The organism is Leucobacter sp. UCD-THU, assembly GCF_000349545.1.
Classification (GTDB): Bacteria; Actinomycetota; Actinomycetes; order Actinomycetales; family Microbacteriaceae; genus Leucobacter; species Leucobacter muris.
On sequence record NZ_KB714601.1, the window covers coordinates 56,737 to 111,745 of the forward strand.

The window sequence follows — 55,009 nt, forward strand, 5'->3', positions numbered from 1 at the left end:
GGTCCCGCCGCCCGCGAGGGGCTCGCCGAGTTCCGCGTTGCGGCGCTCCTCGGCCTCGAGCCGGTTGATGCGGTCGGTGTAGTCGCGGAACTCGGTCTCGCCGCGCTCGTACGACTGGCGCTCGTCGGCGGTGAGGTTGCGGTTCTCCGCCTCCGCGCGCTCGGTGATCGCTCGCATCGCCTCGACGGTGCGGGCTCGCTCCTGGCGGAGCTGAACGGAAGTAGCCATGCCACTTCTCCTTTCGGTTGTTGGTTCGGCCCGCACCGTATGGACGGGCACATGTGTGTCAGAGCTCGGCCAGCAGCTCGAGCTCGTGGACGCGGTGGAGGTCGAGGGCGAGCGGCCGGGCCCGCTCCTCGTCGATGCGCTTGCGCGCGAGCGCGCGCAGTTCGGCGGAGGTCTGCGCGTAGGCGGGGAAGGTGACCGCGCTGACGTCGCCGCCGTCGAGGTCGAACTCCCGCACCTCGTGCAGCGACCCCGACCACGAGTCGTTCGTGATCCAGAACCCGAAACTCATCTGGTTCAGGTCGCCCCGCTCGATGAGCACGGCGAGATCGCGCGCGTAGCTGACGTCGGCCATGTCGGAGTCGACGAGCACGCCGTTGTCGTCCTCCGTCAGCCGCAGCGTGCCCGAGGCGGTGCGGCCGAGCAGGAGATTCGCGTCGTGGTTCAGGAGGAACCTGACGTCGGGATCCTGCTGCAGCGTGCGCGTGGCCGCGCCGGGTCGGATGACCTCCTGCCAGCCGCCGAAGTCCTCCGACAGCGAGTCGTAGACGACGGAGCGGCCGGTGAAGTGGAGCCGGCCGGCGCTGTCGTCGGCGGCCCGGATCTGGATGTCGGCGAGGCTGAACGCTCGCCGTTCGAATGTTCTCAAGTGAGATCCTCCTCGTACTCGTATGTCGCGGTGCAGGTGCAGCCCGCGACCTCGTCGGCTCCCCCGGACGGGTCGCACGGCCACATGCAGCCGTTGGAGAACGGCTGATCCATCGGCACCGTCTCACGCGCCATCGCCGCATGGGACGGGCGCGGGTTGCTGCTGTTGACGACCCACGTCTTCATGCGGGCCCCGGTTTGCTGCGCGCCTTCCCAACGGCCGAACCCGCCGATCGCGTTGACGATGCCGGCGGCCACGAGCGCGTTCCGCGCCAGCTGCGTGTCGAACACCTCGTTGATCGCGTCCGCGGGCAGCTGGTCGCCGAGGTCGGCGAGCACCTGCTCGAGCGTCTGGAAGATCGACAGGTTGAAGTTCCTCGCCTGCCGCGCCGCGGCCGCCAGCACCCAGTTGACGGTCTTCGCATCAGCGAACGAGCCCCCGGCCGCTTCGGCGGCCCGGCGCCCGAACTCGGCGACGATACCTGCGAAGATCGGCTGCAGCTCCTCAGCGAGGAGTGCATCCCAGGTGTCCCCGTCGAGGTTCGCCACCGACCGCACGCTCCGCTCGGCGGCGAGCGCGCTGGTGACGTCCGTTCGGAGCTCTTCGAGGTAGCGGGCGAGGGTGTTGTCGAGTCGGGTCACCCAGCTGGGGGCCTCGGCTGCCGGGTTCGGGTCGCTGCGGTGCTGCAGTTCCCGGTAGGCGGTCGGGGCGAGGGCCGGGATCTGGGCTGGGGGGAGGCCCGCCCGCTGCACGGTGGTGGAGCCGGCGGGGAGCATGTTGATCGGTTCGAGGTAGACGTCGCCACCGTCGATGGGTTCCTCGTCCTCGAGCGCGCGAATGTCGTTCGCGGAGAGGTAGCCCCACTGGCGGCCCGTGGCGTACGCCTGCGACTGTGTGGCTGTGTCGCCGCGCAGTCGCCCCTTGGTCTCGAACTTCACCTGCACGTTCTCGCCCTCGAACAGCTGCGCCGTGACGAGTTCGAGACGACGGATCGGCGGGAGCAGCCCGTCCTGCACGAACTCGATCGACTGGTGCTCGATGTTCGAGAACGTGGCGTGCTCGAGGTCGCCGATCTTGTGCGGCGGTACCCCGTAGATCGCGGCGATGTCGGTGCGGGTGAGCTTGTAGATGTCGAGGAACGCGGCATCCGCGGGCGACAGGGACACCCGCTCAAGCTTCGCCCCGCCCTCGAAGAGGGCGAGGTTATGGGACCGGTCGTAGCCCTGATGCCGGTCCTCGAGCTGGTCGAGCAGCCGGTTGTACTGGGCATCCGAGAGGTTCCCGGCCGTGGTGACGACTGTCTCCGGGGTCGCGTCGCGCTCGAAGAACCCGCCGACGTAGGCGGTCGCGGCGTGCGAGATGCCGATGCTCTGCCGGGCGACGGTGAGGGGCGAGAGGCCTTCCACGCCGAGCCCGAACCATCGGTAGTGCAGCACCTCGAGGTGGGTGGCCGTGTGGCCGGGCTCGACGGGCAGCCAACATTCCTTCTGGTCGTGGGAGAGCTTGTAGGCGAGCATCCCGAGCGGGGTCCGCATCGGCTTCACCATCGTCGGCGGGACCGGCCAGAGCGCCTGGATCCGGCCGTTGCCGTCGCGCTGCACGTACACATAGGCGTTGCCGCGGATGAGCATCCACGCAGTAAGCAGCCGCCAGAACTCGCCGGCGTCCATCACCGAGTTCGGGCGCACGGTGAGTAGCCGCGCCGTCTCGGCGTCTTGGCCGCGCGGTGACCTCCGGGAGCGGCCGGCCTTCTCTACGACCGAGACCGGCAGGCACGCGATCGCCTCGGCGACCAGGCGCACGGCCGAGTAGACCGCGTTCACCTGCAGCGCGAGCTCAGGGGTGATGGTGACGCCGGCGAGAGTGCGGGCGCCGGTGAGCGAGGGCATGCGGCGCTTGCTGCGGGTGCTCGCGCCGGCGGTGAGTGCACGCCAGGCGTTCTGGACTCTACCCACGAGACCTCCTTCGTACGGTGCGAACCCGAGGTACCGGCTTCGCGGGCGGGTTCTTCAGCAGCCACAGGGCGCCGGCCACCGCCGATAGCGGGGAGGCGTCTCCGGGCGAGTTCTTGCGGTCGATGGCGTAGCCGTCGCCGAGCTGCTTCATCACGGCGCTGCCTGCGGCAACGTCGAGGAGCGGCTGCTCGCGATGGAAGACGCTGCCGAGGTTCACGCCGTCGAGCAAGAGGCCGGTGGCTCGGCCCAGGTCGGGGCCGCCCCACTCGGTGACCTCGAGCCCGGCGTTCTCGAACTCGCCGAGCATCGACGAGACCGGGGCGCCCTTCGTCTGGAATGTGATCCCCGCGGGCGCGAACGTGCGATCGGGAGAGGTGAGCCACGGCACGAGCCAGTCCGTGCCCGGACGGGAGGCCATGATGCCCACGTGCACGTTGCCGTCCGCACGCAGCGCAGCGAACCCGATGTGCGCGAGTTGGCGGTTGTGCGACACCTCGATGCAGAGGAAGACGTCGCCGCCCGGCGCGCGCTTCGAGACGCGGTCGGTGCCAGCCGCCCACCGGCCGGGCTGGAAGGGCCCACCGGCGGATGCGTCGATGAACAGGTTCCCCACCTCGGAACGGAACACGGGCGCCGGGTCGGTCGACCATGCGGCGCGGATCGCGTCCTCGGTGATCGTGTAGCCCATCGAGGGGTTCGAGTAGGCCCACGCCTCCGGTGTGTCCAGCGGCATGCCGTCCGGCGGCGACCACCAGAACAGGCCCGTGCGCGAGGCGGGATCCTCGAGCGTCTTCATGGCCTTCTCGTGCAGGTCGCGCTGCACGATCGAGGTAACGTCGCCGGTGTTCGATGCCGCGATGAGCTGCGAGCGTCGGCGCGCCATCGTGGTCTTCGAGAGCGCCGACCATGCCGCCCAGGTCTTGTGCTTGAGGATCTCGTCGACGAACACGAGATCGAAGGTGAGGCCACGGCCGCCGTTCTCCGCCGAGTCGACCCACCAGCGCTGCCCGTCAGTGAGCTCGAACCACAGCTCGCCACCGATCCGGCTCTCGCGGTCGAGTTCCTGCTTGAGGCGCGGGATCGCCGCGATGATCTTCATCGCCTGCTCGTATGGCTTCTTGGCCGTGGCGAGCTTCTGGGCGACGCCGATCGCGATGCAGTCCCGGTCGATGTACATCCGCCAGAGGATGAGCAGCGCCGAGAGGAACGTCTTGCCGTTCTGGCGCGCGACCCACAGCAGGACCGTCTTGAACCGGAACGAGTTGTCGGGGTTCAGCTCGAGCGCGTGGATCAGGAACCACTTCTGCCAGGGCAGCAGCGGCGGGGCGAGCTCGGCGAACTGGGTGCCGGCGAGCTGTCGGTGCAGGTAGTCCGCGAAGCGGATCGCCGAGAACCCGGCCGAGGTCTTCGGTGTGAGTTCACGGGCCGGACGCGTGTAGACGCGCGGGCACTCGTGGCCGAACACGCGCTTCGGCTTGCCCGCCGGGCGCCGCTTGGTGGGTCGCCGCCGGCTACCCGGCTTCCTGTTCCTCGTCTCCGATGCCGCCATCCGGCACCTCCCCGAGATAGTAGGCGCGCCGCATCTCGTCGAGCTCGTCGACCTCGACCGGTTTCGCGGCGTCGAGGATGCGGTCCATCACCTCGAGGTACTTCGCCGTGATCGACGCCCGCTGTGGCGTGTTGAACACGCCGTCGAGGTCGGCGGCGAGCCGGTAGAGCACCGGCACGAGGGGCCTCGCTCGTGCGGGCACCTGCAGCTCGGCGATGAACTCGCGCGCGGCCGCCGCGTTCGAGAACGCGTCCGCGCCCTCGTCCGCCGCGTCTTCCGCGGACGCGTCTTGTGTCCGCGGTGTGTCCGCCGCGGCGAGCCCGATCCGGGGCAGCTCAGGCTCACCCGCCGGGGCGGCTTCTGCCGCGCGTTTCCGCCGTTTTCGTTCGCGGTCGCGGCGGCGGCGTTCTTCGTCCGAAAGCGCCACGATCGCACCTCCTCGCGGCCATGTCCGCGGACAACGTCGCCCAAAGGGGTACAGATCACTGCCGGTGGGGTGATCTGTGGGTCGGCGCAGGGATTGAGACCCCCCTCCCCTGCCGGGTGGTCACCACACCTCGGAGGGGTCGCCGAGGCCCGGGCGTTCGTCGCCCGAGCTCTTGTTCTCGTTGCAGCGTTTGTGCGAGGGCTGCCCGTTCTCCGGTTCGTCCGCGAGTTCGGGGTACGCCACTACCGATTTCTTGTGGTCGTACGCGAAGGCGTCGGGGTCGCGCCAGTCGAGAGTGGTGTCGATGGCCTCGCCGCAGAGCGCGCACGGCAGGTTGTGCTCGGCGGTGAGCCGCTTGAGGTTCGCGCGGTTCCGGCGGTGAGCGGCAGTGGTGCGCCCCGGGATTCCGCCCGCCACGGCTACTCAGCCGGCGGCGGCGCTTCGCCCGTGCGCGGGGCCTTACGGGTCGCGGTCTTCTTGGTGCCCTTCGCCGGTTCGGCGGGGAGCTTCTCGAGCTTCAGTTCGGCGCCCGCCGGGGTCAGGAGGTAGGCGCCAGCAGCTGGCCCCTCGCCGATGACAAACGACGTGACGCCGGACGGGATGTTGATGACCGAGCCGGCGGCCGGTCCGCCGATGATCGTGGTGCGTGTGTGCTTCATGGGACTCTCCTCCACCGTGGCACGACAAAGGCCGGACCCCGATGTTGGGATCCGGCCTATCTATGCACTCCACACAGTAGGGGGTGACAGTAGGAGCGCGTCAACATTGACCCGCTCGGTGTGTCGTTACGGGGTGACGATCGCGGTCTCCGTGGCGCCGGGGGCGACGATCCAGAACTCGCCGGTGGTGTCGGCATCGATGAGGTAGAGCGCATCACCGGTGAGCTCTCCCCCGGGCACGAGCGTCTCGTACGTCAGCTTGTTCTCACCAGGGGTGGTCCCGAACGCCTCCCACAGACCCGAGGCGGTGTTGCCGCCCTCGGGCATGTAGGTGATGCCCACGAGCGAGGTGTCGCCGGTCTCGGTGCCGTTGTACTTCATCGTGACGTTCATCAGTGCGAACTGCTTGCCCTCCTCGGGCACGTCGACGCCGCCCGAGGCTTCGAGCACCGCGGCATCGGCGTCGGCGGTCCATGAGTTGATCGTGATTTCCCAGTCGCCCGAGGTCACAGGCTCCCCGATCTTCGCAGTGGGGGCGGCCTCCTCAGTGGCGGCAGGCTGCTCGGCGGGCTCGGCCTGCTCCTGCTTCGAGGTCTCGGCCGGCTTTTCCTCGGCCTGGGAAGCGCACCCGGTCAGGAGCAGGAGGGCGGCAGCAGTGGCGATGATGAGTTTCTTCATGGCTCTCACCTTAGCCGTGCAGGAGCCGGCCACGGGCGCTGATCACATCCACGCGGCCGCCTCGCCGTCGAGGGCCGCCGCACGCACCCTGTGCTGATGAGGCGGCCAGGCGTCGAGCCTGCGCCGCAGTTCAGCGAGGAGCACGTCCTCGCGCATGATGCGCCGCCCCTGATCGTCCCACCCGGCGGGCATCCCGTCCTTCACCCAGCGCTTGATCGTGCGCACCGACCGACCGACGCGACGCGCAGCCTCACGATAGGTGAGCCACTGGACGGCGCCCATCACTCGCCACCGAAGTTCCGGCGGGCCCCGCACCGCTCGCACCGAAGCGCGAGAATCTCCCCGCTCTCGGAGTAGTCCGGCACGACGCCATGCAGGAGGCACTTGGGGCAACGGTGACGATGCGGGGCGAAGGACGGCGCATCGGGGTACCGGCGCCGCGCGCTCTGGATGGACGCCACCAGCTCGTCGACGGGGATCTGGTACTGCTGGTTGATGGCGAGAGTCCACGCGCGCTCGATGAGGTACCGAGTGACGTCGACGACGTCGGCATAGATCCGATCCGGGTCGCTGCTCGAGAACCCCACGACTGAGAACTGCGCCGAAGTCGCGATGCGCCACTGCCGGTCGAGAGCATCGGGCAGCCCCTTCCAGTCCCCCGACCGATCTGCATAGTCGATCGCGAGCGCACAGACCTCGCCCCACAACTCGTCGGCGTGATCGATGGGGTCGATGTTCAACGGCGCGGTGGTCTGCTCCTTGCTGCCAGAGACCCGCGGTTCTGCATTCGCCTGCAACGACGGCAGGGCGTGCTCACGGATGTGAAGCAGCAGCATCGGCACCTGACCGAGATGGCGCGTGAGCCAGTCGGGCCGGCCCAGCGCGCCGGGAATGATGTAGGTCATCGTTCATCTTTCTGAGAAGGAATCACGAAATACTGTTCCGAGGCGAAGCGCTCGCCGCAGAGCCGATCGATCACGTCGACAAAGCGGCGAGGAATCGTGGGCCCAGGTGCGACGCCCTGCTGGGCGCAGCTGCGGCGGTGAGCGTGGAACAGTGGGAAGCCGCCTTCTGCGGTCGAGCACGCGCCGAGCAGTTCTCCGCAGGCGGCGCAGGAGATGTCGATCCAGGCACTTCCGGTCGACGCTCCGCGAACGACGCGAGCTGTCTCGGCGCCGCCGAGGCTCGCGTCGTTCGCGACGTGGAAGCCGCGCCTGATAGTCACGGTCGCGGTCGCTCTCGGTCGCGCTGGGTGTCCAGAATCACGTGCTCGGTCTCCCGGGCCCGGCGGCGAGCGCGCGCCGCGTTGATGGGGGCCACGATGAGGGCGAGCAGGAAGGTGAGCACGATCAGGGCGGCGATGGTGACGGCGATCCAGCCGAGCAGGTTGAGGAGGAGGTCCCAGGGGTTCATGCGGTTCTCGCTTTCTGGCGGTCGGGTTCGGTTCGTTGCAGGACCCGGCGGCGGATGGCATCCCATCTGGGTGTGCGGTAGTGGGTGAGTTGTCCGGCGAGCACGGATGCTTGCCAGGGGTCGAGTGGGATGCCCAGGCGTTGCGAGATCGACGCGGCGTCGAGCTCGTCGAACTCGCGGTTGATGCGGGCCATGTAGAAGTCGCGCACGGCGTTGCTCCACGCGATCGGATCATGCCGATACCGGCGCTCGATGAGGTCGAGTTGGTAGCGGTCGCTCAGCAGGTAATCGCGGACGCGCTGCTGCTCGGCCAGCACAGCGCGCACCATGCCGGCGGCGAAGGCCTGAAACCCTGCCGCGACATGCTCGACCGCCGCGGCGACCCCGCGCCCGAACTCGGTAAGCGTCGCGATCGCGGTGTCGAACGAGATCATCGCCTGCGCCTGCTCGCGTCGGCGGCGAGCGCCGCGCACCTTCATGCGAGGGAAGAACTCGGGGCGGCGGGGCGTCTGTCCGCGGCTCATCGCCATACCCCCAGACGGTCACGCATCACCGGCATGCCGTGCAGGGCTGCCATTGCGGAGGTCGACGGGAACGGTGAGCCGGCCGGGGCGAAGAACACCTGCATGCTCGAAGCACCCGCAGTACCCGCAGGAGGTGCAGGAGGTGCAGGCGTTGCTCCCCCGCCGATGTTGAAGCCGTCGAACGAGATGACGGGCAGCCGGCGGTAGGCCGCCGCCGCACGACGTCGACGGCCCCGGATCTTCATCCGGGGGAAGTAACGCGGCTGCCTCGGCAGCTGCCCGCGGCTCATCGTGCACCCCCAGTCGTCGGGACGATGAAGCCCGCCCGCTCGTAATAGCGGTACTCCTCCACCGACTCCCGAATATCCGGCAGAGCACGATGTTCCTCACGCTTCACCGGGGCACCCGCGAACACCTCCGGGGCGCGGCGGCGGGCGAGCTCCTTCACCGTCGACACGTCGATATCCCGGTAATGGAACTGCTGCGCCAAGAACGGCATGTGCGTCTCGATGAAGCCCCGGTCGAACTTCACGTTGCTGCCCAGCATCGGGGCACACAGCGCGTCGTACTCGTCCAAGAACTCGATCGCGTCATCCTCCACATGCGCAATCCCCTCACCCGGGCGAGACGACCGCGCCTCATGCACCTCCGCCACCAGACCCGAAGCACGATGCATCTCCAACACCTCCGGCGACATCCGCAACCACGTCATCATCTCGTGCAACGACTGCGGCACCACCGACGAGAACCGACCCAACTCGTTCAGATCGTTATCCAGCACCACCATCGCGATCTCGAGGATCAGATCACCAGACTTCTCCAAGCCCGTCGTCTCGATGTCGCACCCCACGATGCGATCCTCGTTCACCCTCATCGTCGTCTTCGTCATCAGTTCTTCCTCTCAGTCGGCACGTCCGGTCGGGCGAGCTTCGCGAGCGCAGCCGCCGTCTCGTCCGTGATGTGGGTCGTGATGCGGGCGCCACGGCGAGCACGCCGACGCTGCCGCACCCGCTTCACCCGGTCCACCTCCTGCGCACGCTCCGCCGCCGCACGCAGCCGCGCAGGCACCTCGGCAGGGGTCGGGATCTTCTCGGTCATCGGTTCGTTCCTTCCTCAGCGGCCTCTGCCGCAGTGCTGGGGGTAGTGAAGTCGTCCGCGGTGAGGCCGATGCGTTGCAGCACGTCGACCACGGATGCGGGGAAGTTCCTGGGGAACACGTGGCGCCTCACTTCTGGTTCGCGACCATGAGGTAGCGGTAGCCGTCGCCGGCGGTGAACATCACCGGGCCGGGGCGCGGCGACGACGGCTCGTGCGTGAACCACGCCTGCACCTCGGTGGCTCGGCACGCCGAGAGCCCGTCGAGCACCAGCTGCGGGCGCAGCTTCACCTGCAGATCCAGGTCACCATCGAACGCGACCTCGAAGCCGTCCTCGATACTCGACGCATCCCCCGTGCCCGTGAGAGAGCACTCCGACTCCGAGAACGTGAACTGCAACGCATCCTCCGGCGCAAGAGCGAGCGCGCCCCGCGACGTCGCTGCAGACATCGCGTCAACATCGATCAGCGCGGTCGAGCGAGCGCGCTGCGGGAACAGGCCCGCGACCGGCGGGAAGTTGCCCGCGAGCGTCTGCGACATCAGACGGCCCCGCTCCCCCTCGAACACCACCGCACCCGACGACGTGAGCGCGAGCGACACCTCCTCCGACGACCCCAGCGACTTCGCGGCCTCACGCATCACCGACGCCGGCACCGTCACCGTCGCGCTGCCAGTGGTAGCGCACTCCACGGCGAACATCGCGACCCGGTAACGATCCGTCGCCGACAACGTCACCCCACCCTCGGACACCGCGAGGTGCACGCCGATGATCACGGGCCGCTCCGGTGCAGACTTCGCAGCCGCCAACGCCACCCGGCCCACCGCATCCTCGAACCGGGCGCCCGACATCGAGAACAGAGGCTCAGCATCGAACGTTGGCTGCGGGTACTCGCCCACCGGCATCAGCGGCAGGGACGCGCGCACCGAACCACAGCGGATCAGCATCTCGCGCTCACCCGCCTCGAACACGACCGGCTTCGACGGCAACTTGCCCACGATCCGCAGCAGCGTCGCAGCATGCACCACCGCCGCCCCCTCGGCGGAGATATCCGCGTCGATCGTGGTCTCGGCGGCGGCCTCGTAGTCGTAGACCGTGAGCGTCAGACGACCCGACTCAGCGGTCAGCAGCACGCCGGCGAGCACCGGCTGCAGGGGACGGGCGGGAGACATCGCGGCCACGAACGAGAGCGCGGCGGCCAGGTCGGCACGGTCGATCGCGATCTTCACTTCGAGTCTCCCTTCGCGGCCTGCTCCCAGATGGGCGGACCGAACACGCTCCGCAGGAACGCCTCACTACGGGGAGGCTCGGGCGGGTAGCAGGACTGGCAGCAGGTGCAGCAGTCGTCGTGCTTGCAGGACATGGGGTTCTCCGTTTCGTCGAGAGTGAACTTGCGGGTCAGGGTGCGGGCGGTCATGCTGCGACCGCCTCTCGCGTGCCGGCGGCGAGCGCATTCACGGCGCGACCATCCGGTCGTCGTCGCTGAACAGCGGGATGCTGTAGGGCCGGTCGAGGCGTTGCAGGATCAGCGGGATGTGGGTGCCGTCCTCATCGAGCTCGGCGGCGATCACGTTGAAGCCCTCGGCTCGGGCGGCCTCGATTGTCGTCCCCGAGCCCGCGAACGGTTCCAGCACTGTCCCGCCAGGCGGGGTGACCATGCGCACGAGATAGCGCATCAGGGCGAGCGGCTTCACCGTCGCGTGCCGATGCCCGTCCACTATTGGACGCTCGTCCTTCCCAGCCTTCGCGACGTAGAAGAATCGTGATGCGCCACCGAGATCGTCATACTCGGCACCGGTGGCAGTCATCCCCCAGCCTTCACCGGAAGGCCCAGAACGCGGCTTCCCCCGACGACTCACCGACACTCCCGACTGCCGGTCAAGCTCCGCAGCCTGAGACTCATCCAGCAGCACATTTGACGGGAAGCGGCCCATGGGTGATTCGCCACGCGGCTCAGGCGTGGCAGCGATACTCACAGCTCCCGAATCGCCATAGCGACCGCTTGCCGACGATTCGTCACCGCGTGCACCCTGCGTCCCGGTACCGGTTCCGATCCGGCTCGCGTCGATGTTCAGTGCCCCAACCCCATGTGCGAGCACGTTCGCCACAACCGTGCCATCGATCGGCTTCCGGGCGACCACGACCGGCTCGAACGCGGGCTTGAGCGCGGTGCCCCAGCCCTCCCACACTTCTGCATCTGATGTGACAGGATCCCCCTTCGGTGTGCGCTCGTAGTTCCCTCCCGACATCGCACCGTTGTCCGACTTCACCGCGCCAGCACGACCGCGCCAGTAGCCCGCCGCCTTGTCGATCGCTTTCGCCACGTCCAGCGACTTCGTGAACCCCGACCCATACAGCCATGCGAGCGAATCGCGGATCTCGAACCCGGCATCCTCGACCGCTACAGCGACGCGATGCCACGTTCGCGTACCGCCGAACACGAGCGCGTGCCCGCCCGGCTTCAACACTCGGCACGCCTGCGCCCATACCTCCGGGTCGTAGGCGATCCCGGACGAGTCCCAGCCCTTGCCCATGAAGCCGAGCTCGTAAGGCGGATCCGTGATGATCGCGTCGACCGAGGCATCCGGCAGGGTCGCCATCACCTCGCGGCAGTCGCCGCGGTAGAGCAGCACCGGGGCTTCGTCGTAGACGAGTTCGATCGTGCTCATCATGCGCTCCTCTCTCGGCGGCGAGCGCCGCGCTGGTTTGTGGTGGGTGTGTTGGTGGTGGGCCAGACGTGGCCGCAGTCGCAGCGGTGCCAGGCGACCGAGTGGTTCGGGAAGCGCGTGCAGACGTGAGTCATCGCGCGCGGCTTGCCGGGCTGGACGCAGCGGCCCGGCTTCACAGTGGTGCAGGTGCGGGAGGCCACGAGCTACTCCCCTCGCCCGCACGCGCAGAGGTGCCCGCATCGCGTGCCGTGCTCGTGACCGTGGGGGCCGTCGCACGAGCCGTCATCACACAGGTCCGGGCGGCGGGCCGTGCCCGGGCCGGCGGCGAGCGCGAGCGCGTTGAGTTCGGTGATCTCCGCGAGGCGGTCGGTGAGGAGTCCCTCGGCGATCTCCTGCGCCTGGTCGGTGGGGATGCCGCCGTGGTGGGTGATGCGCTCCGCGAGGGTGTCGCGGAGGGCGAACACGTGGGTGGGGGTGAAGAGGTGGTCGACCTGCATGCTCGGCAGGAAGCCGCCACTGGTGTACGGCTGCTCGGGGGTGGTCTGTGCCTCCTGGCCGGCGGCGTCGGCGGGCGGGTCCGGGAGCGGGTGGCCCTGATTCGTGTGCTCGGTCATGGTCGTCTCCTAGATCAGTCCGGGAGCAGCACGACGCTGCTCGATGAAGAGCTCCTCGAACAGAGCCATCGCCTCAGCGATCTCCTCGAGTGAGTAATCGATCGGTGGGTCGCACGGGGTCAACTGCGCGTCGTCGTCCTGCAGGTACCAGCCCAGGCCCGCACCGAACTGGCCCAGCCGGTAGATCGGCACCTCGCGGGGGTCGTCCCACGAATGCACCATGTAGCCGAGCACCGTCGCCTCACGCGGGTGCGCGTGCACCCAGCCGTGCTCGCCCCTGGTGCCGTCCCCGGTCAAGCAGACGAGGTTCGAGGGGGCGTGCTCGACACCGCGAGAGCGGAGCTTCCGGTGGTGCTTCGACCCGGCGCCCGGGCGGAGGAAGACCCCCGACCACGCCGAACGGTCATCGTCGCGGCCCGCAGCCTCCGCGTAGCCATCCGCCTCCTTCCACACCTTCTCAGCGCTCAGATCGGGCATGCTCGCCTCCACCCGTTCACCGCGACCAGCAGATCCCGAACGTGCACGCGCACCGTGCGCACGATCGCCGTGCCCATCTGCTCGAGCTGCACCACGCCCCCAGCCGCAGCGGTCACGATCCACTGCGAGCCATCGAGCAGCGTGTACACATCCCGCGGCCCCGGATCCACCGGCGTCGACCGGCCCCGTCGGCTCACCGTGCACCATCCGCGGGCGGCAGGTCGTGGAAGAACGCGCGCTTGAAGTTCGGCGAGGCAATCACGGTGCCCGACCCGATCGCCTCACGCACCATCGACCGCGCGCGGTGCGCGTCGGCCTCGTGAAGTGCCGCGGAGCCGCGCGCACGGTCGCGATCGGAGAGCGCCTCGTCACGGTCGTCGAGCGCGGCCTGCAGACGTTCCTGCAGCTGCTCGATCTCGTCCGCGAGGGCCTGCCCCTCGGCGCGGTCCGGCCACGACGGGCGGGCGACCCGGCGCGCGAGGATCGAGTTGATGTGCCGCTCGAGCGAGACGTGCTCGCGGTCGGCCTCGTCCTGCAGCGCGGTGCGCGTCTCAGTCGAGAGGGTCAAGGTCAAGGTGTTCACGATGGGGCTCCCGTCGTCGTGGTGGTCAGGTGTGCTCGATGCGGCCGTCGTCGGTGAGGTACTCCTCGGGCTCGGGGGCGGCCTCGAATCGGGGGCCGGGCGGCGCGGCGGCCGGCGTCGACAGTGCGGCGTATTTCGACGCGGTCTGCCAGATCTCGAACGCCATGCGGGTCGTGCGGCACGGCCCGCAGGGTTCCTCGGTCCCCCACGGTTGATGCTGTGAGCAGAACGGGGACGGGGGCCGCGGTGCATCGGAGTCTGGGGTTCGTGAAGGGGTGCCGTCGCCCGCGCCCGCACGCTCGCTCGCGCTCTCGCGCTCCCACGCGCCCTCCCCCGCGCACGCGCTCGCCCGCGCTCTCGCCTCTACCGTGAAGGTCTCCTGAGACGTTCGTGAAGGCTTCATGAAGCCCTCCGGCGGCGGGAACGCGGAGCCGCGCGGGTCGGGGTGCTGCACCGCGGGCCACACCCGGATCTGCAGCAGACTCCGCCCCCGATCGTCCACGTACAGGCGCAGCCAGTGCACCGCGCTGAGCTGGCCGAGATGCTCGGCGAGCAGCTGCTCGGTCATCTGCTCGTCGTGCTCGTAGATCTCCGCGAGCATCCGGCGCAACCGCACTTCGGCGCGCCCCCAGTCGTCCACGTACAGGCGCAGGCCCGCCGCCGTCACCCGCACCTGGGCCGGCAAAGACCCGATCTGCGGATCGGTGAAGTCGGATGGTGGCAGCCACCGCTGCCGAGCGATCTGCATGAACTGCCACTCCTCTGAAGAACAACTGCTGCGCGGCCAGGAAGTCGGCCTCGGACTCGACCCGGAACGCCTCACGGAACCCCCGCCCGCCGGGGAGTAGCCGCGCGCCCTCCGCCTCGGTCGAGAACGCCGGCAGGAAGCGGGCGCGCAGCTCGGCGAGCACGTCGACCTCGACGTCGGCGACGACGTCGCGCACCATGACCGGGGCGGCCGCATCGAGCGGGATCAGCCCGTCGAGCTTCGCCGTCACCATCGACCACACCCGATCCGGGAGGCCCGTGCGGTTCTCGGGGCGGCGGCGTCGGGTGCGCTGCGTGCGCCCGATCTTCAGCACGCCCAGCTGGGGCCACCAGACCAGATACACCGTCCACAGGCCCGAGCCGACATCGACCCGGCTACTCATCACGACCACCTCGCGAGGTACCGGTCGACCCGGCGCGAGAGGTCCACGAGCCAGTGGAAGGCGCGCAGGATGCGATGACGAGGATGAGCATGACGAGCAGCCCCGGCACGACCGACAGGCCCTGAACGATCGGGCTCGTCCACCACAAAGGCGTGAAGGCCGTGAGCGCCGCGGCGACCGCGAGCAGGCACAGGATCCGCCACGCGTGATCGGTCCAATCCATGACGGCTCACCTCAGACCGATCGGATCCATGCAGTCGGCCGACCGCTCGTGCGGTGTGAAGCGGGCGCCCGGCGCACGGTGCGCGTCGCACACCACCAGGCGCACGGGCATGAAGGGGGCAGCGGGCGCGGGGCGTTCGACGCGGTGCGGGTGCGAGCACGCGGCCGAGATCGCGTGCGGCTCCTGGCGCACACCGCGCGGCGTGCAGACCTCGGACTCGCAAGTGACGAGGGTGCCGGGGGCCAGAGTTCGGGGGTGGATGAGCATGATGTCTCCTGAAAATGGGTGTGCAGTAGCAGGGCCAGGGCCGCGGTCGGCGCCGGCAAGTGGTCGGGAATGCCGGGTTTAGCCGGTGAGCTCCGGGAGGGGTTCGGCGGCTCGGATCCGGTCGCGGAGCCTGCGCAGGCCCTTCGCGGTCACGCGGATCTGCGGGGCGTCCTGCACGAGCTCGGAGGTGTTCGGGTGGTAGTGGGCCTGGATCTTGTGCGCGAGGTCGCCGCCGTCGACGGCCCACTGGTAGGCCTGCCACCGGCCCGCCGAGCGGTAGATCCATCCGAACTCGTGCAGCGTCTTGAAGAGGCGCTGCTGCCCGGTGTCGATGCCGGCGCGCGCGAGGATCTTCGCGGCGTCCGCCACGGAGTAGTCGCCCTTCGCGGACGCGAGTTCGTCCCAGGCCTCGGCCTTGGGGCGCGCGACGTCGAGCTCGGCGAGCGCCGCGGAGGCGGCCTCGAGTACGAGGCGCATGCCCTGCGGCGTCGTCGGGTCCACCTGCGCGGCGCCATAGCTGCCCGTGCGGCGGATCGCGGGGAGCACCTCCTCGAACACCCACCGCTCGAACTTCACCGCGTCCGGGAGGCGGCTCGACACGATCATCCGCATCACGTCCGACTCCGGGATCACCCGCAACTGCTGCACGCCGCCCGCGGTGCGAAGGGGGTGGTGATTCGCCACCCCCTTGCAGTGCTGCCGCACCGCGCTCGTCGCATCCGCGTAGCCGAGCACCGCCGCGACATCACGGGCCACGAACCAGGGCTGCCCGTCGATCGACACCACGCGGACAGGCACGCTCCCGTAGTTGAAGAACTCGACCGCGCTCATCGCTTCGTCCCCTTCCTCGACCGGTACTCCCCCATCGAGACAGGGGCGAGCATTTGCTTCTGGTGCTCGCAGGGCTCACACTCGACCCAGGCGACCACGCACGCGGGACGGAAGCGCCACTGTGCGCCCCGGAACGGCTTGTGCGTCCGAGGATTCACGCCCTCGCGCTGCGTGCCGTGCAGGTCGCCATCGCGAGCCGCCTGACGGATCGTCTCTGGATGCCGACCCGCGATCACCGCGGCTCCGGCGACGTTCACGAACTCCGGCTTCACCCCCGCCAGATCAACAGCCTGCGGGAGGCGTGCCATCTGCTGCACCGCGCTCATGCTGACCGCCTCCACTCGGCGTCGAGCGTCGCCAGCGCAGTAGGCTGGTCGAACTTGACCGCGACAGAGAGGTTTCCAGCATGGCCGTTCAGCTCCACTACAACGGTTCGGTCTTCGATCTCGACTCGAACCGTGGCGACGCCTTCTGGGTGAAGTACATCGACGACACTGTTCAGGCCGTCAATGACGGCGGAGTGCCGCTCCCCCTTGGGATCAACTTGAACGATGGACGCGGAGCCAACCTCTGGCTTTTCCCCGGCACCCCGATCGGAATCGTGGCCGCCCCCGAGCTTCTGTTCCCCGCTGACGCCTAGGTTATGGATGCGGCGCACCGTTGCGCACGGGCCGCAAGCCCCGATCATGCCGACAGGGTGAATCTCGCAGAACGCTGAAGCACCGGGCCGTGCGTCCCCTCCACGGGCGCAAGGCTTCGTCATTCCAGCGGCGCTCATCGTGCCACCGCCTCGGCGGCGAGCGCTGCGGCCTTCGCATCCCGGCTCAGTTCAGCGCGACGAATCAGAGTAGATACCGTGAGGCCAAGCCAAGAAGCGACTGCAGCGAGTTCTTGAGTATTGAAGTTGGGTGAGCCGTTGAGTCGGCTTCCCGCTGTGTGCTCCGTGACGCCGATGACCTTTGCCAGCTCGCGACGCGAACGCTTCTGGCGCGCCATCTCGACTCGGATCTCCTCGGCAATGAGCCGGGCGAGCTCTTCGCCATGCGCTGAGTGATTCATCATGCACACCATATTGGATGACTTGTCATGCGGTGTCAACATCGTCACGCATATTGACAAAAAATCATGCAGGCGCGAGACTGGGCACGTGACCGAGAACACCGATCGATCCCGCCGCTTCGCTGATGCGCTCATCTCCGAGATCAAAGCCGAGATGGGGCGGCGCGACCTGTCGTCCCGAGGACTTGGCCGCCTCATCGACAAGTCGTCCCAGTACATGTCGACCCGTCTCGACGGAGGCAACCCGCGTACGGGCGAGCGCGTCCCTCTTGGCGTGGGAGATCTCGCCGCCATCGCTGACGCGCTGGGCCTCTCGCTAACCGACCTAGTTGAACGTGCCGAGCGGGCTGCCAGCGCTCCCCTTGCCGCACCGGTTTCGCTCGCCGAGCGGCGGGCGAATGTCAGTGGCACCAGCGAAGATGAGCCGGACATCCCCGAGAACGTCCTCGATGAGTGGGCAGGCCGCTACGCCGCCCACCCCGACGACGGCGAGCCCGAGGACCACACCCCCTAGACCCGACAGCACCACGGGCCAGGAGAGGCACAGGCGCCCCTCCTCGGTTCAGTGCACCCAATTTCCGGAAGGAGCAGCATGCAACCCCTCACCTACGACCCCGCATACGATCCCGTCGAGCACCTCGACCGCATGAAGACCCGCCTCGTCGTGCACTCCATCGACCTACCCGCGATCTGGGTGCCCGAGCGCAACATGGTCATCCGCGACCGAGGCCTCCGCTCCGACCTCATCCGCCCCGTGCTCGGCCACGAGTGCGTGCACGTCGAGAACAGTGACCCCGGCGGACACCATCCCCGCCACGAGGCCCGCGCCAACCTCCACTCCGCGTTCCGCATGGCCGACCCCGGCGAGTGGGCCAAGCTCACCGCGATCTATTGCGACTACGACCGCATCTGCCTCGAGCTCGGCATCACACGAGCTCAGTTCCTCGCGCTTCACGAGCACCAGAGACGCAGCGCCGCGTCGCGCCGGCGGCTCGAGCGCTACGGGGACACCATCTACCTCGAGCCCCGCATGGGCGCCGGCCAGTGGGCCGCGCGCATGTCCGCCTAACACCCCACCGGCACGCCCCAGCCCGCCCGGGCTGAGCCGCCGCATACCCGAAAGGAACCATCATGGCCTGGACCGAGCAACTACGCTCCGGCCGCTGGCGCGGCGGCTACCGCGTGCCCGGCGGCGAGAAGCGGTACACGCCCGAGACCTTCGTGCGCGAGCGTGATGCTCAGCGCAAGGCGAGTGCGCTCGAGGAGGAATCGCGAGAGCTCGGGTGGCGGGATCCGCGCGCCGGCGAGCGCACCTGGGGCGACTGGTGCGAGGAGTGGCTGCGCGGGCACTACGTCGAGCGCTCCACCCACACGCGCACGATGAGCATGATCCGCAGCCGGATCATGCCGAAGTGGGGCAACACGCCACTCATCGAGATCGACCGACACCAGCTGCGCATCTGGGCGCTCGAGATGCAGGACGACGGGCTCGCCGCGACTTCCGCGAAGCGCGTCATCGCAGCGTTCTCCACCTCGCTCTCCGCAGCGGTCGACGCCGGCGTGATCGCGGCGAACCCTGCCTTCCGCCTGAACCTCCGCATCCCCGACAACCTCTCGGAGCGGACGCTCACGGGCGAGGAGCAGCACCGCTTGTTCGCGGCGTTCGAACCACAGCACGAAGATGCAACGGACGAAGAGTGGGCAATAGCGCGCAGGGATCAGGCGCTCGTCGCCGTACTGCTGGGTGCGGGACCGCGCTGGGGTGAGGCCGTCGCGCTCGGACCCGAGCACATCCACCGGGCCGAGGAGTCGATCAGGTGGCGGCGCGCGTGGGATGCGCAGAACCGGATCTTGAAGCCCTACACCAAGGGCAAGAAGCGGCGCACGACGCCGATCGCCGAATGGCTGCTCGGCATCATCGACCCCGTGCTGAGCGCGACTGCGCAGGGCGAGTTCCTCTTCACATCGAGCAGCGGGCAGCCGCTCGACTACTCGAACTGGCGACGCCGCAGCTGGGAGCCCGCAGTCGAGCGAGCACGGCTGAACGACGGCTACTCCGAAGACGACAAGGCCACCATCCACACGCTGCGCCACACCTACGCGACCGCGCTGCTCGATGCGGGGTTCACGATCGCCGAGGTCGCGACCCTGCTGGGGCACGCCTCGCTGAGCACCGCCGAACGCTATGCGCACCGCCGGTCGAAGGTGCGGCAGGAGGCCGCCAACGCGGTTTCCGACCCGCGGATCAGGCCAGCCACACCGACGCCGCCGAGTCCCGAAGTGCCCGACAACGTGATCCGGTTTCCGGGCGCCAGCTAGTCGGTCTGCCCCACGTCTGCCCCACGTGACCTTCTCATCGGAGAACTCAGGTCAGCCGAACACACCCATCCCAGAAACACAAAAAGCGGGGCCGATCAGCGATTTCTCACTGACCGGACCCGCCTCTCGTGTGGTGGATCTGAGGGGAATCGAACCCCTGACCTTCTCATTGCGAACGAGACGCGCTACCAACTGCGCCACAGACCCTGACAGCGATCCACTCTAGCAGCCGCCGGGCCGGGAAGTGAAATCGACACCCCGCCCCGTGAGGGGGGTCGCGACGGGTGCGCGAACGAGAAGCGAGGGCGTTCGAGAGGTGTTCGAGCGAGATATGAGAGGGCACGAAAGGCGGATATCGCATGCGGCGTCGGCACACCGCCAGCGATATCCGCCTTTCGGTGGCACAGCGTGACGCGGGCAGCTCGGCCCGTCACCCGGCAGCCTGACCCGCGCGGCGAGCTAGCCCGCGTTGCGTCGGCGGCGCAGCGCGGCGTCGAGGTCGGGCATGCCCTGGCTGGTGTCGCCGATCACACCCATCTGCCGCAGCCGTTCGCGCGCGGCCTGCTGCTGCGCGCTCACCGTCGAACCGGGGGCGCGGCGTGCGGCGCGGCGCGCATCGCCCGCCTCCCGCGCACTGGCGGGTGCGGCGGGGCGCGCCGGGATCTCGGTGCTCGCTGCAGGCGTCTGCGCAGCAGTGGCCGCCTGCTGCGACGCCTCGCCCGATGCGACGGGAGCAGCCGTGGCAGCGGGAGCACCCGATGCAGCGGCCTGAGCGGGAGCGGCCCCCGAGCGGGCGCCTCGCACCTGGGCTCGGGCCTCGCGCAGCAGGATCGAGTCGGTCTGGTTCTCGCGTGCCGCCGGGCGTTCGGCGCGGGCGCGGGCCAGCGCGCGCGCCCGTTCGATCCGCTCGGCCGCGGCGCGCTGCGCGGCGGCGTGGGCCGAGGCGGCCTGCTCGGTCTCCCCCGTCGCGACGGGCTCCTCCGCGGCCGCGGTGTCGAACGCGCGCTCGGCCTGGGCGGTGACGCGCTCGGCATCGATCGAGCGCACTCGCACCCGGCCGGGGGCGAGCAGCACGAGCGCGCCCAACGACGTCACGAAGACGAGGCCGCTCCAGATCAGGATCGCGATACCGCTTCCCCCCACGGCGAAGCCGATGCCGACGAGGGCGCCGAGCAGCCCGACGAGGGCGCCCAGGGCGGAGAACGCGCGCACGCGGCGCACGACGGGTCTGCGCAGCTTGGCGGCGCGCTGCGCGGCGGCCTGCTTGCGGTTCATCTGCTGGGCGAGGATCTCGGCGCGCACCTGCTCGGCGCGGGCTTCGGCGAGCTGAGCCTCGCGCTCGGCCTCCTGCCGCTTCTGGGCGGTGCGCAGCAGCTTCTCGTGGGCCAGCGCCTCGCGCGCGGTGGCCTCCAGGCGCAGCTCCTGCGGCACCTCGGAGGTCTCTGCCAGCACGCGCAGCGTGCGCTGCAGCCGCACGGCGTTGCGCTCGGCGGCGCGGAACTCCCGTCGCCGGATCCAGGCGGGAACCAGCACGGCGGCCCAGAGCAGCGCGGCCACCACGAAGATCACGCCGCCCCCCAGTACACCGCCAGTCATGGGCATCACTGTACGGCGTCCGCGCGATCCGCGGCGCCCGGCGCGCCGTGATCCGGCTCACCGAATCGGGCCCTTCGGCAATTGGCCCGACTTCGTCTCATACGCACCCCGGAGAAGCAGGGTCTTGATGGTACGAAGTCGGGCCGATTCCCCAGCTGGTCGGGCTGAGCGGGCGGGCGGACCGCGCGCCCTACCCGGGCAGGCGCGAGAGCATGCCGCCGGGGGCCTCCTCGCGCGTGACTACGTAGCACTCGTGATCGCGCCAGGCGCCGTCGATGTGGATGTACGAGGCGCGCCGGCCCTCGTACCGCAGCCCGAGCTTCTCGACGACGCGCAGCGAGGCCGTGTTCTCGGGGCGGATGCAGATCTCGACCCGGTGCAGCCCCAGTTCGCCGAAGAGGTAGTCGATGGCCAGCGCGACGGCGGTGGGTGTGACGCCCTGCCCGGCCACGTGCTCGGACACCCAGTAGCCGAGCTGGGCCGACTGCAGGGCGCCGCCGCTGATCTCGGATACGCTCAGCTGGCCCACGACGTCGCCGTCGAGCAGCACGACGAACGGCAGACCGCTTCCCGCGCGCAGCTGCCGCCGCAGCAGGCGCACGGTCGGCCGCATCGAGACCGTGCCCGGCGTCGCGCCCCTTCCCGCGGGGTGCGTCGCCTCCCACCGCTGCAGCCAGCCGCGGTTCTCGGCCAGCAGGGCCCGCAGCGGCTCGGCGTCGCGGGTGCGGATCACCCGCAGTTCGACGCGGCCGGCGCTCAGCGGCGGCGGTTCCTCGATGGGGCGGCCGAGCGGCATGCCTCAGCCGTCGGAGCGGCGCGCGCGCAGGCGGTCGGCGAAGTCGATGATCCAGCTCGAGATCTCCTCGCCGAGCTCTTCGTGGTCGACGCCGAGCAGCACGTTCGCCTTGATCCAGTCGGCCCGGTCTCCGGTGTCGTAGCGGCGACCGCGGAACACCACCCCGTAGACGGGGCCGTCGCCCTTGCCCTGGGCGAGATGGTTGAGGGCATCGGTGAGCTGGATCTCGCCGCCCCGGCCGGGCTCGAGGTCGTCGAGGATGTCGAAGATCTCGGGGCGCAGCACGTAGCGGCCGATGATCGCGAGGTTCGAGGGCGCCTCCTCGGCGGAGGGCTTCTCGACGAGCTCGGTGACGCGCACCACGTCGGGGTCGTCGGTCGGTTCGACGGCGGCGCAGCCGTAGAGGTGGATCGACTCCTGCGGCACCTCCATGAGCGCGATCACGGTGGCGCCCCGGGCGTCGTGCTCGTCGATCATGCGGTCGAGCAGCGGATCGCGGGCGTCGATGAGGTCGTCGCCGAGCAGCACCGCGAACGACTCGGCGCCGACGTGGCGGCGGGCGCAGGCGACGGCGTGCCCGAGCCCGAGCGGCTGGCCCTGGCGCAGGAAGTGGATCTCGGCGAGCTCGCTCGACTCGTGCACCTTGCGCAGCTTGTTCTGGTCGCCCTTCTGCTCGAGCGTGCGCTCGAGCTCGGGAACGCTGTCGAAGTGATTCGAGAGGTTGCCCTTGTTGCGCCCCGTGATGACGAGCACGTCGTCGAGCCCGGCCGCGACGGCCTCCTCGACGACGTACTGGATCGCCGGCTTGTCGACGATCGGCAGCATCTCCTTGGGCGTCGCCTTGGTGGCGGGCAGGAACCGCGTTCCGAGGCCGGCTGCGGGAATGACCGCCTTGGTCACCGAGCTACGAGCGGGCTGAGTATCTGTCATGTCGGCCAGCCTAGCCCGACGCCGGAGCGGGGCAAAGTCGCCCGGCCGGGGACATCCTGAGAGCCGGCGCACACGCGGGGCGGTGTCTTTCGCGCGCGCTCGTCGGGTGCCCCTCTATGCTGACTCGCATGGGGATCGGGGATGCCGAGGGTCTCGCGCAGCACAAGTGGCACGTGCGGGAGGAGGTGCGCCGGCGGCGTGCCTCGATGGGCTCGGATGAGCGGCTGCGGGCGCGCGACGCGCTCACGGACCGGCTGATCTCGCTGGTGCGGGATCGCGGCGCCTCGTCGGTCTCGTGCTACGCTTCGCTGCCCGACGAGCCCGACACCTCCGCCTTCCTCGAGTGGGCCCGCGACAACGGGGTCGCGGTGCTGCTGCCGGTGTCGCTGCCCGGGACCCGCCTCGCGTGGACGCGCTCCGACGGGTCGCCGCTCGTGCCCGGACGGCACGGCATCCTGGAGCCGAGCGGTGAGCAGCTGCCCGCTTCGGCGGCCGCGGCGCTCGATCTCATGCTGATCCCGGCCTGCGCGGTCGACCTGCGCGGCACCCGCCTCGGCTGGGGGCTCGGCTATTTCGACCGCTGCCTCTCCGAACTCGATCGCAGGCCGCCCCTCTTCGCGGTGGTGCACGAGGCCGATGTGCTGCCCGCGCTGCCGGCCGAACCCCACGATATCCCGGTCGACGGTGCGGTCACCCCTGACGCGGTCCGCCTCTTCCCCCGCTGACCGGAGCCGCCGCGGCGCTCTCTTCTCGCCGCGAGCGGTAGGATCTTCTCTCGTGCCTACCTATGCCTACCGCTGCGTCGACTGCGAGCACGCGTTCGACATCTACCAGTCCTTCTCCGACTCCGCGCTGACCGAGTGCCCGGAGTGCGGCGGCAAGCTGCGCAAGGTCTTCGGCTCGCTGGGCGTCACCTTCAACGGCTCGGGCTTCTACCGCACCGATTCGCGCTCGGGCGGCTCGGGATCCGCGTCGGGATCGGGGTCCGGATCGGCGAGCGGTTCCGGATCCGGATCGGCGAGCGGCTCGGGATCCGCGTCGTCGACCGGCTCGTCATCGCCGTCGAAGTCCTCGGCCGCCTCCTGACCGGCGCCGCGCCGCGCGTCGTCCCGCACCGGGCGTTGCAACCGCCCGCGTCCCAGCGTCGCGCCTGACAGCCCGGGTCGGCCTCGAGATCGGCTGCGGCAGGCCGAGTTCGCGCTTCAGCCCCAGTGGGGCGGGCGATCCCCGAGCAGCCGCGCGTCGTTCTCTGCCTCCGAGCGCCGCTCGACGGGCGGATCGTACGGTTCGGGATCGCTGCCCTCCGGTGCGGGCAGGCTCGCCCGGCGCGACGCGCGTCCGCGGGGGGCGGGCGGCTGCTCGGCGGCGTCGCGATCCTCGCCCTCCCGATCGGCCCCGTGGGGGCCGCGCTCCCCGCTCACGCCTGCTCGGCCTCGTCGCTGTCGTAGCCGACGATGCGGGCGATCCGCAGCGCCACCTCGTCGGGGTCGGCGAACAGGTCGAAGCTGTGCACGCGGTGGTAGTGCCAGCCGAGGCGGCGCAGCACCGCGGGACGCAGGCGCAGGGTGTCGCGCAGACTGTCTCCGCCGTCGACCCCGCCCAGGTCGAGGTCGATCGCGATGGCGCGATCGCCGAGCGACGCCGCGAGCGGGATCGCGCCGCGGTAGTCGATCGCGACCGTGAGGCCCATCGCCTCGAGCCGATCGGCGAGTTCGCCCATCATCGGGTCCCGCTCGGCGGGCAGCGCGGGCGCCTCGGGCTCGGGGTGCTCGAAGGCGAGCAGCTCGGCGAGCTCGACGACGCCGTGCTTGATGCGGGCGGTGTCGAGGTGCTCGGGCTTGAAACAGCTCACGATCGTCATCGCGCGGCGGGCGCGGGTCATCGCGACCGCGAGCAGACGCTCGCCGCCCGGGCGCCCCAGGCCGCCGAAGTTCGACAGCACGCGGCCGTGCGGCGTGCGACCGTAGCCGATCGAGAAGATCACGCGGTCGCGGCTCTGCGCGGTCGCCTGCTCGAGGGTGAGCACGGCGAACGGCTCGGCGCGCTCCCCCAGCAGGAAGTCGCGGTACTGGGGGAACTTGGAGAACGCCTGCAGCACGGCCTGGTACACGCGCACCGCGTGCCGCTCGCTCGCGGTGATCACCATGAGCGACTCGCGGGGGCGGTCGCTCGCGTGCTCGAGCACGAGCTGCACCACGCGGTCGACCTCGGCGTCGGTGCTCTCGACCGCGCCCGTCTGCTGGTCGGGCAGGCCCTGGCCGCCCGGCACGAACTCGTAGGTGAGGCTCGAGTGGCCGAGGAAGCTGCCCGCCCAGGGCAGCGTCTGGATCGCGCCGTTGTAGAAGCGGCTGTTCACGAGGTTCGTGAGATCCTCGCCGCCCGCCCGATAGCTGCGGGTGAGCGTGAGCGTGGGCAGCACTCCCCCCAGCTGGGCGAACGCGGAGCTGCGGTGCAGCGCGTCGACATCGGTCGAGGCCTCGTCGCCGTCGCCGGGTACCCCGCCGACCGAGATCTCGAATGGCGACGGCGTCTGCGTCATCGTGTCGCCGAACGCGACCACCTGGTCGGCGCGGCGGATCGCACCGAGGTTCTCGACGAGCGTCGTCGCGCCGGCGTCGACCAGCAGCGCGGCGTCGAAGCGCATCGTGTCGGGCAGCTGCGCCACCTCGTAGGGCGACATCACCCAGACGGGCGCGAGCACGCCGAGCAGGTTCGGCGAGCGCTGGGCGAGCGCCGCGGGCGAGACGTAGCCGCTGCGCAGCGCCTCGCGCAGGGCGAGGGCCTCCTGCTTGTGGTCGAGCACGGCCACGCGCCAGGCGTCGGCGAGGGAGCCCGCGAGCAGCGAGCCGTTCGCGCCGGCGTGGGCGTCGTCGACGAGGCGGAAGTCGGCCTCGAGCCGCTCGATCACACTCGTGTTGGCGCTGAGCAGGGCCTGGTTGGTCTGCAGCATGCGCTCCAGCACCGACTGCCACCACGCGAGCTCGAGCTCGGAGGCGACGTCGGCGGCGGGCACGTGGCGGGCCGAGAGGTCGTCGAGCAGCGGTTCGAGGTGCGCGGCGCGCATGCGCTCGACGATGGTGGTGCGCTCCTGGATGTTCTGCAGCACCTCGGATTCGCGGGCGAGATCCGAGATGCGGTGCGCGAGTCGTCCGAGCGTCAGGTTCTTCAGGCGATCCGCGTCGCCCGCGGTGCCGAGCACACGGTCGAGCTCGTCGAGATCCTGATAGGCCGACTGGAACGCCACCACGACGTCGGCGATGCCGAGCGGCACCTCGGGGCGCGCCCCGACCACCGTGGTGTAGCGCTGCCAAAGCACGCGCTGCTGCTGGATCTGCACGAGGCGCGAGTACATATCGGTGATGTGCACACCGGGGCGCACGTACTCGCGGGCCAGCTTGCGCAGGCGGCGCTTGTTCGCCGACGACATCTCGTCGCCGCCGCGCGGGGCGTGCGCCGCGATGACCTCGGTGAGCGAGCGGTCGTAGACCTCCGGGGTGAAGCGGTCGAGGGTGTCGCGGATGCCCATGAGCAGCCGCAGGTAGACGCCCAGCTCGGCGATGGTCTCGTAGGGGCGCATGGAAGTCTGGCCGATGACCTCGTTGGCCATCGAGATGAGGCGGGGCAGCTGCGACTCGGCGAGGTCGACGGCGAGGCCGTAGGCGGTGCGCGCCTCCTCGGTGCTCGAGAAGCTCACACCGTACCAGGGCGAGTCCTCGGGCCCGTACTGGAACTGGCCGAGGCGCGCGACTTCGGTGAGAGCCTCGGCGACCGACGAGCGGTCGAGTGTGAGCTGGCCGAGGGCCTGGTCATCGAGGCGCACCGTGGTGCCCGGCGGGCGCTCGTCGAGGGCGAGCACGGTGAGCCGTCGCAGGGCCTCGAGCGGCGAGACGCCGTAGCGCTCGTCGGGGGTCGCGAGGGCCTGCTGGTAGTCGAGCAGCACGCCGCGCAGCCGGGTGAGCGCCTCGTCGACGTCGCGCAGCTGCTCGCCGCGCGCGTTCTCGTTGCGGCTGATGGCCTCGACGAGGTTGCGGCGCAGGCGCCGCGGCGTCACCGCGAGACCGGCGAGCCCGGCGCGCGTGAGACGGTGCGTGATGCCGTCGAGCGCGGCGCGGCGCGGCGACACGACCAGCACGCGCTTGCCGGCGCGCACCAGGTTGCCAATCGCGTTCACCACGGTCTGCGTGCCGCCGGTGCCGGGCAGCGTGTGCACCACGAGCGAGTGGCCGGCGTCGATCTGGGCGAGCACGTCGTCCTGCTCGACGTCGGCGTCGTAGAGGTTGCGGTCGGTGTCGGGGGCGCGCTCGTCCGGCCGCGTCGGGCTCACCGGGCGGTAGGCGTCGGCGAGCCGGCGGGCGGCGGGCTCGCTGCCGCAGATGGCGGCGAGGATCGGCGAGTCGAGATCCTTGGCGTCGGCGACCATGCGCTGCGACACGTTGTGGAACGACGACACCACGAGCCGCGGCTGCACGACGAAGCCGGGCACGCCGGCGGCCATCTGGCGCAGCCGGTCGATGACGGGCTGTGGCTTGAACACGCCCTCGGACTGGGAGAGCTCGATGAGGGCGCGGGCGTCGACCACGATGCCGAACTGCTCGCGCAGGGCGCGGATCAGCTCGGAGTTGACGACGGGGAACTGCTTGAGCTTGAGCTCGAAGTCGCGCCCGTAGCGGCGGATCGCGAGCGGGCGCAGCAGGATGGGGGCGCAGAACTCCTCGCCCTCGAAGCTCCACTTGGCGATGCCCACACCGAGGTTGACCGTCTCGAGGCCGCGCACGGTGCGCATCTCGATCGCCTTGTCGGTGACGCGTCCGGCGGCGGCGCGGGCGTGTCGCAGGGCCAGGTCGTCGCGGATCAGGGCCGAGAGCAGGATCTTGTTACCGGTGATGAACTGCGGCAGCCCGCCGGGGTGCGTCGTGGAGAGCTCGATGCGGTTGGCGGGGCGGTCGTCGAAGTGAAGCAGGGGGTTGCGGCCGCCGATGCGGGCGAGCTCGCCGCGCCACTCGGCGTGCTCGTCGGCGTAGGCGTCGACGAGCGAGACGGGGCCGGTCAGCTGGGCGGTGAGGTCCTCGACGCGGTGCGCGGATTCGGGCGCTTTGGCGAGGGAGCCCTCGTTCTGAGGCGCCACGGTCTCAGTGACCGCCTCCTCCGGCGCATCCTTGCCGCGACCATTGGCACCGTTCTGCCGTCGCCGATCTACACTCCACACACCGCCACCCTAAGCGGACGGACCGAAAAACATCGCAACGTCGGCGGTGTTTCGCGGGAGGGGCAGGGCCGGCGCCCCGCCCGCCCCGTGCGGCTACTGCTCGGCCGTCACCCGGTTCGCGCCGGTCTCGGCGGTCACCACCGGATCGGCGACCTGCACCTCGCCCCCGCGCGCCCGGGAGAGGCCGTTCATGAGGTGGTAGACGGCGATCGCCGCGATGGTGCCGAGCGCGATGCCATTGAACACCACGGCGCCGAGCTCGAGCGTGAAGTCGGCGATGCCGATGATCAGCGCGACGGCGGCGGTGAACTGGTTGATGGGCTTGCCGAAGTCGACCTTGTTGTCGATCCAGATCTTCACGCCGATCAGGCCGATGAGGCCGTAGAGCGCCACGGTCACGCCCGCGAGCACTCCCGCGGGGATCGTGTTGATGAGCGCGCCGATCTTCGGCGAGAAGCTGAGCAGCACCGCGATGGTGCCGGCGACCCAGTAGGCCGCGGTCGAATAGACGCGGGTCGCCGCCATCACGCCGATGTTCTCACCGTAGGTGGTGGTGCCGGATCCGCCGCCGAAGCCGGCGAGCACGGTCGAGACGCCGTCGGCGAGCAGCGCGCGCCCCGTCACGGGATCGAGGTCGCGGCCGATCATCAGTCCGACGCTCTTCACGTGGCCGACGTTCTCGGCGATGAGCACGAGCACGACCGGCAGGAACGCGGGCAGCAGCCCCCAGAGCGTGGGATCGGCGAACGGGTTGCCGACCGCGTGGAACGCGGGCAGCCCGATCCAGGCCGCTTCGGTGACCGTCGAGAAGTCGACCTCTCCCATGGCGACGGCCGCGATGTAGCCGACGACCACGCCGAGCACGATCGAGAGGCGCCCGATGAGGCCGCGGAACAGCACGGTGATGAGCAGCATCGCGACGAGCGTGATGAGCGCGACCCAGCCCGAGAGCTCGGTGGCGTTCCAGTTGTTCTTGACGGCCGGGCCGAGGTTGAAGCCGATCAGCGCGACGATCGCGCCCATCACCACGGGGGGCATGAGGGCGTTGATCCAGCCCGTGCCCCACTTGGTGACGATGATGCCGACGATCGCCATGAGCACGCCGATGGCGAGGATGCCGAAGGAGGCCCGGGCGAGGCCCTCGGCGCTGTCGTCGCCGCCGGCGACGGCCGCCATGATCGGGGCGATGAAGGCGAACGACGAGCCGAGGTAGCTCGGCAGGCGGTTGCCGGTGATCAGCAGGAAGAGCAGGGTGCCGAGGCCCGAGAAGAACAGCGTCGCGGTGGGGCTGAAACCCGTGATGAGCGGCACGAGGAACGTCGCGCCGAACATGGCGACGACGTGCTGGGCCCCGAAGCCGATGGTGCGCGGCCAGCTCATGCGCTCCTCTGGCAGCACGATCGCGTCGGGAGAGACGTGCTTGCCGTCTCGGTGCAGCTTCCAGGGCAGCGCCATCGGTGGCTCCTTCGGGTTCGGGATCGGCGCGCTCGCGCCAACGCATTATCTTAATGCGCTGAGCCGCGCCTGTGTCACCCGGATCGTGGAGCGACCCCGTCCGGCGCGGACCCAGGGGCGCGGGATCCGTCTGGGATTCCGCGCTCCGCTCGCGCTCGCCGCTCGCTCCCCCCCGGAGCGAGGCGCGCCCGATTCCGCTCGGTCACTCGGCGGCGATGTAGACCTTCCGGATGTGATCCTCGACGGTCCATCGCGTGCGGGTGCCGGCCACGAGGCGCATCACGTCGCCCGGGCCCACCTCGACGGTGCGATCCTCGTCGACCAGCTCGATGAGGGCGCTGCCCGAGATCACCACGAACAGCTCGTCGACTTCGGTGTCGGTGACCACGCCCCCGCGCAACTCCCAGATGCCGGCCTCGGCGCCGCCGATCGTGCCGAGCTCCGCGATGCCCTGCTGCGGGGAGCCCGAGACGACGTCTTCGGCGGGCACGGCCTCGAGCTCGACGCCGGTCGCGGTGCCGTTCACCGTCAGGTTCATGTCGTTCGGCAGCAACCCGCTCATGAGTCGAACCCCAGCCCCAGGGCGTCGAGCGTCTTCAGCAGCACGTTGCGCTTGCCGTCGTTGTGGTCGGCGCGGTCGAGCGACCAGCGTGTGAGGTTGATACCGATCGAAGCCGCGGGCTCGGGCGGGAACGGCAGCGGCACCTGCTTGACCATCTCGAGCTCGGTGCGCTCGGTGACGCGGCCCTCGAAGCGGTCGACCATCACGTCGGCGGCGAAGTGGGTGGCGCCGACGCCCAGGCCGGTGAAGCCCGCGACGTACTGCACGCGCCCGCCGTAGGCCTGGCCGAAGAACGCGCAGAACCGGGTCGAGGTGTCGATGACACCCGCCCAGCGGTGCGTGAACTTGACGCCGGCGAGCTGCGGGAAGGTGGTGAAGAAGTGGCTGGCCAGCTTGCGGTGGCTCTCCATGCGGTCTTCGTACTCGCGCTTGATGCGGCCGCCCGAGAAGTAGACGGCGTCGTACCCGCCCCAGAGGATGCGGTTGTCCTTGGTGAGCCGCGAGTAGTGGAACTGGTTCGCCATGTCGGCGAGTCCTTCGCGACCGTCCCAGCCGATCGAGGCGAGCTGTTCGTCGGTCAGCGGCTCGGTCATGAGCACGTAGTCGTAGACGGGCACGGTGTGGAAGCGGTAGCGCTTCAGCAGCGACGGGAAGACGTTGGTGCAGAGGGCGACGCGCTCGGCGATGACGGTGCCGGCGTCGGTGGTGAGCTGGATCGGCGCCTCGGCGGAGCCGTCGAGGCGCTTCACCGGGGTCTGCTCGTAGATCTCGACGCCGATCGAGGCGGCGTGACGGGCGAGTTCGGCGGCCAGCTTGGCGGGATGCAGGTTGGCGTTCTCGCGCGGCGAGAACTCACCGCCGAGGAAGGTCGGCGACTTGATGCGCTGCTGCACCTGCTCGCGGTCGAGCGCGACCACGTGCGGGTCCTCGCTCTCGCCGAGCCACTCGGTCTGGTAGGGCTCGTTCGCGACGGAGAGCTGGCCGGTGCGTTCGAAGTCGACGTCGAGCCCGTTCTCGTCGATGAAGCGCTCGATCGCGTCGAGGTTCTCGTAGCCGAGGCGGCGCAGGGTGCCGGTCTCGTCGGGCCAGCGCGATTCGGCGTTGGGCTCGCCGTGGGTGATGCTCGCCTCGCAGAAGCCGCCGTTGCGGCCGCTCGCGGCCCAGCCGATGCGCATGGCCTCGAGCAGCACGATGCGGCGGTCGGGGTGCTCGGTCTTCAGCTTGATCGCGGTCCACAGGCCGGCGTATCCGCCGCCGACGACGGCGTCGTCGACGCGCTGATCGCCGTCGAGCGCGGGATAGCGGGCGGCGTCGGCGGCGTCCTCGGTCCAGAAGACTCCGAGCTTCGTGTCGGCCAGCGAGTCGTCGATGATCTTCGCGGCGGGGCGGTTGGTTTCGAAAATGGTGGGTTGCATGGGATCCTCGTCCTCGATTTCCTCACTGATCCTCGCACATCGCCGTCACAATGTAAATGTGAATGTCAATGGCGTTTACATCACGCGCATCTAGTCGCTCGGCGGCTTCATGATGGCCCCCGTGGCGAGCCCCATCGCGAGACCCGCGGGCACCCACAGCCAGAACTGCGTGAACACCGCGATGACCGCGCCCACCACGGCGCCGATCACCAGCGCCACGATGATCTGCTTGCGCCGCGCGGCGGGCGACGGCCCGTCCTGCTCGCCGCGCTGCTTCCGGGACTTCGATCCGCTGCTCATGGTTCCAGACTACGCGCCGCACGCTGGTCGGAGGCATCGAGTCGTTGGAGCACGGCGAGCAGCTCCTCGGACGCACCCTTCGCGCGCGCGACTGCGACCAGCTGACCCGTCGCCCGGGCGATCTTGGCGAAGCTCAGCGACGGCGTCGCCCCCGCGGCGAGCAGCACCGCCTCGACACGATCCAGCAGGGCCGCCCCCTCCGGGTCGGCGGCGTCCGCGCCGATGCCGGCCCCCGGCAGCAGCTCGGCCTCCCACTCGCGCCAGGCTCGGCGAACCCCCGTCGCCCCCTCGCGAGCGCGCACCCGATCGTCGGCCAACTCGACGACCTCCCTCCCGTCGTGACGCAGCGCGACGGTGGTGCGCCGCGTCTCGAGCGCCGCGATCGGCACGAGCCGGTCGGGCGAGACGCCGATCCGCGCCTCGATCTCCCGCCGCAGCTCCGCCGGCATCTCGTCGCCGTGAGGCCACAGCAGCTCACGATTACCGCCCTCGGTGCGCTGCTTCATGTGCCAGCCCGCATCCTTGCCGCCGTGTCGCGAGCGCACCGCGAAACCGCGGCGCGCGAGATCCCCCTCGGGGGTGTCGAAATAGCGGGCCGAGAGCTGCTGCACGACGGGCGCCCCGGCCTCGAAGCCTGCGGCGCGGAACGCCTCCGCGTCCGGCAGCCGCAACTCGACGCCGGCCTCGTACTTCCGTTCCACCTCGAGCGTCTCCGCTCCCCGCCCATCCGCCTGATCCGTCACACCGACAGCATACGGGCTGCCGGACGAGGCATCCCGGCAGCCCTCGCGCCGGCTCGCTCCCTGCCTACCGGGAGCGCCGATCCCCCGCCGACCACACGATGCCCGCCCCGGCCGCCACCACGAGCACGATGCCGCCCACCGCCACCGGCGTGAGCAGCTGCCCGAGGAACAGGGTGCCGATGACGGTGCCCACGACCGGGTCGAACGCGAAGAACACGCCCAGCACCCGCGCAGAGGTGAGCCTGCCCGCCATGGTGTCGACGGTGAAGGCGAGCGCCGTGCCCAACAGCGCCGAGGCGAGCAGCGGCAGGAGGTGCTGCGGCTGCAGCAGCGGCACGGCTGGAACCGAGAAGGGCAGCATGAGGATCGCCGCCACCACCACCGACAGCGCGACGCTCGACAGCCCGCCCTCGGACTGGCCCACCCGCGCCGCGAGCAGGGTGTACAGGCCGAACGAGGCGCCCGCCAGGGCCGCGAAGAGCAGACCCAGCGGATCGAACGGGCCACCGAAGCCCGCGATCAGGCCGACACCGATGAGCGCCGCCACCGCGAGCAGCCCCTCGCGCGGCCGCCTCGACGCGGCGAGCGCCACGAGGCACGGGCCGAGGAAGTCGATGGTCGTGGCGACCCCGAGCGGCAGGCTGCCGAGCGAGAGGTAGAGAAACCCGTTCATCGCTGCCATCGCGACGCCGTAGAGCACGATCCCGGTCCACTCGCGCCCGGTGCGACCGCGCAGCGCGGGGCGGAACACCGCGAGCAGGATCACGGCTGCGATCACCATGCGCACGGAACTCGTGCCGAGCACCCCCAGCGCGTCGAACAGCCCGATGGCGATGGCGGCCGACGACTGCACGCCGATCGCCCCGACGAGCACGAGAAGCATGGCGCGGATCGTGGCGCGGCGCGCGAAGGCCTGCGCAGTTGGAGACGTGGTCACCGGCCTCAGTCTAACCGCGGATACACTGGCCGGATGACGGCTGACGCTGACATCTCCGCCGCCGCAGAGCGCGCCATGCAGGCGTGCGTCGACACCGTTGCGAAGCTGCGCCAGGCCGCGGTGGCCGCGGAGTCGCTCGCCGAGTACGTGCCACCGCGGCGCGTGCTGCTGTGGACCCGGCCCGCCACCATGCGGAGGCTGGGCGAAGTGTGGCGCCTCGGCGCCCTGCTGCTCGGCGCAGACGCGAGCCTGTACGCGGCCGGGCGGGCGACCCGTGCCGCGGAGCGGGGGCGACCCGGCTACCAGTCGGTGTCGCGGGAAGAGCGCCGCGAGATCGCCGCGGCCGCGCTGCGGGGCGGCTACGAGGTCGGATCCCCCGTCAACTTCGATGCCGTTCCGATCCCGCTCGACGCGGCGTCGCTGGCCTCGTCCGCCACAGCCCCCTCTGGTGAGACGGAAACCTCGGCGGTAGAGAGCCCTGTCGGCTTCGCCGACGGCGAGGTGCGCGTGCGCTGGCGCGCCGGCGCCCCTCTCGCCGGGGCGCCCACGCTCGCGTCGTTCCTCGCGGAGCGCGCGGGCCTGCTCATCGACCCGCCGCTGTAGGAGGCGGACGCCGCCCCTCGGCCGGTCCGGCGTCGCGCTCCACCGCAGCGACAGCGCGGCGCGAGCGCCGCCCGGAGGCGCACCCTAGCTCCCGACGCGCACGCGGTACCGGGCGCAGACGAAGTCGCGATTACGCGCCGTGTCGATGAGTTCGAGTTCGAGATGGCGAGGCAGCAGCGGCCGGCCCTCGCCGAGCGTCACGGGTGCGAACTGCACCCAGAATTCGTCGAGCAGGCCCGCCTCCGCGAACTGTCCGGCGAGATCGCCGCCGCCCATCACCCAGACGTCCCGGTCGCCGGCCGACGCGGCGATCTCGTCGTGCACCTCTCGCACGCTCCCCCGGGCGAAGCGCACGTCGGCACCCTCGAGCACCGGCAGCTCGCGGTGCGTGAACACCCACGTCGGCTGGGTGTACTCCCACTCCTGCTGGTTGCGCAGCAGCCACTCGTAGGTCGAGGCGCCCATCACGAGTGCGCCGACCCCCTCGATGAAGCTCGGATACGCCATGGGGCCCTCGAGGTCGAAGTCATGGGCGAACAGCCACTCGAGCGAGTGGTCGGGGGTCGCGATGAAACCGTCGAGGCTTGACGCGGTGTAGAAGTGGGTGGCCATGACCCCACGATAACCGCTCGCGGCGCGGCCACGCCGCGTGGCCCGCCCCCGGGCCACGTTGAAGGTTCATGCCCACACCTCGACAGGGCACGAGGGAGCGTAGCGACCGAGTACGTGCCCTGGAGAGGAATCGAACCTCCGACACCTTCTTTAGGAGAGAAGTGCTCTATCCACTGAGCTACCAAGGCGCGGCCCTGCTGCGGGGCCTCTGCGAGTCTAGCAGTCTGGAGACAGCACAGCGGGCGGGGTCGAAACCCCGCCCCCTGTGTGAAATCTCTCGGGTTTAGCCGAAGCGCACGACGCCGCTGGGGGCGCCGTCGATGAAGGCACCCGCGACGACGGTCTGGTTGCCGCCGTAGCCGCCGTGCACGGCCTGGCCGTTGCCGATGTAGACCGCCACGTGGCGGCCCGACCAGATCAGCACATCTCCGGGGGCGTAGTCGCCGCTCGTGACGAGGGTGCCGCCGAGGCCGGTGTACTCGCCGATCTGGGTGCCGAGGTCACCGGCGGGGATGCCGACGGCGCGCAGCGAGTTCTCGACGAGCGCCGTGCAGTCCTGCATCACGCCGAGCTGGGCGAGGGCCGCGTTGACGATGCCCTGGGCGCCGACGCCCGCGGGGATGTCCTTGCCCGAGAACGACGACGAGGTGGAGACCTGCTGGGCCTGCAGCTCCTCGGCGCGCTTGGCGGCCTCCTCGGCCTCCTGCTGCTGGCGCTCCTGTGCGAGAACGTCGGCGCCGACCTCGCCCTCGGGTGCGGCGATGGGCACCACGGTCTCGTCGACCTGCACGGTCTGCAGGGACTGGGCGGGGGCCTGGTAGCCGTCGATGCCGCCCTCGGGATCGGGAGCGGTCGCGTAGGCGGGAAGGCTGAAGGTGCCTACCAGTCCGAAGCTGAGTGCCGCAGCACCCGCCATCTGTGCGATTCGCTTCGCCTTCCCTGAGGTCGACCGAGCGGCGTCACCGGAGGCTACGAGCTCCGTGCTGGGGTTCTGAATCACGAGATTATCTGCCTAACGTTGCTTTGCGGTTCTCTGCGTGAGAAACGGCCCTTTCGAGCCGCGACCGTTCAAGAGTAACCGAAGATCACGGGAATGTCACGCTCGGGTCACGAAACCCTCAACCTCCCTTGAAACTTCAGGGATCTCGGGCTGCTCGAGGGGCCGAAAGTCTCTCGACGCCGAGAGATCAGATGACGCCCTGCTCGAGCATCGCCTGGGCCACGGTGACGAAGGCCGCGGAGTTCGCTCCGAGCACGTAGTCGCCCGGGCGACCGTACCGCTCCGACGCCTGGTAGGTGGCGGCGTGCACGTCGCGCATGATGTCGTGCAGACGCGACTCGCTCTTGTCGCGGTCCCACCGCGAGCGCGCGGCGTTCTGGCTCATCTCGAGCGCCGACGTCGCGACGCCGCCCGCGTTGGCCGCCTTGCCCGGCGCGAACAGCACGCCCGCCTCCTGGAACAGCTCGACCGCGCCGGGCGTGGTGGGCATGTTGGCGCCCTCGGCGACCGCGCGCACGCCGCCGGCGATCAGCGCGCGGGCGTGATCCACGTTCAGCTCGTTCTGGGTCGCGCACGGCAGCGCGATTTCGGCGGGCACGTCCCACACCGCGCCGGTGGGCACGAAGTGCGCGCCCGGCCGGCGCGCGGCGTACTCCGAGATGCGGGCGCGCTCGACGCCCTTGACCTGCTTCAGCAGATCCACGTCGATGCCCTGCTCGTCGACCACGTAGCCGCCCGAGTCGGAGGCGGTGATGGCCTTGCCGCCGAGCTGCTGGATCTTCTCGATCGCGTAGGTGGCCACGTTGCCCGATCCCGAGACCACGGCTCTGCGGCCCTCGATCCCCTCGCCCGCGCGCAGCAGCATCTCCTCGGCGAAGAACACGGCGCCGTAGCCGGTGGCCTCGGTGCGCACCTCGGCGCCGCCCCAGCCCACGCCCTTGCCGGTCAGCACCCCGGCCTCGTAGCGCTGGGTGATGCGACGGTACTGGCCGAACAGGAAGCCGATCTCACGGGCGCCCACGCCGATGTCGCCGGCGGGGATGTCGGTGTGCTCGCCGATGTGGTGCACGAGCTCGGTCATGAAACTCTGGCAGAACCGCATCACCTCGGCGTCGCTCTTGCCGCTCGGATCGAAATCCGATCCCCCCTTGCCGCCGCCGATGCGCTGCGAGGTGAGGGCGTTCTTGAAGATCTGCTCGAAACCGAGGAACTTCACCACCGAGAGGTTCACGGAGGGGTGGAAGCGCAGACCGCCCTTATAGGGGCCGAGCGCCGAGTTGAACTGCACGCGGAAGCCGCGGTTCACCCGCACCATGCCGGAGTCGTCGGTCCACGGCACCCGGAAGATCAGCTGCCGCTCGGGCTCCACCAGCCGGTCGAGGATGCCCCCCTCGATGAACTCCGGGTGCTCGGCGAGCACCGGGGTGAGCGTGTCGAGCACCTCGTGCACGGCCTGCAGGAATTCGGGCTCCGCGGCACTGCGGTGCTGAACGGTCTCGGCTACGGCGCGGAGATGCACCTCTGGGGTGGGCAGCGACAACGTGGACTCCTCGGTCTATCAGCTCCATTGCGAACGGGTCGGTGCAGACCCGCCGATTACAGGTTCACCCGCTCGCGCGGGTTCGTCTCTACACCGAGACGAAGATGTGGGCGGCGACCTCGAACGGCAGGTCGATCGCCTCTTCGGATCCGTCGACCTCGACGTGCACGACATCGCCGTTGCGCGTGAAGGTGGCGGAGCGGCCGGGCACCACGCCCGCCGCCGCGAGCTGCTCGAGCAGTTCGGGATCGACCTGCATCGGCTCGGCGAGACGCTTGATGTTCGCCGAAACGGAGCGGTCCAACTCGATGAGCAGCTCCCCCAGCCCCGTGACGCCGGTCTGGAAGGCGCCCGTGCGGGCGCCGCCGAGCTCCTCGAGGCCCGGGATCGGGTTGCCGTAGGGCGACTCGGTGGGCCGGCCGAGGATGTCGAGGAGCTTGCGCTCGACGCGCTCGCTCATCACATGCTCCCAGCGGCAGGCCTCCTCGTGCACGTACTCCCACTCGAGGCCGATCACATCGGCGAGCAGGCGCTCGGCGAGCCGGTGCTTGCGCATGACGTGCACCGCCTTCATGCGCCCGTCCGGGGTCAGCTCGAGTCGACGGTCGTCGGTGACGATCACGAGACCGTCGCGCTCCATGCGGCCGACGGTCTGCGACACCGTGGGGCCGGAGTGCCCGAGTCGCTCGGAGATGCGCGCGCGCAACGGCACGATCCCCTCTTCCTCGAGCTCGAGGATGGTGCGGAGATACATCTCGGTCGTATCGATGAGATCAGTCATCGCCGTCCTCTCTGCACGGAGTTGCACACGCGGCGCCGGGCGCCAGGGATACCAGCCTAGAGCATCCTCGGGGGCGTTCCGCGACCCGAGATGCGGGCGGCCGCCCGTCGCGGCCCGGTCGCTGCGCGTCCGAGGCCGTCGATAAGATATGACGCATGGCCGACATCACGATCCCATCCGACCTTCTTCCCGCCGACGGCCGCTTCGGCTGCGGGCCCTCCAAGGTGCGCGACGAGCAGCTCAGCTTCCTCGCCTCGCTGCAGCCGGGGGTGCTCGGCACCTCGCACCGCCAGGCCCCCGTGAAGGATCTGGTGGGCAGCGTGCGCTCGGGCCTCGCCGAGCTGTTCCGCGCTCCCGAGGGCTACGAGATCCTGCTCGCCAACGGCGGCGCCACCACGTTCTGGGATTCCGCCGTCCACTCGCTCATCGAGCGCCGCAGCCAGCACCTCACCTTCGGGGAGTTCGGCGCGAAATTCGCGAAGGCCGCGGCCTCGGCCCCGTTCCTCGACGAGCCCGACGTGCGCAGCGCCGACGCCGGCTCGCGATCGCAGTCCGAGCCCGTCGCGGGCGTCGACGTGTACGCCTACCCCCACAACGAGACCTCGACCGGCGTGATGGCGCCGGTGCGCCGCGTCGCCGGCGACGCGGGATCGCTCACCGTCGTCGACGCGACGAGCGGTGCGGGCGGCATCGACTTCGATGCGGACGAGGTCGACGTCTACTACTTCTCGCCCCAGAAGAATTTCGCCTCAGACGGCGGCCTCTGGTTCGCGCTCGTCTCGCCCGCCGCGATCGAGCGCATCGAGCGCGTCACCGCTTCGGGCCGCTACATCCCCGAGACGCTGAACCTCGCGGGTGCGATCGAGAACTCCCGCAAGAACCAGACGCTCAACACCCCGGCGCTCGCCACCCTCGGCCTCATGGACGAGCAGGTGCGCTGGATCAACGCCCAGGGCGGCCTCTCCTGGGCGGCCGATCGCACCCGCGAATCGTCCCAGGCGCTCTACGACTGGGCCGAGCGGTCGGCGGTCGCCACCCCGTTCGTGGCCGACCCCGATCACCGTTCGCAGGTGGTCGTCACCATCGACTTCGACGACGCCGTCGACGCCACGGCCATCTCGAAGGCGCTGCGCGCGAACGGCATCGTCGACACCGAGCCCTACCGCAAGCTCGGCCGCAACCAGCTGCGCGTCGCGACGTTCACCGCGATCGAGCCCGACGACGTGCGCAAGCTCACCGGCGCGATCGACTACGTGCTCGAGCGCCTCGGCTAGTCGCACGCGCTCGGCGCGGGTCGCCGTACGACAGAGCCCCTCCGATCCTCGGGGTCGGAGGGGCTCTGTCGTACGGGCGCCCGGTCACTCCTCCTCGGAGCCCCCCTGCGCGGCGGCGGAGCCGGATTCTCCATCGTGGTCATCGTCTTCGTTCGGCTCGTCGGCGTCGGCGTCTTCGTCGTCATCGGAGTCATCGACGTCGTCGGTGTCCTCGTCGAACAGCTCGGTCTCGTCGGCGTCGTCCTCGCGATCCTCATCGAAGTCGTCGTCATCGGAGTCGTCGTCATCGGAGTCGTCGTCGGAGTCTTCCTCGAGGTCGACCCCGTCGATCTCGTCGTCGAAGTCGCTGAAGTCGTTGTCGAGGATGTCGGCGTCGGCGTCCACGTCGTCCTCGTCGCTGAGCTCGGCCGCCGCAGCCTCGGCGGCCGCGGCCTCGTCGGCCGCCTGCTTCGCCTGCGCCTCGCGATACTGCGCCAGCCGCACCGACCACGGCACCCACTCGGGCGCCACGACCGCGCCCTCGCCGGGCAGCAGTTCGACCTCGAGCACGTTGACGGGCGACTGCTCGTCGACGCGGGCGAGCGTCGCGGCCCACCGCCAGCCGGGGTAGCCGGCGAGGCGGCACTCGAAGAAGAGGGTGAGCACGTGATCCTCGTGCGCCTCGTAACCGGCGTCCGAGCCGATCGACCCCGCGTCGGCGATCTCCGCGAGCGCCTCGCGGGCCTGCTCGCGGGCGGCGAGCAGCACGGGGTCGGCAGTGGGAGTCGCCTGATCGGCGTGCTCGCTCGCGGCGACCGCCGCGGCCTCAGCGGGTTGCACGGTCTCAGCGGGCTGCACGACCTCGGTCGCTGCGGCCTCGGGGCTCGCCCCGACGGTCTCAGGCGCCTGCTCCGCGGGTTCGGCCGCGGCGTCGTGCGGCTCAGACATCGAAATCGTCCGCGACGTGGCGAAGCATGGTGGCGACCTTGCGCGACTGGGCGCGCTCGGGGTACTGCCCCTTCTTGAGCCTGGCGCCGAGCCCGTCGAGCAGCTTCACGAGATCCTCGACGATGACCGCCATCTCGTCGGCCGACTTGCGGTTGCGCTTCGCGAGGCGCGGGGTGTCGAGCACGCGCACCGAGAGCGCCTGCGGCCCCTTCCGGCCGTCGGCGACGCTGTACTCCAGGCGCGTTCCGGGCTGCACGTCGGCACCGTCAGGGATCACCGACGCGTGCAGGTACACCTGCGCTCCGTCATCACCCTGGATGAACCCGAAGCCCCTCGCCTCGTCATAGAACCTGACCTTGCCGTTCGGCATGCCTCGTTCCTCTCCTGTCCGGCGGATCTCCGCTGCTCGGATCTTCCGCTTCCTGAACCGCGATCACCGCGTGATCGCATACCCGGTCAAGTCTATCCGGCCGAGCTTCGCAGTACACGCAGCGGATCCCGCGGTAAAATGGACCGGATGTCGACCGAACCCAGCTCCCCCTCGCTTCTCGAGCGCATTCTCGCGTATGCCTCGCTCACCATCATCGCGGTGGCGCTCCTGTCGTTCTTCGCCACGCTCATCGTGGGCATGAACGACCGCTTCGCCATGGCCGAGGGCCTGTGGCCGTTCGTCTACGGCTTCTCACTGTTCGGTCTGCCCGTCGGCTTCGTGCTGCTGATCCTTCTGCTGATCCTGAGCCAGCGCAGGCGCCGCGCCGAGTTCCGGCGCGAACACGGGCGCTGAGCGCCCCTCACGACATGAGCGGCATCCTCGCGCTCGCCTCCGCCGTCGCGGGGATGGATCGCTCCGCGCTGCAGTCGCTCGTGCGCCGTCGGCGGGTGCAGTCGCCCGCGAGCGTGCTCGATCCGATCGGCCTCGCCACCGAGCTGCTGCGCCCGGAGTCGGTCGCGCGCACGCTGGCGGGCCTCGATCGGCGCGGTCTCGCCGCGCTGCTGGATCCGCGCGGCGCCGCTCCATCGGAGCTCGCGCTGTTGACGGGGCTCGGACTGCTCGGGATCGAGGAGCGGCACGGCGGATCCGATCCGGTGCCGCTGCCCGAGGTGGAGGCGGTGCTGCGCGACGCGCTCCAGGCGGCGGGCATCGACGCCGGGTCGCTGACGCTCGAGGCCGACGAGCCCGCACCCGCGGAGACCCCCGGCGCAGCCGCCGCTGACGGCTCGCACTCCTGGTACGCGACGGGGCTCACGGCCGTGGCGCAGGCGGCGGAGAGCCTGCGCGCGCTGAGGGAGCGGCCCGGACGCCTCAATCGCACCGGCACGGTCGCGGTGGCGACGGTGCGAGCGCTCTCCGAGACGACGCGCATCGAGGCCGACCCGCTGGCACGCACGCTCACCGCCCTCGACCGGGCCGCGCTCACGAGCACCGCGGTCTCGGACGCGGCGCTGATCCCGTCGTCCCGCGCCCCCGCGTGGCTCGACGCCGCCCCCGCCGCCCGCTGGGCCGCCCTCGCCGAGGCGACGCTCGTGTCGATGAGCCCCGAACTGAGCGCGACGCTGCGGAGCGGCGACACCGCCGATCTCGCCGGAGCCGCGGCGGCGCTGCCGCAGAGGTTCCCGCTGCTGCCGGAGGCGGAGTTCGCCGCCGCGCGATCCTTCGCGGCCGATGCCGAGCACCTCGGCCTCACCGTGCGGGGACGCCTCAGCGAGGTCGCACTGCGGCTGCTCGCCGGCGAACGCGCCGAGGCGGGCGCCCTGATCGATCGGATCTTCCCGGCGGCCTCGCCCGGAGTCTACGTGCAGCCCGACCTCAGCGTCGTCGTCCCCGGCCCCCTCTCCCCCGGCGACGAGGCCCTGCTGGCCTCGCTCACCGCCCCCGAGCACGTGGGCGTGGCCTCGACCCGCCGCATCACCGAGGCCTCCGTGTCGTCCGCACTGCAGCGCGGGCTTCCCGCCTCGGAGGCCCGGGCCGCGTTCGATCGGCTCTCGCTCACCGGCATCCCCCAGCCGCTCGACTACCTGCTGGGGTCGCTCGCCGAGCGGCTCGGCAGCATCATCGTCGACGAGCACGACGGCGACGACGGCCGCACCCGCATCACGGTCGCGCGCCCCGACCTCGCCGAGACCCTGCTCGTCGACCGAGCGCTGCAGCACCTCCAGCTGCGACGAGCCCCCGCGGTCGCGCGGTCCGCGGCCCCGGGCACCGCCGCCGCGGGCGAGACCACGCTCTTCTCCCGACTGCGCATCGACCACGTGCTCGCCGCGCTCGCCGACGCCCGCTACCACGCCACGGGCAGGCGATCCGCGGATCCCGCACCGGGCTCGCGCACCGCGACGCCTGCCGCCGCGGGCGCATCCGTCGCAGGCGCATCCGTCGCAGGCGCGCCCCGGGACGATGCGCCGGCGCCTCCCGAGGATCCCGCCGCCGCGTCGAGCGCGCCGGCCGAACCGCAGCTGTCGGAGCCCCTGGCGGCGCTCGTCGACCGCGTCTTCGCCGCCGCGCACTCCCAACCGGGCGCGGGAGACTTCACGCGTCGACTCGAACTCGCGATCCGGGACCGCAGCCCCGTGCGCGTCACCGCCGAGGCCCGCGGAGAGAGCCGCACCTTCACACTGCTGCCGGTCTCGGTGAACGCGGGGCGCCTGCGCGCGAGCGATGCGGGGGCCGGCGTCGAGCGCACCCTGCCGATCAGCACGATCACCGCGGTCGACCCCGCCTGATCCCGGCCTCCGAACCGGCATCCCCAGCAGAAGATTCCAATCCGCGCCGCGTAGAATCGACAGCTATGACTCTCGGGCCCCTCATCGTGCAGAGCGACCACACCGTGCTCCTGGAGGTCGCGCACCCCGACGCAGAAGACGCCCGCCACGAGCTCGCCGTCTTCGCCGAGCTCGAGCGCGCCCCCGAGCACATCCACACCTACCGGGTCACGCGGCTCGGCCTCTGGAACGCGCGCGCCGCCGGGCACACCGCCGAAGAGATCCTCGGCACGCTGAACCGCTACGCCAAGTTCCCCGTGCCTGCCGGGGTCGCGAGCGAGATCGAGGACACGATGCGCCGCTACGGGCGCCTCACCATCGAGCGCCTCTCGAGCGACGAGGCGCCGGCCTCCCCGTCCGCCGACGACACCGCGGCCCCGCAGCTCGTGCTGCGCTCCGACGACCCGGCGATCCTGCGCGAGGTCACCAGCGCGAAGAAGATCGTCCCGCTGCTCGGCAACCGCATCGACGAGCGCACCTACCCGCTCGAGCCCTGGGCGCGCGGCGAACTCAAGCAGCAGCTCGTGTCTCGCGGCTGGCCCGCCGAGGATCTCGCGGGCTACACCCCCGGCGAACCCTACGGCATCGACCTCGAGCAGCAGGGCTGGCACCTGCGCGACTACCAGGCCAAGGCGGTCGAGGCGTTCCAGCGCGGCGGCTCGGGCGTGGTCGTGCTGCCGTGCGGCGCCGGCAAGACGATCGTGGGTGCGGCGGCGATGGCCGAGGTGGGGGCGAAGACGCTGATCCTCGTCACCAACGCAGTCTCGGCTCGCCAGTGGCGCGACGAGCTGCTGCGCCGCACCTCGCTCACCGAGGACGAGATCGGAGAGTACTCCGGGCAGGTCAAGGAGATCAGACCCGTCACCATCGCCACTTACCAGATCCTCACGAGCCGACGGAAGGGCGAGTACCAGCACCTCTCACTGCTCGACGCCGAAGACTGGGGCGTGATCGTCTACGACGAGGTGCACCTGCTGCCGGCCCCCGTGTTCAAGCTCACCGCCGACCTGCAGGCGCGCCGCCGCCTCGGCCTCACCGCCACGCTCGTGCGCGAGGACGGTCGCGAGGGCGACGTGTTCAGCCTGATCGGCCCGAAGCGCTACGACGCCGCGTGGAAGGACATCGAGGCGCAGGGCTTCATCGCCCCCGCCGCGTGCTTCGAGGTGCGGGTCGAGCTGCCGGAGTCGGAACGCATGGACTACGCGGTCGCCGAGGATCAGGATCGCTACCGCATCGCCTCGTCGACCCCCGAGAAGCAGCGCATCGCGCAGCGCATCATCGAGAAGCACCCCGGCGAGAGCGTGCTCGTGATCGGCCAGTACATCGACCAGCTCGAGGCGATGTCCGACGCGCTCGGGGCGCCGCTCATCTCCGGCCAGACCCCCGTCGACGAGCGCGAGCAGCTCTTCCAGGCCTTCCGCAGCGGCGAAGAGCGGATCCTCGTCGTCTCGAAGGTCGCGAACTTCTCGGTCGACCTGCCCGACGCGTCGGTCGCGATCCAGATCTCGGGATCATTCGGCTCGCGCCAGGAGGAGGCGCAGCGCCTCGGCCGGCTGCTGCGCCCCAAGGCCGCCGGCATCACGGCGTCGTTCTACACGCTCATCGCGCGCGACACCGTCGACCAGGACTTCGCGCAGAACCGCCAGCGATTCCTCGCCGAGCAGGGGTACAGCTACACGATTCTCGACGCGCACGAGGTGTAGGCGACCGACGCCACCCGACCCCTCGGGGGCACCGCTCACACGTGGGAGGTCAGCACCCACATCAGCCGGGTGCGCTCGCTCTCCGACGGGTTGCGCCAGATGTGGGCGTGGCGCGCGTCGAAGCTCACGGAGTCGCCCTCGCCCAGCAGATACGTCTCGGCTTCGATGCGCAGCTCGAGCGTTCCCGCGAGCACCACGACGAACTCGCGATCGACGGGCAGACGGTACGGTTCGGGCTCGAAGCCGCCGCCCGGTTCGACCCAGGTCTCGATCACCTGCACGTCGCTCTGACCGGGAGGCGAGAGCACCGTGTCGGAGACGCCCTCCCCCATCAGCTTCGCCGGCTCGCGGTCGCCGTGACGGCTGACGTACACCTTGGGCGGGTCGAAGAGCCGGCCCATCGGCATGGTGAGCGCGTCGCAGATCGCCGCGAGCGAGGTCACCGAGGCCGACGCGAGACCTCGTTCGACCTGCGAGATGAATCCCTTGGTGAGGCCGGTGAACGCCGCCACGCTGCTGATCGTCATGCCGCGCTCCTCACGGGCGACGCGCAGGCGGAAGCCGATCTGGGTGAGCTGAGCCGTCGCACCGGAGTGCGGATGGCGAGCCGTGGTGCCGCGTTCGGCCATGGGGTGCTCCGATCTGCCAGCGGACGCCGGGTCTTCGACGACGCCTCTATCCTGCCCGCTCCGCAACCATTGACGAAACTCTTCGGCAGTGTTTAGTATAACCACACACAGTATTGCGTGATAAAACTGCGGTACTCGGCGCCGGCACTCCGGACACCCGAGCGACAGCGGACAGCGACGTCCGCGGAAGGAGACACATCGACCATGCGACTCGGCCAGGCCATCAGCTCGCTCCTCACCGAATACGGGATCGAGCAGATCTTCGGAATCCCGGGAGTCCATACGCTCGAGCTCTTCCGCGACATCGATCGCAGCGGGCTGCGCGTGACCATCCCCCGTCACGAGCAGGGCGCCGGATTCATGGCCGACGCCTACACCCGCGTCTCCGGCATCCCCGGCGTCTGCTACCTCATCACGGGGCCCGGCGTCCTCAACGCCCTCACGCCGATCGCCCAGGCCTGGCACGATTCGATCCCGATGCTCGTCATCGGGTCGACCGTCACGCGCGATCAGCTCGGCGAGCACCGCGGCACCCTGCACGACACCCCCGACCTCGCCGAGGTGCTCCGCCCCTTCACGCTGATCAGCGAGACGGCCACCTCGGCGGAGCGGGTCGCCGAGCTGATCGACGAGGCCTTCCGGCGATGGGAGCACGAGCGCGCCCGGCCCGTCTACATCGGAGTGCCGCGCGACCTGCTCGAGGAGGAGGTCGGCGAACCCCACCGGCCTGCCCCGCGGGCGGCCCTCCCTCCCGCCGCCGAAACCGAGGAGATCTCGGCCCGACTGGTCGAGGCCCTCGACCGCCTCGCCTCCTCCGACCGCCCGGTGATCGTCGCCGGCGGAGGAGCCCGCCACGACGGCGCGGCCGTGACCCGGCTCGCGGAACGCCTGGCCGCCCCGGTCGTCCTCACCGGCAACGCGAAGGGCCTCATCGCCGACGAGCACCCGCTCAACGTCGGCATCAGCATGCCCTTCCCCCGCACCCAGGAGCTGCTCGAGGACGCCGACCTCGTGGTCGCCCTCGGCACCGAGCTCTCCGACTTCGAGTTCCTGTTCACCGGCTCGCCCGAGCCGCGCCTGGCTGACATCGTGCGAGTCGACATCGACCCCCAGACGACCCACCCGGATCAGACCCGCCCCACGCTGCCGATGCGGGTCGCGGATTTCGCACGGACGGCGCTCGCCGGCCTCGAGGAGCCGAATGCTGCGGCGAGCGCGGCTGGCGCGGCGCGGGCGGCCACCGCGAAGTCCGGGCTCGCGGAGGCGCGGGAAGCGGATCCGCACACCCCCTGGATCGACGCCATCGAGCGAGCGCTGCCCGAGTCGGCGATCCTCACCGCCGACTCGGCGCAGGTCGCCTACCAGTCGCACCACTTCCTCTCGCTGCACGGACCCGGGCGCTGGCTCGCCCCCTACGGCTACGGCACGCTCGGCCCCGCGCTCCCCATGGCGATCGGCGCGGCCATCGCGGCACCGGGCCGGCCCGTCATCGGGCTCGCGGGCGACGGCAGCTCGCTGTTCACGCTGCCCGAGCTCGCGACCGCGCACGATCTCGGCGCCAACATCACACTCGTCATCTGGGACAACGGCGGCTACCGCGAGATCGAGATCTCCTTCGACCGCACCGACATCCAGCCCGCAGGGGTTCGCACCTCCGCTCACGACCTCGGGGCGATCGCCGCGGGGTTCGGCGCCGAGGTGACGCGCGCCACGACACCCGCGGAACTGGAGGATGCCCTGCGGGAGGCGACGGCTCGACCCGCGCTGTCGGTCATCGTCGTAAGGGCCCCGGCGGAGCACCGCGTCGAAGCCGATTCGCTGCTGCGCGAAGGGGCGGACGCATGAGCCTCGAGATCCCCTACGCCACCACCGTCTCTCCGGATGGCGGTCGGATCACCTCCCAGGTCGACTTCTCGCAGGTCCCGCGATTCTCCGGCCCCGGCACCTTCGCGGGGCTTCCCCGCCTCGAAGACGTCGGCGAGGCGCAGGCCGGTGTCATCGGCATCCCGTTCGACGCGGGAGTCACCTTCCGCCCGGGCGCGCGATTCGGCCCGGCAGGGATCCGGGGCGCCAGCCACCTCATCCGCCCCTACAACGTCGAACTCGACGCGTTCCCGTTCGCGCACCACCAGGTCGCCGACGTCGGCAACCTGGCCGTCACCCCCTTCGGAATCGAACGCGCGGTCTCGGCGATGATCGACGGCCTCTCCGAGGCCCGCGAGCGCTCCGGCAAGCTGGTGGTGCTCGGCGGCGACCACACGATCGCATACCCGTCGATCAAGACGCTCGCCGCTCGGCACGGTCCGATCTCCGTGCTGCACTTCGACGCGCACATCGACACCTTCGGCACCTACTTCGGCGCCGCGCTCCACCACGGCGCGCCCTTCCGCCGCGCCGCGGAAGAGGGGCTGCTCGACCCGGAGGGATGCATGCACGTCGGGATCCGCGGGCCCCTCTACGGCCCGCACGATCTCTCGGACGATCGGGCGCTCGGGTTCCAGGCCGTCCACTCCAGCGAGTTCTCGACGACGGGCCTCGAAGGGGTGCTGGAGCAGATCCTCAGCAGGCTCGGAGAACGCCCCGTCTACGTATCCGTGGACATCGACGTGCTCGATCCGGCGTTCGCACCGGGCACCGGCACCCCCGAGCCGGGCGGCCTCACCAGCCGCGAACTGCTCTTCCTGCTTCGCGGACTCGCACCGCTCGACGTCGTGGGCGCCGACGTGGTCGAGGTCGCGCCCGCCTACGATCACGCAGATGTCACCTCGCTCGCCGCGGCGCACGTCGCCTACGAGTTCCTCTCCCTCTGGGGGCGGTAGCCCCCTCCACCCGCGGTCGCCCGCGACGAAGAAACGGAAGAATCAATGACGACACTCTCCCGCATCACCTCCGCGGTGGCGCTCACCGGCGCCGCCGCACTCCTCCTCGCAGCATGCTCGGGCGGCGAGGCCGCCCCGCCGCCCGACCGCGAGCTCGGAACGCCCCGGGTCGGGGAGATCGCCCAGGGAGCGCTGGAGGGAACGACCCTCACCTACGCCGGTCCGGGCGGCATCTTCCAGGAAGGCCAGGACGAGGCCATCTGGCAGCCCTTCGCCGAGGCATCCGGAGCGAGAATGCAGATGGACGCCTTCGACTCGGGCAAGCTGAAGGCGATGGTCGACAGCGGCAACGTGGCATGGGACATCGTCGACACCTCCCAGGTCGACACCGCCCGCAACTGCGGCACGCTGTACGAGAAGATCGACCGCTCGAAGATCGACACCTCCGAGCTCCCCGAGGGCACGATCACCGACGACTGCATGATCCCGAACGTGATGTACGGCTTCGTCATCGCCTACAACACCGAGGTGTTCGGAGACGACCCGCCGCGCAGCGCGGCCGACTTCTTCGACACTGCCCGGTTCCCCGGCAAGCGCACGGTGCCGCAGACCACCTACGTCGATCCGCAGAATCTCGAGTTCGCGCTCATGGCCGAAGGCGTGGACCTCGACCGGTTGCAGCCCGAGCACATCGACCAGGCGATCGAGAAGTATCAGAGCCTCGGCGACGACATGATCGCGTGGAGCACCGGAGCCCAGGCCCAGCAGCAGCTCGAGAGCGGCGAGGCCGTCATGGGCTTCGTGTGGTCGGGCCGCGGCTACGGGGCCGCCGAGGCCGGCGCCCCCATCGCGCCGGTCTGGGACGAGTGGCTCGTCGCGATCGACTCGACCGCGATCCCGAAGGGGGCGAAGGATCCCGAGGCCTCGCACGCCGCGATCAACTACTTCCTCGGCGCCGATCAGCAGGCCGGTATGACCGAGCTCAACTCCATGTCGCCGGTCAACGTGCACGCCGAGCCGCAGGTCGACGAGACGCTGTCCGATTGGCTGGCGAGCACGCGCTTCGAGACCGGCCGAGTCCCCGACTTCGATTTCTGGGTGGAGAACTACGATGCGATGGCCTCGGCCTGGGCGGCATGGGTGACCGGGGCGTGAGCCGCCGCCCCTGACGCCCGCGGGATCGCGCAAGGGTCACAGCCCCCTTCGCGCGATCCCGCATATTGTCAGCGACTTCATAGCTGGCAATCAGAGACTGAATGCATGACTACGCAGAACAAGGGACCCCGGATCCTCATCGTCGACGACGAGCCCAGCATCCGTGAGCTGCTCAGCACGAGCCTGCGCTTCGCGGGCTTCGGCGTGCGCGCGGTCGCCAACGGCGCGCAGACCATCTCGGCCGTCCTCGAAGAAGAGCCCGACCTCATCATCCTCGACGTCATGCTGCCCGACATGAACGGCTTCAGCGTGACCAAGCGCCTGCGCTCCGCGGGCTACACCGCCCCGATCATCTTCCTCACCGCGAAAGACGACACCGAAGACAAGGTCGAGGGCCTCACCGTCGGCGGCGACGACTACGTCACCAAGCCGTTCAGCCTCGACGAGATCATCGCCCGCATCAAGGCCGTGCTGCGCCGCACCATCCAGGAGGACGAGGACTCGGTGCTCACCGTCGGCCCCATCACGATGGACCAGGATACCCACGAGGTCTCGGTCGACAGCACCCCCGTCGAGCTCTCCCCCACCGAGTTCAAGCTGCTGCGCTACCTCATGCAGAACGCCAACCGCGTGCTCTCGAAGGCCCAGATCCTCGACCACGTCTGGGAGTACGACTTCAACGGCGACGCCGGCATCGTCGAGTCGTACATCTCGTACCTGCGCCGCAAGCTCGACCCCCTCACCGAGGAGTCGCTGATCCAGACCAAGCGCGGCTTCGGATACATGCTGAAGACAGAGACGAAGTAGGGTGACCCGTTTCGCCGACCGCTGGGCCGATGTCTCGCTGCGCGCGAAGATCACCGGCGTCACGGTGTTCATCCTGTTCCTAGGACTCATCGTGGCCGGCGTCGGCACCCTTTCGGTGCTGCGGCCCATCCTGGCCTCGACCCAGACGAGCACCCTGCTCCAGCTGCGCAACGACCCGACCGAGGCGCTCGCCCGAGGGGCCGACGTCACCGACCTCACCCGCAACGACGTGCTCGGCGCCCCCCGCGTGTACTACGTCGCCCTGCTCGGCGCCGACGGCTCGCTGCAGTACGACAACACCAGGGGCGAGCAGTCGGCCGCGATCCCCGAGGTGCCCCCGCCGAGCCTGCTCAACCACGACCGCCCCATCCCGATGTCGAGCCCCGACGGCACCGAATGGCAGGCGATCGCGCTGCCGATCAGCGAGAACGGCGTCGTCAGGGGCACCCTGCTCATCGCCGTTTCCAGCGGCTTCATCAACCAGGTGCTCGCGCAGTATGTGGTGATCTTCACGGCGTTCGGCATCGCCGTCATCCTGCTCGGCGCGGCCCTCACGCGGCTGCTCGTCACCGCGACCTTCCTGCCGCTCGCCGAGGTCGAGCAGACCGCGCTCGAGATCTCGCGCGGCGACTACTCGAAGCGCATCATGGTGTCGAGCCCGCACACCGAGGTCGGGCACCTGGGCGAGTCGCTCAACGTCATGCTCGACCGCCTCGACGGCTCGCTCGAAGACCGGGCCCGCACCATCGAGCGCATGCGCCGCTTCATCGGCGACGCCAGCCACGAACTGCGCACCCCCCTCGTGTCGGTGCGCGGCTACGCCGAGCTGTACCGCATGGGCGCCCTGCAGGACGACGAGCAGGTGGGGCAGGCGATGGAGCGCATCGAGAAGGAGGCGATCCGCATGACCTCGCTCGTCGAGGATCTGCTGGCCCTCGCCCGCCTCGACGAGCGCCGCCCCCTCGAACTCGCGCCGCTGTCGCTGAACCGGCTCGCGCACGACGCTGCGCTCGACGCGCGCGCGCAGGCGCCCGACCGCGAGGTGAGCGTCGTCGAGGACGCCGCCGCCCCCGAGGTGCTCGGCGACGAGCACAAGGTGCGCCAGCTCATGACGAACCTCATCGGCAACGCCATGCGCCACACGCCCGAGGGCAGCCCGATCGAGGTCGTGGTCTCAGCCGTGCCCCCCGAGGAGGGACGCCGGGCGATGGCTCGCTTCGAGATCGTCGACCACGGCGAGGGCATCCCCGAGCAGATCCGCGAGAAGATCTTCGGGCGGTTCTGGCGGGCCGACACCTCGCGCAACCGGGAGACCGGCGGATCGGGCCTCGGCCTCGCCATCGTGAAGTCGATCGTCGACGCGCACGGCGGCACCGTCGACGTGCACGAGACACCGGGCGGCGGAGCGACGTTCCGGATCGACCTGCCCGCCCCCGAGCCCGCCGACGACACCGCCGGAGCCTGAGGCGTCCCGCCCCCTTCCTCTCTCCCTCCCTCCCTCCCTTCCTTCCTCCCTCCCTCCCTCCCTCCCTCCCCGCTTTCCCTCCCCCTCGCCCTTCCCCGGTTTCGAGCTGACGCCTCTGGTCGTTTCGCCTTCACAGAGCGACCACAGGCGTCAGTTCGAACGAGTTTCAGTGCAGGGCGGGGCAGGAGGGAAGGAGGGAGGGTAGGCGCCCCCTCAGTACGGCTCGGCGAAGTATCGCTCGAGCCAGGCGGGGATCGGCCGGGGACGGCACTGCAGGAACTCGCAGAGGCCGGCCCTCGTGCGTTCGAGTGCCTCCGGGCGGAAGTCCTCGTAGTGCGTGCGCATCACCCGGTAGCCCTCGTCACGAGCGCGGTCGAGGCGGCGCTCGTCGTGCAAGTACTGCGCGCGGTCGATGCGATGCTGCTCTCCGTCGTACTCGAGAATGCGGCGCTTCACCCGATCCACCGAATCGAATCTGCCGATCCAGACGCCCTCGCGGTCGTGGAGGTCGGCCTGCAACTCCAGCGTATCGACCCCCATGCGCGCGAGTTCGAAGTGCTGCAGGCTCTCCATACGCGATTCCGCTCCGATGCGGGCGACGCTCAGCGCTGCCCTGAGCCTCAGGATGCCTCGCGCGCTCGAATCCGCTACCGCGGCGGCGAGATCGTGCAGTTCGGCCAGAGACCACTCCCCTCCTGCGCGCCCTCGGACCCTCACGAGATGATCGATGGCGACCACCTGCTCGCGGAAACTCAGCAGAGACGCCGATTGGATGAGCGCCGTGGCGGGCGGAACGCAGGGCAATGCCGTCGCCGCACCCGCCACGCGCAGCGCTCTCGGCCGCACGCGGGCACCGTGGTGATGCCCCAGCACATTGCGGCCGCGGGCGGGCCCGTGCGGAGCGGCGATCGAGACGTGCACCTCGACCGGGGTGCGAATCGGGGCGCCGTACAGGTGCAGCGCGGTGGTGTGACTGAACGCTTCCCGGCGCTCCCGACGCAGCAGCGGCAGGTAGTCTGCGGCCGCACGTGCGACACGCTCGCGAAGGTGCGCCGAGCGGGCGTCGTCCTTGAGACGCCGCACACCCCGGTGCGGCGCCTCGAATCTGGGGTGGCGAAGCTGTCGCCGGCTCAACTCGCCCCGCATCCCCTCGCCGACGAGAAAGGCGCGAGGAGGCAGTGGCGAGGTTCGGGGTCCGCGGGAGGAGGGCATGGCCTCACCCTGGAGGACGTGACGGGCTGAAACGCGGTTCCCCACAGGGGCCGCCGATCCACGCCAGAAAATCGCGCCCGGCGCCGCCTGTGGACGAAGTGCTGAGTTCGGATAGACCTCCGGCTCGATCCGGCCGCTGCGATCCGGCCCGCCCGCCCTGTTGCCCGCCCGCCCTTCCCGTGCGAGATAACGCGTGTGGCCCTCTGCCTCCCACAAAACGACCACACGCGTCAGCTCAATGGGGGCGGGAGCAGGGGCGGGATCGGGAGCGGGGACGGGGCAGGGACGGGGCAGAGCGAGGACAGAGTGAGAGTGGGGCGGGAGGCAGGGAGGGCGAGGGAGGAGCACGGCGCCCAGGACCCCCGGAAACGCAGCAGGGGCCGCACCCGAAGGTGCGGCCCCTGCGTGAGCTTCGGACTTAGAAGTCCATACCGGCGCCGGGATCGGCCGGAGCCGCGGAGGCGGGCTCGGGCTTGTCGGCGACGACGGCCTCGGTGGTGAGGAAGAGGCCGGCGATCGACGCGGCGTTCTGCAGCGCCGAACGGGTCACCTTGGCGGGATCGAGGATGCCCTGCGCGACCAGGTCGCCGTACTCGCCGGTCGCGGCGTTGAGGCCGTGACCGATGGGCAGGTTGGCGACGCGATCGGCGACGACGCCGGGCTCGAGGCCGGCGTTCTGCGCGATCTGGCGCAGCGGAGCCTCGATGGCGGCGCGCACGATCTTCGCGCCCACGGCCTCGTCGGCCGAGAGCTCGAGCGAGTCGAACACGTCCTTGCCGGCCTGGATCAGCGCGACACCGCCGCCGGGCAGCACGCCCTCCTCGACGGCCGCCTTCGCGTTGCGCACGGCGTCCTCGATGCGGTGCTTGCGCTCCTTGAGCTCGACCTCGGTCGCGGCGCCGGCCTTGATGACGGCGACGCCACCGGCGAGCTTGGCGAGGCGCTCCTGCAGCTTCTCGCGGTCGTAATCGCTGTCGGTCGACTCGATCTCGCGGCGGATCTGAGCCACGCGGCCCTGGATCTGCTCCTCGTCGCCGCCACCCTGGACGATGGTGGTCTCGTCCTTGGTGATGATGACCTTGCGGGCGCTGCCGAGCATGTCGAGGGTGGCGTTCTCGAGCTTGAGGCCGACCTCCTCGGAGATGACGGTGCCGCCGGTGAGGATCGCGATGTCCTGCAGCATGGCCTTGCGGCGGTCGCCGAAGCCGGGAGCCTTGACGGCGGCCGACTTGAAGATGCCGCGGATCTTGTTGAGCACGAGCGTCGCGAGCGCCTCGCCCTCGACATCCTCGGCGATGATGAGGAGCTGCTTGCCCGACTGGATCACGGGATCGACGACGGGGAGCAGGTCCTTGATGTTCGAGACCTTGCTGTTGACGATGAGGATGTAGGGATCCTCGAAGACCGCCTCCTGGCGATCGGCGTCGGTGACGAAGTAGGCCGAGAGGTAGCCCTTGTCGAAGCGCATGCCCTCGGTCAGCTCGAGCTCGGTGCCGAAGGTGTTCGACTCCTCGACGGTGACGACGCCCTCCTTGCCGACCTTGTCGATGGCCTCGGCGATGAGCTGGCCGATCTGCTCGTCGGCAGCCGAGATCGAGGCGGTGGCGGCGATCTCGTCGGTGGTCTCGATCTCCTTCGCGTTCTCGAGGAGCTTGGCCGACACGGCGGCGACGGCCTTCTCGATGCCCTTCTTGATGGCGATCGGGTCGCTGCCGGCGGCGACGTTACGGAGGCCCTCGCGCACGAGCGCCTGAGCGAGCACGGTGGCGGTGGTGGTGCCGTCGCCCGCGACGTCGTCGGTCTTCTTGGCGACCTCCTTGACGAGCTCGGCGCCGATCTTCTCGTAGGGATCGTCGAGCTCGATCTCCTTGGCGATCGAGACGCCGTCGTTGGTGATGGTGGGGGCGCCCCACTTCTTCTCGAGGACGACGTTGCGGCCGCGCGGGCCGAGCGTCACCTTGACGGCGTCGGCGAGGGTGTTGAGACCCCGCTCGAGCCCACGACGCGCTTCCTCATCAAATGCAATGATCTTTGCCATGTATTTCGCCCCTCCCGGACGTCTTTACTGATGGTGGGCTCCGTGCCGGCGCCGGGCACCGACGCACGGATGTTTAGCACTCAGCCGAATCGACTGCTAACACCAATCTTGGCACTCAAGCATGGCGAGTGCAAGCAGGGATGCTCGCGAGGAGCGAACACAGCCGAGTGGACCCCGTGCGCGCACGGGGCACCCTGCATGCGAGCGCACGGGGAAGCCGCACACACAGGGAAACCTGAGCGCGAAGCCGCCACGAGTGCGCGGATCAAGCAGGGAGCGCGGGTACGCGCGAGCGGAGGGCGGTCTCGCCCGCCGGGCTCACTCCGCGGGCAGGGTCGCGGGATCGACCGGCGCGCCGGTCTCCGGATCGACGGGCCAGCC

The 55,009-nt window shown here is 70.2% G+C and carries 65 protein-coding genes and 2 tRNA genes (2 of these 67 running past the window's edge); 16 read left to right on the forward strand and 51 right to left on the reverse strand.

Features of this window, described 5'->3' with window-relative positions; translation table 11 throughout:
* The 27 genes from H490_RS21325 to H490_RS21445 form a co-directional block, all read right to left on the reverse strand.
* A protein-coding gene (locus tag H490_RS21325; RefSeq protein WP_017883471.1) for a phage major capsid protein crosses the window boundary here: on the reverse strand, positions 1–228 show its start. 1,002 nt of this gene lie to the left of the window's left edge; the window shows 228 of its 1,230 coding nt (coding positions 1–228); the start codon lies at positions 226–228; the stop codon falls past the left edge of the window.
* A gap of 58 nt (positions 229–286) precedes the next feature.
* Positions 287–874: an HK97 family phage prohead protease gene (locus H490_RS21330; RefSeq protein WP_017883472.1), complete on the reverse strand. Its 588-nt coding sequence runs from the start codon at positions 872–874 to the stop codon at positions 287–289.
* Positions 871–2,829, reverse strand: a complete 1,959-nt coding sequence (locus tag H490_RS21335; RefSeq protein ID WP_017883473.1) for a phage portal protein — start codon at positions 2,827–2,829, stop codon at positions 871–873. Before H490_RS21335 ends, H490_RS21330 begins: the two co-directional genes overlap by 4 nt.
* Entirely contained in the window at positions 2,822–4,294 is a 1,473-nt protein-coding gene (locus tag H490_RS21340) for a hypothetical protein (RefSeq protein WP_017883474.1), read from the reverse strand. Before H490_RS21340 ends, H490_RS21335 begins: the two co-directional genes overlap by 8 nt.
* A 46-nt stretch (positions 4,295–4,340) precedes the next feature.
* The gene (locus H490_RS21345) at positions 4,341–4,805 is read right to left on the reverse strand and encodes a hypothetical protein (protein WP_017883475.1); all 465 of its coding nucleotides are present in this window, start codon (positions 4,803–4,805) and stop codon (positions 4,341–4,343) included.
* A 120-nt stretch (positions 4,806–4,925) separates the two neighbouring features.
* Positions 4,926–5,222, reverse strand: coding sequence for an HNH endonuclease (locus tag H490_RS21350; RefSeq protein WP_017883476.1), 297 nt, complete (start codon positions 5,220–5,222; stop codon positions 4,926–4,928).
* A gap of 2 nt (positions 5,223–5,224) precedes the next feature.
* Positions 5,225–5,464 carry a hypothetical protein gene (locus tag H490_RS21355; RefSeq protein ID WP_017883477.1) on the reverse strand — a complete coding sequence of 80 codons (240 nt, stop codon included), beginning with the start codon at positions 5,462–5,464 and terminating at the stop codon, positions 5,225–5,227.
* Between the two features lie 126 nt (positions 5,465–5,590).
* Entirely contained in the window at positions 5,591–6,142 is a 552-nt protein-coding gene (locus H490_RS21360) for a DUF4352 domain-containing protein (protein WP_017883478.1), read from the reverse strand.
* 42 nt (positions 6,143–6,184) lie between these two features.
* A complete protein-coding gene (locus H490_RS21365) occupies positions 6,185–6,424 on the reverse strand; it encodes a hypothetical protein (protein ID WP_017883479.1) in 240 nt (79 codons plus the stop codon).
* Positions 6,424–7,047: a hypothetical protein gene (locus H490_RS21370; protein ID WP_017883480.1), complete on the reverse strand. Its 624-nt coding sequence runs from the start codon at positions 7,045–7,047 to the stop codon at positions 6,424–6,426. Before H490_RS21370 ends, H490_RS21365 begins: the two co-directional genes overlap by 1 nt.
* Positions 7,044–7,367 (reverse strand): hypothetical protein, encoded by a 324-nt coding sequence (locus tag H490_RS32015; RefSeq protein ID WP_152424210.1) that lies wholly within the window; start codon positions 7,365–7,367, stop codon positions 7,044–7,046. Before H490_RS32015 ends, H490_RS21370 begins: the two co-directional genes overlap by 4 nt.
* On the reverse strand, positions 7,364–7,555 hold the full coding sequence (locus H490_RS32300) for a hypothetical protein (protein WP_017883481.1): 192 nt from the start codon (positions 7,553–7,555) through the stop codon (positions 7,364–7,366). The genes H490_RS32015 and H490_RS32300 overlap by 4 nt, the downstream gene beginning before the upstream one ends.
* Positions 7,552–8,085, reverse strand: coding sequence for a hypothetical protein (locus H490_RS21380; protein ID WP_017883482.1), 534 nt, complete (start codon positions 8,083–8,085; stop codon positions 7,552–7,554). The genes H490_RS32300 and H490_RS21380 overlap by 4 nt, the downstream gene beginning before the upstream one ends.
* A 280-nt stretch (positions 8,086–8,365) precedes the next feature.
* Positions 8,366–8,968 (reverse strand): oligoribonuclease, encoded by a 603-nt coding sequence (orn, locus tag H490_RS21385; protein ID WP_017883483.1) that lies wholly within the window; start codon positions 8,966–8,968, stop codon positions 8,366–8,368.
* Entirely contained in the window at positions 8,968–9,177 is a 210-nt protein-coding gene (locus H490_RS21390) for a hypothetical protein (protein ID WP_017883484.1), read from the reverse strand. The genes orn and H490_RS21390 overlap by 1 nt, the downstream gene beginning before the upstream one ends.
* A gap of 127 nt (positions 9,178–9,304) precedes the next feature.
* Positions 9,305–10,402: a DNA polymerase III subunit beta gene (dnaN, locus tag H490_RS21395; protein WP_017883485.1), complete on the reverse strand. Its 1,098-nt coding sequence runs from the start codon at positions 10,400–10,402 to the stop codon at positions 9,305–9,307.
* Entirely contained in the window at positions 10,399–10,590 is a 192-nt protein-coding gene (locus H490_RS21400) for a hypothetical protein (RefSeq protein ID WP_017883486.1), read from the reverse strand. Before H490_RS21400 ends, dnaN begins: the two co-directional genes overlap by 4 nt.
* Before the next feature lie 37 nt (positions 10,591–10,627).
* On the reverse strand, positions 10,628–11,842 hold the full coding sequence (locus tag H490_RS21405; protein ID WP_031289834.1) for a DNA-methyltransferase: 1,215 nt from the start codon (positions 11,840–11,842) through the stop codon (positions 10,628–10,630).
* Positions 11,843–12,045: 203 nt separating this feature from the next.
* A complete protein-coding gene (locus H490_RS21410; RefSeq protein WP_017883488.1) occupies positions 12,046–12,456 on the reverse strand; it encodes a hypothetical protein in 411 nt (136 codons plus the stop codon).
* Between the two features lie 9 nt (positions 12,457–12,465).
* On the reverse strand, positions 12,466–12,933 hold the full coding sequence (locus H490_RS21415; RefSeq protein ID WP_017883489.1) for a hypothetical protein: 468 nt from the start codon (positions 12,931–12,933) through the stop codon (positions 12,466–12,468).
* Complete coding sequence (locus H490_RS32025; RefSeq protein ID WP_152424212.1) at positions 12,921–13,130, reverse strand: hypothetical protein; 210 nt, start codon at positions 13,128–13,130, stop codon at positions 12,921–12,923. The genes H490_RS21415 and H490_RS32025 overlap by 13 nt, the downstream gene beginning before the upstream one ends.
* Positions 13,127–13,501 carry a hypothetical protein gene (locus H490_RS21420; RefSeq protein WP_152424213.1) on the reverse strand — a complete coding sequence of 125 codons (375 nt, stop codon included), beginning with the start codon at positions 13,499–13,501 and terminating at the stop codon, positions 13,127–13,129. The genes H490_RS32025 and H490_RS21420 overlap by 4 nt, the downstream gene beginning before the upstream one ends.
* Positions 13,502–13,541: 40 nt before the next feature.
* Positions 13,542–14,264, reverse strand: coding sequence for a hypothetical protein (locus H490_RS21425; protein WP_017883492.1), 723 nt, complete (start codon positions 14,262–14,264; stop codon positions 13,542–13,544).
* Positions 14,265–14,659: 395 nt separating this feature from the next.
* On the reverse strand, positions 14,660–14,890 hold the full coding sequence (locus H490_RS21430; RefSeq protein ID WP_017883493.1) for a hypothetical protein: 231 nt from the start codon (positions 14,888–14,890) through the stop codon (positions 14,660–14,662).
* Between the two features lie 6 nt (positions 14,891–14,896).
* A complete protein-coding gene (locus tag H490_RS21435) occupies positions 14,897–15,157 on the reverse strand; it encodes a hypothetical protein (RefSeq protein ID WP_017883494.1) in 261 nt (86 codons plus the stop codon).
* Between the two features lie 78 nt (positions 15,158–15,235).
* Positions 15,236–15,988, reverse strand: coding sequence for a phage antirepressor (locus H490_RS21440; RefSeq protein WP_017883495.1), 753 nt, complete (start codon positions 15,986–15,988; stop codon positions 15,236–15,238).
* The gene (locus H490_RS21445) at positions 15,985–16,314 is read right to left on the reverse strand and encodes a hypothetical protein (protein WP_017883496.1); all 330 of its coding nucleotides are present in this window, start codon (positions 16,312–16,314) and stop codon (positions 15,985–15,987) included. The genes H490_RS21440 and H490_RS21445 overlap by 4 nt, the downstream gene beginning before the upstream one ends.
* Before the next feature lie 80 nt (positions 16,315–16,394).
* On the opposite strand from H490_RS21445, the gene H490_RS21450 reads away from it, so the two are divergent.
* On the forward strand, positions 16,395–16,628 hold the full coding sequence (locus H490_RS21450; RefSeq protein WP_017883497.1) for a hypothetical protein: 234 nt from the start codon (positions 16,395–16,397) through the stop codon (positions 16,626–16,628).
* 134 nt (positions 16,629–16,762) lie between these two features.
* Here the strand turns inward: H490_RS21450 and H490_RS32030 are convergent, their stop codons facing one another.
* Positions 16,763–17,095, reverse strand: coding sequence for a hypothetical protein (locus tag H490_RS32030; RefSeq protein ID WP_238560314.1), 333 nt, complete (start codon positions 17,093–17,095; stop codon positions 16,763–16,765).
* 40 nt (positions 17,096–17,135) lie between these two features.
* Between H490_RS32030 and H490_RS21455 the strand changes: the two genes are divergently transcribed.
* The 3 genes from H490_RS21455 (at position 17,136) to H490_RS21465 (ending at position 19,366) form a co-directional block, all read left to right on the forward strand.
* On the forward strand, positions 17,136–17,561 hold the full coding sequence (locus H490_RS21455; protein WP_017883499.1) for a hypothetical protein: 426 nt from the start codon (positions 17,136–17,138) through the stop codon (positions 17,559–17,561).
* Between the two features lie 78 nt (positions 17,562–17,639).
* A complete protein-coding gene (locus H490_RS21460; protein WP_017883500.1) occupies positions 17,640–18,116 on the forward strand; it encodes a hypothetical protein in 477 nt (158 codons plus the stop codon).
* A gap of 62 nt (positions 18,117–18,178) precedes the next feature.
* The gene (locus H490_RS21465) at positions 18,179–19,366 is read left to right on the forward strand and encodes a tyrosine-type recombinase/integrase (protein WP_017883501.1); all 1,188 of its coding nucleotides are present in this window, start codon (positions 18,179–18,181) and stop codon (positions 19,364–19,366) included.
* A gap of 131 nt (positions 19,367–19,497) precedes the next feature.
* Here H490_RS21465 and H490_RS21470 read toward each other — a convergent pair.
* The 4 genes from H490_RS21470 to galU form a co-directional block, all read right to left on the reverse strand.
* Positions 19,498–19,573 (reverse strand) — tRNA-Ala (locus H490_RS21470).
* 252 nt (positions 19,574–19,825) lie between these two features.
* A complete protein-coding gene (locus H490_RS31060; protein ID WP_128387291.1) occupies positions 19,826–20,962 on the reverse strand; it encodes a hypothetical protein in 1,137 nt (378 codons plus the stop codon).
* A gap of 190 nt (positions 20,963–21,152) precedes the next feature.
* Positions 21,153–21,758, reverse strand: a complete 606-nt coding sequence (locus tag H490_RS21475) for a GNAT family N-acetyltransferase (protein ID WP_017883503.1) — start codon at positions 21,756–21,758, stop codon at positions 21,153–21,155.
* A gap of 3 nt (positions 21,759–21,761) precedes the next feature.
* Positions 21,762–22,688, reverse strand: a complete 927-nt coding sequence (galU, locus tag H490_RS21480; RefSeq protein WP_031289842.1) for a UTP--glucose-1-phosphate uridylyltransferase GalU — start codon at positions 22,686–22,688, stop codon at positions 21,762–21,764.
* Positions 22,689–22,816: 128 nt separating this feature from the next.
* On the opposite strand from galU, the gene H490_RS21485 reads away from it, so the two are divergent.
* Positions 22,817–23,413: a 5-formyltetrahydrofolate cyclo-ligase gene (locus H490_RS21485; protein WP_017883505.1), complete on the forward strand. Its 597-nt coding sequence runs from the start codon at positions 22,817–22,819 to the stop codon at positions 23,411–23,413.
* A 52-nt stretch (positions 23,414–23,465) separates the two neighbouring features.
* Positions 23,466–23,774 carry an FmdB family zinc ribbon protein gene (locus H490_RS21490; protein ID WP_017883506.1) on the forward strand — a complete coding sequence of 103 codons (309 nt, stop codon included), beginning with the start codon at positions 23,466–23,468 and terminating at the stop codon, positions 23,772–23,774.
* A 116-nt stretch (positions 23,775–23,890) separates the two neighbouring features.
* On the opposite strand, the gene H490_RS21495 is transcribed toward H490_RS21490, so the two are convergent.
* From H490_RS21495 to H490_RS21525, 8 genes are all read right to left on the reverse strand, one after another.
* Positions 23,891–24,109, reverse strand: coding sequence for a hypothetical protein (locus H490_RS21495; protein WP_017883507.1), 219 nt, complete (start codon positions 24,107–24,109; stop codon positions 23,891–23,893).
* Entirely contained in the window at positions 24,106–27,813 is a 3,708-nt protein-coding gene (locus tag H490_RS21500) for an ATPase AAA (protein ID WP_017883508.1), read from the reverse strand. The genes H490_RS21495 and H490_RS21500 overlap by 4 nt, the downstream gene beginning before the upstream one ends.
* Before the next feature lie 174 nt (positions 27,814–27,987).
* Positions 27,988–29,349: a uracil-xanthine permease family protein gene (locus H490_RS21505; RefSeq protein ID WP_017883509.1), complete on the reverse strand. Its 1,362-nt coding sequence runs from the start codon at positions 29,347–29,349 to the stop codon at positions 27,988–27,990.
* 202 nt (positions 29,350–29,551) lie between these two features.
* Positions 29,552–29,911 carry a cupin domain-containing protein gene (locus tag H490_RS21510; RefSeq protein ID WP_031289843.1) on the reverse strand — a complete coding sequence of 120 codons (360 nt, stop codon included), beginning with the start codon at positions 29,909–29,911 and terminating at the stop codon, positions 29,552–29,554.
* On the reverse strand, positions 29,908–31,326 hold the full coding sequence (locus tag H490_RS21515; protein WP_017883511.1) for an NAD(P)/FAD-dependent oxidoreductase: 1,419 nt from the start codon (positions 31,324–31,326) through the stop codon (positions 29,908–29,910). Before H490_RS21515 ends, H490_RS21510 begins: the two co-directional genes overlap by 4 nt.
* Before the next feature lie 90 nt (positions 31,327–31,416).
* Positions 31,417–31,626 (reverse strand): HPP family protein, encoded by a 210-nt coding sequence (locus tag H490_RS21520; RefSeq protein ID WP_017883512.1) that lies wholly within the window; start codon positions 31,624–31,626, stop codon positions 31,417–31,419.
* Positions 31,623–32,369, reverse strand: coding sequence for a CYTH domain-containing protein (locus H490_RS0115750; RefSeq protein ID WP_193743389.1), 747 nt, complete (start codon positions 32,367–32,369; stop codon positions 31,623–31,625). The genes H490_RS21520 and H490_RS0115750 overlap by 4 nt, the downstream gene beginning before the upstream one ends.
* A gap of 64 nt (positions 32,370–32,433) precedes the next feature.
* Positions 32,434–33,306 (reverse strand): EamA family transporter, encoded by an 873-nt coding sequence (locus H490_RS21525; RefSeq protein ID WP_041205210.1) that lies wholly within the window; start codon positions 33,304–33,306, stop codon positions 32,434–32,436.
* 33 nt (positions 33,307–33,339) lie between these two features.
* Here H490_RS21525 and H490_RS21530 point away from each other — a divergent pair, with 33 nt between their 5' ends.
* Complete coding sequence (locus H490_RS21530; protein WP_017883515.1) at positions 33,340–33,909, forward strand: hypothetical protein; 570 nt, start codon at positions 33,340–33,342, stop codon at positions 33,907–33,909.
* An 84-nt stretch (positions 33,910–33,993) separates the two neighbouring features.
* Here H490_RS21530 and H490_RS21535 read toward each other — a convergent pair whose 3' ends face one another.
* From H490_RS21535 to H490_RS21555, 5 genes are all read right to left on the reverse strand, one after another.
* Positions 33,994–34,521, reverse strand: a complete 528-nt coding sequence (locus H490_RS21535; RefSeq protein ID WP_017883516.1) for a dihydrofolate reductase family protein — start codon at positions 34,519–34,521, stop codon at positions 33,994–33,996.
* Positions 34,522–34,636: 115 nt separating this feature from the next.
* Positions 34,637–34,709 (reverse strand) — tRNA-Arg (locus tag H490_RS21540).
* Positions 34,710–34,804: 95 nt separating this feature from the next.
* The gene (locus H490_RS31065) at positions 34,805–35,437 is read right to left on the reverse strand and encodes an NlpC/P60 family protein (protein ID WP_017883517.1); all 633 of its coding nucleotides are present in this window, start codon (positions 35,435–35,437) and stop codon (positions 34,805–34,807) included.
* 271 nt (positions 35,438–35,708) lie between these two features.
* The gene (gdhA, locus tag H490_RS21550; protein ID WP_017883518.1) at positions 35,709–37,061 is read right to left on the reverse strand and encodes an NADP-specific glutamate dehydrogenase; all 1,353 of its coding nucleotides are present in this window, start codon (positions 37,059–37,061) and stop codon (positions 35,709–35,711) included.
* A gap of 88 nt (positions 37,062–37,149) precedes the next feature.
* Entirely contained in the window at positions 37,150–37,842 is a 693-nt protein-coding gene (locus H490_RS21555; protein ID WP_017883519.1) for a metal-dependent transcriptional regulator, read from the reverse strand.
* Positions 37,843–37,997: 155 nt separating this feature from the next.
* Between H490_RS21555 and serC the strand changes: the two genes are divergently transcribed.
* Entirely contained in the window at positions 37,998–39,116 is a 1,119-nt protein-coding gene (gene serC, locus H490_RS21560) for a phosphoserine transaminase (protein WP_017883520.1), read from the forward strand.
* An 84-nt stretch (positions 39,117–39,200) separates the two neighbouring features.
* Here serC and H490_RS0115760 read toward each other — a convergent pair whose 3' ends face one another.
* Both H490_RS0115760 and H490_RS21565 read right to left on the reverse strand, forming a co-directional pair.
* Positions 39,201–40,043, reverse strand: a complete 843-nt coding sequence (locus H490_RS0115760; protein WP_017883521.1) for a DUF3027 domain-containing protein — start codon at positions 40,041–40,043, stop codon at positions 39,201–39,203.
* Complete coding sequence (locus tag H490_RS21565) at positions 40,036–40,413, reverse strand: cold-shock protein (protein WP_017883522.1); 378 nt, start codon at positions 40,411–40,413, stop codon at positions 40,036–40,038. Before H490_RS21565 ends, H490_RS0115760 begins: the two co-directional genes overlap by 8 nt.
* Positions 40,414–40,560: 147 nt before the next feature.
* Here H490_RS21565 and H490_RS21570 point away from each other — a divergent pair, with 147 nt between their 5' ends.
* The 3 genes from H490_RS21570 (at position 40,561) to H490_RS21580 (ending at position 44,503) form a co-directional block, all read left to right on the forward strand.
* A complete protein-coding gene (locus H490_RS21570) occupies positions 40,561–40,827 on the forward strand; it encodes a hypothetical protein (protein WP_041205213.1) in 267 nt (88 codons plus the stop codon).
* Between the two features lie 14 nt (positions 40,828–40,841).
* A complete protein-coding gene (locus H490_RS21575) occupies positions 40,842–42,761 on the forward strand; it encodes a helicase-associated domain-containing protein (protein ID WP_017883524.1) in 1,920 nt (639 codons plus the stop codon).
* Between the two features lie 65 nt (positions 42,762–42,826).
* Positions 42,827–44,503: a DNA repair helicase XPB gene (locus H490_RS21580; RefSeq protein ID WP_017883525.1), complete on the forward strand. Its 1,677-nt coding sequence runs from the start codon at positions 42,827–42,829 to the stop codon at positions 44,501–44,503.
* Positions 44,504–44,538: 35 nt separating this feature from the next.
* Here H490_RS21580 and H490_RS21585 read toward each other — a convergent pair whose 3' ends face one another.
* Positions 44,539–45,132, reverse strand: a complete 594-nt coding sequence (locus H490_RS21585; RefSeq protein ID WP_017883526.1) for a helix-turn-helix domain-containing protein — start codon at positions 45,130–45,132, stop codon at positions 44,539–44,541.
* 204 nt (positions 45,133–45,336) lie between these two features.
* Here H490_RS21585 and H490_RS21590 point away from each other — a divergent pair, with 204 nt between their 5' ends.
* The 5 genes from H490_RS21590 to H490_RS21610 all read left to right on the forward strand — a co-directional run bounded on the left by H490_RS21590 (position 45,337) and on the right by H490_RS21610 (position 51,378).
* On the forward strand, positions 45,337–46,977 hold the full coding sequence (locus tag H490_RS21590) for a 5-guanidino-2-oxopentanoate decarboxylase (protein ID WP_017883527.1): 1,641 nt from the start codon (positions 45,337–45,339) through the stop codon (positions 46,975–46,977).
* Positions 46,974–47,951 (forward strand): agmatinase, encoded by a 978-nt coding sequence (speB, locus tag H490_RS21595; protein ID WP_017883528.1) that lies wholly within the window; start codon positions 46,974–46,976, stop codon positions 47,949–47,951. Before H490_RS21590 ends, speB begins: the two co-directional genes overlap by 4 nt.
* Before the next feature lie 45 nt (positions 47,952–47,996).
* Entirely contained in the window at positions 47,997–49,106 is a 1,110-nt protein-coding gene (locus tag H490_RS21600) for an ABC transporter substrate-binding protein (RefSeq protein ID WP_017883529.1), read from the forward strand.
* Positions 49,107–49,211: 105 nt separating this feature from the next.
* Positions 49,212–49,913 carry a response regulator transcription factor gene (locus H490_RS21605; RefSeq protein ID WP_017883530.1) on the forward strand — a complete coding sequence of 234 codons (702 nt, stop codon included), beginning with the start codon at positions 49,212–49,214 and terminating at the stop codon, positions 49,911–49,913.
* A gap of 1 nt (position 49,914) precedes the next feature.
* Positions 49,915–51,378, forward strand: a complete 1,464-nt coding sequence (locus H490_RS21610; RefSeq protein WP_017883531.1) for a sensor histidine kinase — start codon at positions 49,915–49,917, stop codon at positions 51,376–51,378.
* A 213-nt stretch (positions 51,379–51,591) separates the two neighbouring features.
* Here the strand turns inward: H490_RS21610 and H490_RS0115765 are convergent, their stop codons facing one another.
* From H490_RS0115765 to H490_RS21620, 3 genes are all read right to left on the reverse strand, one after another.
* On the reverse strand, positions 51,592–52,461 hold the full coding sequence (locus H490_RS0115765; protein ID WP_017883532.1) for a hypothetical protein: 870 nt from the start codon (positions 52,459–52,461) through the stop codon (positions 51,592–51,594).
* A 547-nt stretch (positions 52,462–53,008) separates the two neighbouring features.
* Positions 53,009–54,628: a chaperonin GroEL gene (gene groL / locus H490_RS21615; protein WP_017883533.1), complete on the reverse strand. Its 1,620-nt coding sequence runs from the start codon at positions 54,626–54,628 to the stop codon at positions 53,009–53,011.
* Between the two features lie 318 nt (positions 54,629–54,946).
* Positions 54,947–55,009, reverse strand: partial view of a LytR C-terminal domain-containing protein gene (locus tag H490_RS21620; RefSeq protein WP_017883534.1) — the 3' end only. It continues 714 nt past the right edge of the window; 63 of the gene's 777 nt are visible here — the last part of the coding sequence; its start codon lies beyond the right edge, outside the window — the gene reads right to left on this strand; it ends in the stop codon at positions 54,947–54,949.

Coding starts and splice junctions, on each gene's coding strand:
- H490_RS21355 (WP_017883477.1), bottom strand. CDS start 5,464: ATGAAGCACACACGCACCACGATCATCGGCGGACCGGCCGCCGGCTCG.
- H490_RS21360 (WP_017883478.1), bottom strand. CDS start 6,142: ATGAAGAAACTCATCATCGCCACTGCTGCCGCCCTCCTGCTCCTGACC.
- H490_RS21365 (WP_017883479.1), bottom strand. CDS start 6,424: ATGGGCGCCGTCCAGTGGCTCACCTATCGTGAGGCTGCGCGTCGCGTC.
- H490_RS21370 (WP_017883480.1), bottom strand. CDS start 7,047: ATGACCTACATCATTCCCGGCGCGCTGGGCCGGCCCGACTGGCTCACG.
- H490_RS32300 (WP_017883481.1), bottom strand. CDS start 7,555: ATGAACCCCTGGGACCTCCTCCTCAACCTGCTCGGCTGGATCGCCGTC.
- H490_RS21380 (WP_017883482.1), bottom strand. CDS start 8,085: ATGGCGATGAGCCGCGGACAGACGCCCCGCCGCCCCGAGTTCTTCCCT.
- orn (WP_017883483.1), bottom strand. CDS start 8,968: ATGACGAAGACGACGATGAGGGTGAACGAGGATCGCATCGTGGGGTGC.
- H490_RS21390 (WP_017883484.1), bottom strand. CDS start 9,177: ATGACCGAGAAGATCCCGACCCCTGCCGAGGTGCCTGCGCGGCTGCGT.
- H490_RS21400 (WP_017883486.1), bottom strand. CDS start 10,590: ATGACCGCCCGCACCCTGACCCGCAAGTTCACTCTCGACGAAACGGAG.
- H490_RS21405 (WP_031289834.1), bottom strand. CDS start 11,842: ATGAGCACGATCGAACTCGTCTACGACGAAGCCCCGGTGCTGCTCTAC.
- H490_RS21410 (WP_017883488.1), bottom strand. CDS start 12,456: ATGACCGAGCACACGAATCAGGGCCACCCGCTCCCGGACCCGCCCGCC.
- H490_RS21415 (WP_017883489.1), bottom strand. CDS start 12,933: ATGCCCGATCTGAGCGCTGAGAAGGTGTGGAAGGAGGCGGATGGCTAC.
- H490_RS21425 (WP_017883492.1), bottom strand. CDS start 14,264: ATGCAGATCGCTCGGCAGCGGTGGCTGCCACCATCCGACTTCACCGAT.
- H490_RS21430 (WP_017883493.1), bottom strand. CDS start 14,890: ATGGATTGGACCGATCACGCGTGGCGGATCCTGTGCCTGCTCGCGGTC.
- H490_RS21435 (WP_017883494.1), bottom strand. CDS start 15,157: ATGCTCATCCACCCCCGAACTCTGGCCCCCGGCACCCTCGTCACTTGC.
- H490_RS21440 (WP_017883495.1), bottom strand. CDS start 15,988: ATGAGCGCGGTCGAGTTCTTCAACTACGGGAGCGTGCCTGTCCGCGTG.
- H490_RS21445 (WP_017883496.1), bottom strand. CDS start 16,314: ATGAGCGCGGTGCAGCAGATGGCACGCCTCCCGCAGGCTGTTGATCTG.
- H490_RS21450 (WP_017883497.1), top strand. CDS start 16,395: ATGGCCGTTCAGCTCCACTACAACGGTTCGGTCTTCGATCTCGACTCG.
- H490_RS21460 (WP_017883500.1), top strand. CDS start 17,640: ATGCAACCCCTCACCTACGACCCCGCATACGATCCCGTCGAGCACCTC.
- H490_RS21465 (WP_017883501.1), top strand. CDS start 18,179: ATGGCCTGGACCGAGCAACTACGCTCCGGCCGCTGGCGCGGCGGCTAC.
- H490_RS31060 (WP_128387291.1), bottom strand. CDS start 20,962: ATGACTGGCGGTGTACTGGGGGGCGGCGTGATCTTCGTGGTGGCCGCG.
- H490_RS21475 (WP_017883503.1), bottom strand. CDS start 21,758: ATGCCGCTCGGCCGCCCCATCGAGGAACCGCCGCCGCTGAGCGCCGGC.
- galU (WP_031289842.1), bottom strand. CDS start 22,688: ATGACAGATACTCAGCCCGCTCGTAGCTCGGTGACCAAGGCGGTCATT.
- H490_RS21485 (WP_017883505.1), top strand. CDS start 22,817: ATGGGGATCGGGGATGCCGAGGGTCTCGCGCAGCACAAGTGGCACGTG.
- H490_RS21505 (WP_017883509.1), bottom strand. CDS start 29,349: ATGGCGCTGCCCTGGAAGCTGCACCGAGACGGCAAGCACGTCTCTCCC.
- H490_RS21510 (WP_031289843.1), bottom strand. CDS start 29,911: ATGAGCGGGTTGCTGCCGAACGACATGAACCTGACGGTGAACGGCACC.
- H490_RS21515 (WP_017883511.1), bottom strand. CDS start 31,326: ATGCAACCCACCATTTTCGAAACCAACCGCCCCGCCGCGAAGATCATC.
- H490_RS21520 (WP_017883512.1), bottom strand. CDS start 31,626: ATGAGCAGCGGATCGAAGTCCCGGAAGCAGCGCGGCGAGCAGGACGGG.
- H490_RS21530 (WP_017883515.1), top strand. CDS start 33,340: ATGACGGCTGACGCTGACATCTCCGCCGCCGCAGAGCGCGCCATGCAG.
- H490_RS21535 (WP_017883516.1), bottom strand. CDS start 34,521: ATGGCCACCCACTTCTACACCGCGTCAAGCCTCGACGGTTTCATCGCG.
- H490_RS31065 (WP_017883517.1), bottom strand. CDS start 35,437: ATGGCGGGTGCTGCGGCACTCAGCTTCGGACTGGTAGGCACCTTCAGC.
- H490_RS21555 (WP_017883519.1), bottom strand. CDS start 37,842: ATGACTGATCTCATCGATACGACCGAGATGTATCTCCGCACCATCCTC.
- serC (WP_017883520.1), top strand. CDS start 37,998: ATGGCCGACATCACGATCCCATCCGACCTTCTTCCCGCCGACGGCCGC.
- H490_RS0115760 (WP_017883521.1), bottom strand. CDS start 40,043: ATGTCTGAGCCGCACGACGCCGCGGCCGAACCCGCGGAGCAGGCGCCT.
- H490_RS21565 (WP_017883522.1), bottom strand. CDS start 40,413: ATGCCGAACGGCAAGGTCAGGTTCTATGACGAGGCGAGGGGCTTCGGG.
- H490_RS21570 (WP_041205213.1), top strand. CDS start 40,561: ATGTCGACCGAACCCAGCTCCCCCTCGCTTCTCGAGCGCATTCTCGCG.
- H490_RS21575 (WP_017883524.1), top strand. CDS start 40,842: ATGAGCGGCATCCTCGCGCTCGCCTCCGCCGTCGCGGGGATGGATCGC.
- H490_RS21580 (WP_017883525.1), top strand. CDS start 42,827: ATGACTCTCGGGCCCCTCATCGTGCAGAGCGACCACACCGTGCTCCTG.
- H490_RS21585 (WP_017883526.1), bottom strand. CDS start 45,132: ATGGCCGAACGCGGCACCACGGCTCGCCATCCGCACTCCGGTGCGACG.
- H490_RS21590 (WP_017883527.1), top strand. CDS start 45,337: ATGCGACTCGGCCAGGCCATCAGCTCGCTCCTCACCGAATACGGGATC.
- speB (WP_017883528.1), top strand. CDS start 46,974: ATGAGCCTCGAGATCCCCTACGCCACCACCGTCTCTCCGGATGGCGGT.
- H490_RS21600 (WP_017883529.1), top strand. CDS start 47,997: ATGACGACACTCTCCCGCATCACCTCCGCGGTGGCGCTCACCGGCGCC.
- H490_RS21605 (WP_017883530.1), top strand. CDS start 49,212: ATGACTACGCAGAACAAGGGACCCCGGATCCTCATCGTCGACGACGAG.
- groL (WP_017883533.1), bottom strand. CDS start 54,628: ATGGCAAAGATCATTGCATTTGATGAGGAAGCGCGTCGTGGGCTCGAG.